Source organism: Metasolibacillus sp. FSL K6-0083 (assembly GCF_038630865.1).
Lineage (GTDB): Bacteria > Bacillota > Bacilli > Bacillales_A > Planococcaceae > Metasolibacillus > Metasolibacillus fluoroglycofenilyticus.
In genome coordinates this window covers 2,658,357-2,716,027 of the sequence record NZ_CP152046.1, presented here as the reverse complement: position 1 = coordinate 2,716,027, position 57,671 = coordinate 2,658,357, and the positions used below count along the sequence as shown (strand labels likewise).

General features: G+C 40.3%; 66 protein-coding genes and 1 other annotated feature (1 of these 67 only partly in view). Of the genes, 3 read left to right on the top strand and 63 right to left on the bottom strand.

Annotated elements, in window-relative coordinates; translation table 11 throughout:
- The 54 genes from rpsM to MHB51_RS12480 form a co-directional block, all read right to left on the bottom strand.
- Positions 1–165, bottom strand: the 5' end (the start) of a protein-coding gene (rpsM, locus tag MHB51_RS12745; RefSeq protein WP_066168912.1) for a 30S ribosomal protein S13. Its footprint begins 201 nt before the window's first position; the window shows 165 of its 366 coding nt (coding positions 1–165); it begins with the start codon at positions 163–165; its stop codon lies beyond the left edge, outside the window.
- 23 nt (positions 166–188) lie between these two features.
- Positions 189–302, bottom strand: a complete 114-nt coding sequence (gene rpmJ / locus MHB51_RS12740) for a 50S ribosomal protein L36 (RefSeq protein WP_000868344.1) — start codon at positions 300–302, stop codon at positions 189–191.
- Between the two features lie 37 nt (positions 303–339).
- Entirely contained in the window at positions 340–558 is a 219-nt protein-coding gene (gene infA, locus MHB51_RS12735; RefSeq protein ID WP_042478660.1) for a translation initiation factor IF-1, read from the bottom strand.
- 425 nt (positions 559–983) lie between these two features.
- Positions 984–1,637 (bottom strand): adenylate kinase, encoded by a 654-nt coding sequence (locus MHB51_RS12730; protein WP_107943490.1) that lies wholly within the window; start codon positions 1,635–1,637, stop codon positions 984–986.
- Positions 1,638–1,707: 70 nt separating this feature from the next.
- Positions 1,708–3,012, bottom strand: a complete 1,305-nt coding sequence (gene secY / locus MHB51_RS12725; protein ID WP_066168906.1) for a preprotein translocase subunit SecY — start codon at positions 3,010–3,012, stop codon at positions 1,708–1,710.
- A complete protein-coding gene (gene rplO / locus MHB51_RS12720) occupies positions 3,012–3,452 on the bottom strand; it encodes a 50S ribosomal protein L15 (RefSeq protein WP_066168902.1) in 441 nt (146 codons plus the stop codon). The genes secY and rplO overlap by 1 nt, the downstream gene beginning before the upstream one ends.
- A 34-nt stretch (positions 3,453–3,486) precedes the next feature.
- Complete coding sequence (gene rpmD, locus MHB51_RS12715; protein WP_201261960.1) at positions 3,487–3,669, bottom strand: 50S ribosomal protein L30; 183 nt, start codon at positions 3,667–3,669, stop codon at positions 3,487–3,489.
- 10 nt (positions 3,670–3,679) lie between these two features.
- Positions 3,680–4,183, bottom strand: coding sequence for a 30S ribosomal protein S5 (rpsE, locus tag MHB51_RS12710; RefSeq protein WP_066168896.1), 504 nt, complete (start codon positions 4,181–4,183; stop codon positions 3,680–3,682).
- 21 nt (positions 4,184–4,204) lie between these two features.
- A complete protein-coding gene (rplR, locus tag MHB51_RS12705) occupies positions 4,205–4,564 on the bottom strand; it encodes a 50S ribosomal protein L18 (protein ID WP_066168893.1) in 360 nt (119 codons plus the stop codon).
- A gap of 34 nt (positions 4,565–4,598) precedes the next feature.
- Entirely contained in the window at positions 4,599–5,138 is a 540-nt protein-coding gene (rplF, locus tag MHB51_RS12700) for a 50S ribosomal protein L6 (RefSeq protein ID WP_066168890.1), read from the bottom strand.
- A gap of 31 nt (positions 5,139–5,169) precedes the next feature.
- Entirely contained in the window at positions 5,170–5,568 is a 399-nt protein-coding gene (gene rpsH, locus MHB51_RS12695) for a 30S ribosomal protein S8 (protein WP_042478650.1), read from the bottom strand.
- Positions 5,569–5,599: 31 nt separating this feature from the next.
- On the bottom strand, positions 5,600–5,785 hold the full coding sequence (locus MHB51_RS12690) for a type Z 30S ribosomal protein S14 (protein WP_004233656.1): 186 nt from the start codon (positions 5,783–5,785) through the stop codon (positions 5,600–5,602).
- Between the two features lie 21 nt (positions 5,786–5,806).
- Positions 5,807–6,346: a 50S ribosomal protein L5 gene (gene rplE, locus MHB51_RS12685; protein ID WP_042478649.1), complete on the bottom strand. Its 540-nt coding sequence runs from the start codon at positions 6,344–6,346 to the stop codon at positions 5,807–5,809.
- 28 nt (positions 6,347–6,374) lie between these two features.
- Complete coding sequence (gene rplX / locus MHB51_RS12680; RefSeq protein ID WP_042478647.1) at positions 6,375–6,683, bottom strand: 50S ribosomal protein L24; 309 nt, start codon at positions 6,681–6,683, stop codon at positions 6,375–6,377.
- 38 nt (positions 6,684–6,721) lie between these two features.
- Positions 6,722–7,090, bottom strand: coding sequence for a 50S ribosomal protein L14 (rplN, locus tag MHB51_RS12675; RefSeq protein ID WP_004233650.1), 369 nt, complete (start codon positions 7,088–7,090; stop codon positions 6,722–6,724).
- A 43-nt stretch (positions 7,091–7,133) separates the two neighbouring features.
- On the bottom strand, positions 7,134–7,397 hold the full coding sequence (rpsQ, locus tag MHB51_RS12670; protein WP_066168887.1) for a 30S ribosomal protein S17: 264 nt from the start codon (positions 7,395–7,397) through the stop codon (positions 7,134–7,136).
- 24 nt (positions 7,398–7,421) lie between these two features.
- Positions 7,422–7,619, bottom strand: a complete 198-nt coding sequence (rpmC, locus tag MHB51_RS12665) for a 50S ribosomal protein L29 (protein WP_042478642.1) — start codon at positions 7,617–7,619, stop codon at positions 7,422–7,424.
- Entirely contained in the window at positions 7,609–8,043 is a 435-nt protein-coding gene (rplP, locus tag MHB51_RS12660) for a 50S ribosomal protein L16 (RefSeq protein ID WP_066168885.1), read from the bottom strand. Before rplP ends, rpmC begins: the two co-directional genes overlap by 11 nt.
- A 2-nt stretch (positions 8,044–8,045) precedes the next feature.
- A complete protein-coding gene (gene rpsC, locus MHB51_RS12655) occupies positions 8,046–8,702 on the bottom strand; it encodes a 30S ribosomal protein S3 (protein WP_066168883.1) in 657 nt (218 codons plus the stop codon).
- 3 nt (positions 8,703–8,705) lie between these two features.
- Positions 8,706–9,050 (bottom strand): 50S ribosomal protein L22, encoded by a 345-nt coding sequence (gene rplV / locus MHB51_RS12650; RefSeq protein ID WP_042478638.1) that lies wholly within the window; start codon positions 9,048–9,050, stop codon positions 8,706–8,708.
- A gap of 22 nt (positions 9,051–9,072) precedes the next feature.
- Positions 9,073–9,351, bottom strand: coding sequence for a 30S ribosomal protein S19 (gene rpsS, locus MHB51_RS12645; RefSeq protein WP_066168880.1), 279 nt, complete (start codon positions 9,349–9,351; stop codon positions 9,073–9,075).
- Positions 9,352–9,411: 60 nt separating this feature from the next.
- A complete protein-coding gene (gene rplB / locus MHB51_RS12640) occupies positions 9,412–10,242 on the bottom strand; it encodes a 50S ribosomal protein L2 (protein ID WP_066168877.1) in 831 nt (276 codons plus the stop codon).
- A gap of 42 nt (positions 10,243–10,284) precedes the next feature.
- A complete protein-coding gene (rplW, locus tag MHB51_RS12635) occupies positions 10,285–10,563 on the bottom strand; it encodes a 50S ribosomal protein L23 (RefSeq protein WP_042478634.1) in 279 nt (92 codons plus the stop codon).
- A complete protein-coding gene (gene rplD / locus MHB51_RS12630) occupies positions 10,563–11,186 on the bottom strand; it encodes a 50S ribosomal protein L4 (protein WP_066168871.1) in 624 nt (207 codons plus the stop codon). Before rplD ends, rplW begins: the two co-directional genes overlap by 1 nt.
- 26 nt (positions 11,187–11,212) lie before the next feature.
- Positions 11,213–11,842 (bottom strand): 50S ribosomal protein L3, encoded by a 630-nt coding sequence (gene rplC, locus MHB51_RS12625; protein WP_066168869.1) that lies wholly within the window; start codon positions 11,840–11,842, stop codon positions 11,213–11,215.
- Positions 11,843–11,888: 46 nt separating this feature from the next.
- On the bottom strand, positions 11,889–12,197 hold the full coding sequence (rpsJ, locus tag MHB51_RS12620) for a 30S ribosomal protein S10 (protein WP_042478628.1): 309 nt from the start codon (positions 12,195–12,197) through the stop codon (positions 11,889–11,891).
- A 471-nt stretch (positions 12,198–12,668) separates the two neighbouring features.
- Positions 12,669–14,666 (bottom strand): FtsX-like permease family protein, encoded by a 1,998-nt coding sequence (locus tag MHB51_RS12615; protein WP_066168866.1) that lies wholly within the window; start codon positions 14,664–14,666, stop codon positions 12,669–12,671.
- The gene (locus MHB51_RS12610) at positions 14,656–15,417 is read right to left on the bottom strand and encodes an ABC transporter ATP-binding protein (protein ID WP_066168864.1); all 762 of its coding nucleotides are present in this window, start codon (positions 15,415–15,417) and stop codon (positions 14,656–14,658) included. The genes MHB51_RS12615 and MHB51_RS12610 overlap by 11 nt, the downstream gene beginning before the upstream one ends.
- Positions 15,418–15,520: 103 nt before the next feature.
- A complete protein-coding gene (locus MHB51_RS12605) occupies positions 15,521–16,525 on the bottom strand; it encodes a sensor histidine kinase (protein ID WP_066168861.1) in 1,005 nt (334 codons plus the stop codon).
- A complete protein-coding gene (locus MHB51_RS12600; protein WP_066168858.1) occupies positions 16,522–17,199 on the bottom strand; it encodes a response regulator transcription factor in 678 nt (225 codons plus the stop codon). Before MHB51_RS12600 ends, MHB51_RS12605 begins: the two co-directional genes overlap by 4 nt.
- A gap of 146 nt (positions 17,200–17,345) precedes the next feature.
- Positions 17,346–18,533, bottom strand: a complete 1,188-nt coding sequence (gene tuf, locus MHB51_RS12595) for an elongation factor Tu (RefSeq protein WP_066168855.1) — start codon at positions 18,531–18,533, stop codon at positions 17,346–17,348.
- A 130-nt stretch (positions 18,534–18,663) separates the two neighbouring features.
- Positions 18,664–20,742: an elongation factor G gene (gene fusA, locus MHB51_RS12590; RefSeq protein ID WP_066168852.1), complete on the bottom strand. Its 2,079-nt coding sequence runs from the start codon at positions 20,740–20,742 to the stop codon at positions 18,664–18,666.
- Between the two features lie 64 nt (positions 20,743–20,806).
- On the bottom strand, positions 20,807–21,277 hold the full coding sequence (rpsG, locus tag MHB51_RS12585) for a 30S ribosomal protein S7 (RefSeq protein ID WP_066168849.1): 471 nt from the start codon (positions 21,275–21,277) through the stop codon (positions 20,807–20,809).
- A 47-nt stretch (positions 21,278–21,324) separates the two neighbouring features.
- A complete protein-coding gene (rpsL, locus tag MHB51_RS12580; protein ID WP_066168846.1) occupies positions 21,325–21,744 on the bottom strand; it encodes a 30S ribosomal protein S12 in 420 nt (139 codons plus the stop codon).
- Positions 21,745–21,842: 98 nt separating this feature from the next.
- Positions 21,843–22,091, bottom strand: coding sequence for a ribosomal L7Ae/L30e/S12e/Gadd45 family protein (locus tag MHB51_RS12575; RefSeq protein ID WP_066168843.1), 249 nt, complete (start codon positions 22,089–22,091; stop codon positions 21,843–21,845).
- 176 nt (positions 22,092–22,267) lie between these two features.
- Positions 22,268–25,954: a DNA-directed RNA polymerase subunit beta' gene (rpoC, locus tag MHB51_RS12570; protein WP_342471592.1), complete on the bottom strand. Its 3,687-nt coding sequence runs from the start codon at positions 25,952–25,954 to the stop codon at positions 22,268–22,270.
- A 119-nt stretch (positions 25,955–26,073) separates the two neighbouring features.
- Positions 26,074–29,637, bottom strand: coding sequence for a DNA-directed RNA polymerase subunit beta (gene rpoB / locus MHB51_RS12565; protein ID WP_201261956.1), 3,564 nt, complete (start codon positions 29,635–29,637; stop codon positions 26,074–26,076).
- Positions 29,638–30,153: 516 nt separating this feature from the next.
- Positions 30,154–30,756 (bottom strand): class I SAM-dependent methyltransferase, encoded by a 603-nt coding sequence (locus MHB51_RS12560; RefSeq protein WP_342558288.1) that lies wholly within the window; start codon positions 30,754–30,756, stop codon positions 30,154–30,156.
- Positions 30,757–30,847: 91 nt separating this feature from the next.
- The gene (gene rplL, locus MHB51_RS12555; protein ID WP_066168830.1) at positions 30,848–31,210 is read right to left on the bottom strand and encodes a 50S ribosomal protein L7/L12; all 363 of its coding nucleotides are present in this window, start codon (positions 31,208–31,210) and stop codon (positions 30,848–30,850) included.
- A gap of 76 nt (positions 31,211–31,286) precedes the next feature.
- Positions 31,287–31,787: a 50S ribosomal protein L10 gene (rplJ, locus tag MHB51_RS12550; protein WP_066168827.1), complete on the bottom strand. Its 501-nt coding sequence runs from the start codon at positions 31,785–31,787 to the stop codon at positions 31,287–31,289.
- A 34-nt stretch (positions 31,788–31,821) separates the two neighbouring features.
- Positions 31,822–31,966: a sequence feature (ribosomal protein L10 leader region), on the bottom strand.
- A gap of 48 nt (positions 31,967–32,014) precedes the next feature.
- Positions 32,015–32,713 (bottom strand): 50S ribosomal protein L1, encoded by a 699-nt coding sequence (gene rplA, locus MHB51_RS12545; RefSeq protein WP_066168824.1) that lies wholly within the window; start codon positions 32,711–32,713, stop codon positions 32,015–32,017.
- A 117-nt stretch (positions 32,714–32,830) separates the two neighbouring features.
- A complete protein-coding gene (gene rplK / locus MHB51_RS12540; protein WP_066168821.1) occupies positions 32,831–33,256 on the bottom strand; it encodes a 50S ribosomal protein L11 in 426 nt (141 codons plus the stop codon).
- A 267-nt stretch (positions 33,257–33,523) separates the two neighbouring features.
- Positions 33,524–34,063 carry a transcription termination/antitermination protein NusG gene (gene nusG, locus MHB51_RS12535; protein WP_066168818.1) on the bottom strand — a complete coding sequence of 180 codons (540 nt, stop codon included), beginning with the start codon at positions 34,061–34,063 and terminating at the stop codon, positions 33,524–33,526.
- A gap of 178 nt (positions 34,064–34,241) precedes the next feature.
- Positions 34,242–34,427, bottom strand: coding sequence for a preprotein translocase subunit SecE (gene secE / locus MHB51_RS12530; RefSeq protein WP_066168815.1), 186 nt, complete (start codon positions 34,425–34,427; stop codon positions 34,242–34,244).
- A gap of 32 nt (positions 34,428–34,459) precedes the next feature.
- Positions 34,460–34,606 carry a 50S ribosomal protein L33 gene (gene rpmG / locus MHB51_RS12525; protein WP_107943577.1) on the bottom strand — a complete coding sequence of 49 codons (147 nt, stop codon included), beginning with the start codon at positions 34,604–34,606 and terminating at the stop codon, positions 34,460–34,462.
- A 75-nt stretch (positions 34,607–34,681) separates the two neighbouring features.
- Positions 34,682–35,311 carry an RNA polymerase sporulation sigma factor SigH gene (gene sigH, locus MHB51_RS12520; RefSeq protein WP_342559486.1) on the bottom strand — a complete coding sequence of 210 codons (630 nt, stop codon included), beginning with the start codon at positions 35,309–35,311 and terminating at the stop codon, positions 34,682–34,684.
- Between the two features lie 431 nt (positions 35,312–35,742).
- Positions 35,743–36,255, bottom strand: a complete 513-nt coding sequence (locus tag MHB51_RS12515) for an NYN domain-containing protein (protein ID WP_342558287.1) — start codon at positions 36,253–36,255, stop codon at positions 35,743–35,745.
- Between the two features lies 1 nt (position 36,256).
- Complete coding sequence (gene rlmB, locus MHB51_RS12510; protein ID WP_342558286.1) at positions 36,257–37,003, bottom strand: 23S rRNA (guanosine(2251)-2'-O)-methyltransferase RlmB; 747 nt, start codon at positions 37,001–37,003, stop codon at positions 36,257–36,259.
- Between the two features lie 15 nt (positions 37,004–37,018).
- A complete protein-coding gene (locus MHB51_RS12505; RefSeq protein WP_066168801.1) occupies positions 37,019–37,420 on the bottom strand; it encodes a Mini-ribonuclease 3 in 402 nt (133 codons plus the stop codon).
- 4 nt (positions 37,421–37,424) lie between these two features.
- Complete coding sequence (gene cysS, locus MHB51_RS12500; RefSeq protein WP_107943497.1) at positions 37,425–38,825, bottom strand: cysteine--tRNA ligase; 1,401 nt, start codon at positions 38,823–38,825, stop codon at positions 37,425–37,427.
- Positions 38,826–39,308: 483 nt separating this feature from the next.
- Positions 39,309–40,769, bottom strand: coding sequence for a glutamate--tRNA ligase (gltX, locus tag MHB51_RS12495; protein ID WP_342558285.1), 1,461 nt, complete (start codon positions 40,767–40,769; stop codon positions 39,309–39,311).
- A 226-nt stretch (positions 40,770–40,995) separates the two neighbouring features.
- On the bottom strand, positions 40,996–41,475 hold the full coding sequence (gene ispF / locus MHB51_RS12490) for a 2-C-methyl-D-erythritol 2,4-cyclodiphosphate synthase (RefSeq protein WP_107943499.1): 480 nt from the start codon (positions 41,473–41,475) through the stop codon (positions 40,996–40,998).
- A 143-nt stretch (positions 41,476–41,618) separates the two neighbouring features.
- Positions 41,619–42,404 (bottom strand): ABC transporter ATP-binding protein, encoded by a 786-nt coding sequence (locus MHB51_RS12485; protein ID WP_066168789.1) that lies wholly within the window; start codon positions 42,402–42,404, stop codon positions 41,619–41,621.
- 90 nt (positions 42,405–42,494) lie between these two features.
- Positions 42,495–43,502: an ABC transporter substrate-binding protein gene (locus MHB51_RS12480; protein ID WP_066168785.1), complete on the bottom strand. Its 1,008-nt coding sequence runs from the start codon at positions 43,500–43,502 to the stop codon at positions 42,495–42,497.
- Positions 43,503–43,614: 112 nt separating this feature from the next.
- Between MHB51_RS12480 and MHB51_RS12475 the strand changes: the two genes are divergently transcribed.
- Both MHB51_RS12475 and MHB51_RS12470 read left to right on the top strand, forming a co-directional pair.
- Positions 43,615–44,637, top strand: coding sequence for an iron ABC transporter permease (locus MHB51_RS12475; protein ID WP_066168782.1), 1,023 nt, complete (start codon positions 43,615–43,617; stop codon positions 44,635–44,637).
- On the top strand, positions 44,637–45,653 hold the full coding sequence (locus MHB51_RS12470) for an iron ABC transporter permease (RefSeq protein ID WP_342558284.1): 1,017 nt from the start codon (positions 44,637–44,639) through the stop codon (positions 45,651–45,653). Before MHB51_RS12475 ends, MHB51_RS12470 begins: the two co-directional genes overlap by 1 nt.
- A 127-nt stretch (positions 45,654–45,780) precedes the next feature.
- Here MHB51_RS12470 and epsC read toward each other — a convergent pair whose 3' ends face one another.
- Complete coding sequence (epsC, locus tag MHB51_RS12465; RefSeq protein WP_066168776.1) at positions 45,781–46,722, bottom strand: serine O-acetyltransferase EpsC; 942 nt, start codon at positions 46,720–46,722, stop codon at positions 45,781–45,783.
- A gap of 282 nt (positions 46,723–47,004) precedes the next feature.
- On the opposite strand from epsC, the gene MHB51_RS12460 reads away from it, so the two are divergent.
- Positions 47,005–48,057: an NAD(P)/FAD-dependent oxidoreductase gene (locus MHB51_RS12460; RefSeq protein WP_342471589.1), complete on the top strand. Its 1,053-nt coding sequence runs from the start codon at positions 47,005–47,007 to the stop codon at positions 48,055–48,057.
- Positions 48,058–48,102: 45 nt separating this feature from the next.
- Here the strand turns inward: MHB51_RS12460 and ispD are convergent, their stop codons facing one another.
- From ispD to MHB51_RS12420, 8 genes are all read right to left on the bottom strand, one after another.
- Positions 48,103–48,792, bottom strand: coding sequence for a 2-C-methyl-D-erythritol 4-phosphate cytidylyltransferase (gene ispD / locus MHB51_RS12455; RefSeq protein WP_066168770.1), 690 nt, complete (start codon positions 48,790–48,792; stop codon positions 48,103–48,105).
- Positions 48,793–48,803: 11 nt separating this feature from the next.
- Positions 48,804–49,874: a PIN/TRAM domain-containing protein gene (locus MHB51_RS12450; RefSeq protein ID WP_342558283.1), complete on the bottom strand. Its 1,071-nt coding sequence runs from the start codon at positions 49,872–49,874 to the stop codon at positions 48,804–48,806.
- Positions 49,875–50,163: 289 nt separating this feature from the next.
- Positions 50,164–51,540 (bottom strand): DNA repair protein RadA, encoded by a 1,377-nt coding sequence (gene radA / locus MHB51_RS12445; protein ID WP_107943502.1) that lies wholly within the window; start codon positions 51,538–51,540, stop codon positions 50,164–50,166.
- A gap of 240 nt (positions 51,541–51,780) precedes the next feature.
- Positions 51,781–52,605 (bottom strand): methyl-accepting chemotaxis protein, encoded by an 825-nt coding sequence (locus MHB51_RS12440; RefSeq protein ID WP_342558282.1) that lies wholly within the window; start codon positions 52,603–52,605, stop codon positions 51,781–51,783.
- Between the two features lie 421 nt (positions 52,606–53,026).
- The gene (locus tag MHB51_RS12435; protein ID WP_066168757.1) at positions 53,027–55,471 is read right to left on the bottom strand and encodes an ATP-dependent Clp protease ATP-binding subunit; all 2,445 of its coding nucleotides are present in this window, start codon (positions 55,469–55,471) and stop codon (positions 53,027–53,029) included.
- Complete coding sequence (locus MHB51_RS12430) at positions 55,461–56,555, bottom strand: protein arginine kinase (protein ID WP_342558281.1); 1,095 nt, start codon at positions 56,553–56,555, stop codon at positions 55,461–55,463. Before MHB51_RS12430 ends, MHB51_RS12435 begins: the two co-directional genes overlap by 11 nt.
- Positions 56,552–57,082 (bottom strand): UvrB/UvrC motif-containing protein, encoded by a 531-nt coding sequence (locus MHB51_RS12425; protein WP_066168752.1) that lies wholly within the window; start codon positions 57,080–57,082, stop codon positions 56,552–56,554. The genes MHB51_RS12430 and MHB51_RS12425 overlap by 4 nt, the downstream gene beginning before the upstream one ends.
- 13 nt (positions 57,083–57,095) lie before the next feature.
- Positions 57,096–57,563, bottom strand: a complete 468-nt coding sequence (locus MHB51_RS12420; RefSeq protein WP_066168750.1) for a CtsR family transcriptional regulator — start codon at positions 57,561–57,563, stop codon at positions 57,096–57,098.
- Positions 57,564–57,671: the final 108 nt, after the last annotated feature.

The window sequence follows — 57,671 nt, the reverse complement described above, 5'->3', positions numbered from 1 at the left end:
TAGGTTTAATTGATCTTCAGTTAAGTCGCGAACGCGGATATTTTCGTCAATACCTGCAGCTGCTAATACTTTTTGTGAAGTTGTTTTACCAATACCGAAAATGTAAGTTAATGAAATTACAACGCGTTTGTCGCGAGGAATATCAACACCAGCAATACGTGCCATTTACGTGTGCACCTCCTTATTTATTATCCTTGTTTTTGTTTGTGTTTAGGATTTTCACAGATTACCATTACTTTACCGCGTCGGCGAATTACTTTACACTTTTCGCAGATCGGTTTCACAGATGGTCTCACTTTCATCTAACCTAACCTCCTTAATAGTCCGGAGTGCAAAAGATTATTTAAAACGGTATGTGATACGACCGCGAGTTAAATCATATGGAGATAACTCAATAGTAACCTTATCTCCCGGTAGAATGCGGATAAAGTGCATACGAATCTTTCCAGAAACATGTGCAAGCACTACATGCCCATTTTCTAATTCTACCTTAAACATCGCGTTTGGCAAAGTCTCAACAACTGTCCCTTCGACTTCAATTACATCATCTTTCGCCATTAACTCTCGTCTCCCTTCTATATGCAATTTCTGACTACCTAATCCGGTAATCATTATAACTGTTTTCTTCCGTTATTTAGAAGCAACTCGTCTCAACATATGCTTGGATTGTATGAGAGATGTTCGAAAGACGTTCGTCTGGTTTCGCTTCACACAATCCATGGAATTGAACAGATCCCGGTTTAGGAAGCTGTATTCCTTATGTTAACACGATAGCCGGAATGTCTTGGATGAGAGATTCATACCCGTTACACAGATGCTTCCACGAAACCCTCTATACAATAATCGGATCATCACACAAAACCGTGCTCCCCTCTCTCGTATTAATTGGGTACAATATGCTTTTGCAACTCTCAAAAATTATGTTTCGTTGTTGCCTCCGCATGCCTCCCGCGAAAGCAGTTAACTTGCGCCTGGGTCGGGTATCAGCTGCGGCCGCTCTGTAATAGAGCATCAAGATCAGCAAATACTTTGTTAATATCTTGCTGTCCATCAATATTCGTTAAAACACCTTTAGCTTGGTAAAAGTCAAGTAAAGGCTGCGCTTGGTTCATATTTACTTCCAAACGATTTGTTACCGTTTCTGGATTATCATCTGCACGTGTATAAAGCTCGCCACCATCTTTATCACATTTGCCTTCTACCGCTGGAGGGTTGAAAACTAAATGATAAGAAGCGCCACAGCTCTTACAAATACGACGTCCACTTAAACGTGCTATTAATTCATCTTTATCAACTTGGATATTAATCGTATGTTCGATTGCACGACCTAGGCTTTCAAGAATGCCATTTAACGCCTCGGCCTGAGGAACTGTACGCGGGAATCCATCTAATAAGAATCCTTTTTCGCAGTCTGGTTGTGATAATCGCTCACGTACGATACCGATTGTTACTTCATCAGGTACTAATGCACCTTGATCCATAAACGATTTAGCCTGTAAGCCAAGCTCAGTACCGTCCTTAATAGCTGCACGGAACATATCGCCTGTAGAAATATGAGGGATTGCGTACTTCTCAACAATTTTGTCTGCCTGTGTACCTTTACCAGCACCCGGCAGGCCCATTAAAACGATATTCATACGAAGTTTCCCCCTAAAAGCTACTGTGTCTAGCTGGTTAAGGAAACGAAATCGTTCCCTAAAACCAACATTATTTCATAAAGCCTTTATAATGACGTTTCACTAGTTGTGACTCTAATTGCTTCATTGTTTCAAGTGCTACACCAACTACGATAATCATACTTGTTCCACCGATTTGAGCAGAAGCAGGTAAGTTCATAAATGTAGTGAATAAAATAGGCATAACAGAGATGACACATAGGAAGATAGCGCCAACGAAAGTTAAACGATAAAGAACTTTTGTTAAATAAGCCTGCGTATCATTACCTGGACGAATGCCCGGAATGTATGCACCTTGTTTCTTTAAATTGTCTGCTACATTTTCTGGGTTCACTTGAACGAACGCATAGAAATATGTGAAGGCAATGATTAAAGCGATATAAAGAGTTAGACCTATTAATCCAGTCGTTTGCTTATAATCAAACATACTTGTAATAAATCTTGTAACACTATTTTCACCGAAGAATGTCGCCAAAGTTTGCGGTGTTACAATAAACGCCATCGCAAAGATTACCGGAATAACCCCTGCAGCATTTACCTTTAACGGTAAGTGCGTTTGTTGACCACCTGCTTGAGGCGCACGACCAGTTACTCGCTTTGCATATTGAATTGGAATTTTACGCAACGCTTGGTTAACATAAATTACTCCAACAATAACTGCAAGAAGAACTAGTACTAACAAGGCAAGAATGACAATTCGAATGAATAGTTGCTCGCCTGCACCTTCGATTTGTTGTGCATAAACTTGGTTAACTGCAGTTGGAATTGCTGCAACGATACCAGCAAAGATAATAATGGAAATACCATTACCTACACCATTTGCTGTAATTTGCTCAGACAGCCATAATAGGAAGGCAGTACCTGCTGTAAGCACAATTGCGATAGTTAAATACGAACCAACGCTAGTGTCTGTAATCAATGAGCCGCCATAAAGCTGGTTAAAGCCGAATGACATAGCAAATGATTGGATTAGCGCTAAAATGATTGTAAAGTATCGTGTGAATTGTGCTAACTTACGGCGACCAACTTCACCTTGTTTAGCCCATTCTGCAAATTTAGGTACAACATCCATTTGCAATAACTGCACAATAATTGAAGCAGTAATGTATGGCATAATCCCCATCGCAAAGATAGAGAAGTTTGCCAAGGCACCACCACCGAAAGTATTTAAGAAGCCAATAATATTAAATTCATCAGCAGCTTTCAATACATTTGCGTCGACGTTTGGTACAGGAATAAATGTCCCGATACGGAAAACGATGAGCATTAATAATGTAAAGATGATTTTATTTCGTATATCTCGAACGCGCATAAAGTTAGAGATCGTTTGAAACATTAGATCACCTCAGTTGTTCCGCCAGCATTCTCAATAGCTTCTTTCGCAGAAGCTGAGAATTTATGAGCTTTTACTGTAAGCTTTTTTGTTAAAGTTCCGTTACCTAAAACTTTAATACCAGCTTTTTCATTACTCACAATACCAGTTTCTACTAATAATGCAGTAGTTACCTCTGCACCATCTTCAAAACGGTTTAATGCATCAAGGTTAACGATAGCGTATTCTTTACGGTTAATATTTGTAAAGCCTCGTTTAGGTAAACGACGGAATAGTGGGTTTTGACCACCCTCAAATCCTGGGCGAACGCCGCCGCCAGAACGAGCGTTTTGACCTTTGTGACCTTTACCTGCAGTTTTACCGTTACCAGAACCGATACCACGACCAACTCGGTTACGTACTTTACGTGATCCTTCTGCTGGTTTCAACTCATGAAGTTTCATTATGAGTGGCACCTCCTTGTTCAATGATATGAAATTAGATTTCTTTTACAGTAACTAAGTGAGCTACTTTTGTAAGCATACCGCGAACAGCTTCGTTATCAGCGTGTTCAACAGTTTGATTCGTTTTGCGTAATCCAAGAGCCTCGATTGTTTTACGTTGTGCTGGTTTTGTACCAATCACAGATTTAGAAAGGGTAATTTGTAATTTAGCCATTATAATTCCCCCCTTATCCTAATAATTCTTCCACTGATTTACCGCGAAGTTTTGCAACATCCTCAGCTTGCTTTAATTCAGTTAAACCTGCAATAGTTGCACGCACCATGTTAATTGGTGTGTTTGAACCTAGAGATTTTGAAAGAATATCAGTAATACCAGCTAACTCTAATACAGCACGTACTGGACCACCAGCGATAACCCCTGTACCTGGAGCAGCAGGTTTAATTAATACTTTACCTGCGCCAAAGCGACCTTGCACTAAGTGTGGAGTAGTTCCACCTACGCGTGGTACTTCGACTAAGTTTTTCTTCGCGTCTTCAACAGCTTTACGGATTGCGTCTGGCACCTCTTGTGCTTTACCAGTACCGAAACCTACATGGCCGTTCTTATCTCCAACAACAACAAGTGCTGTGAAGCGGAAGCGACGTCCACCTTTAACAACTTTCGCTACACGGTTAATTGTAACTACGCGTTCTTCAAGTTGCTCTAATTTGTTTGCGTCAATGCGACTCATGAAGTATGTCCCTCCTTCTTATTAAAATTCTAAGCCGTTTTCACGTGCAGCTTCTGCTAAAGCTTTCACACGTCCATGATATAAGTAACCACCACGGTCAAATACAACAGCAGTAATATTTTTTTCCGCAGCGCGTTTTGCGATTGCTTCACCGATTTTAGCTGCTGCTTCAACGTTAGATCCGCTACCCTCGAAAGCTTTTTCTTGTGTATTGGCAGATACTAAAGTTACACCAGCAACGTCATCGATTAATTGTGCGTAAATGTTCTTGTTAGAACGGAATACGTTTAAGCGTGGACGCTCAGCAGTACCCGTAATTTTTGAACGTACACGTGCATGACGTTTTTTACGAACCTGATTTTTATCTTGTTTCGTAATCACAGAGGTCACTCCTTTCTAATGCTTGCTTTTAGCATTATTTACCTGTTTTACCTTCTTTACGACGAACGTATTCGCCTTCATAACGAATTCCTTTGCCTTTATATGGCTCTGGAGGACGAACGTCACGGATGTTAGATGCTAATGCACCAACGCGTTCTTTGTTAATACCTTTAACGATAATTTTCGTGTTTGAAGGAACTTCAATCTCTAAACCTTGTTCAGGTGTAAACTCTACTGGATGAGAGTAACCTACGTTAAGTACAAGTTTGTTACCTTGCAATTGAGCACGGTAACCTACCCCGATAAGTTCTAGAGTACGAGAGAAACCTTCAGAAACACCCGTTACCATGTTAGCTAATAACGCACGAGTTGTACCGTGGTTTGTACGGTGTTCTTTCGATTCAGATGGACGAACAACAGTGATGATGTTGCCTTCTTGCTCGATTTTCATATCTTGATTAAATTGATTAACTAATTCACCTTTTGGACCTTTAACAGTTACTGTGTTGTCGTCAGTGACAGTGACAGTTACGTTAGCAGGTACCTCGATAAGTTTTTTACCTACGCGAGACATGTAAGTTGCACCTCCATTCTTTTGTTACTAATTACCAAACGTATGCTAAGATTTCTCCGCCAACTTGTTTAGCGCGAGCTTCTTTATCAGTTAATAAACCTTGTGAAGTTGATACTAAAGCGATACCAAGACCGTTTAATACTTTAGGTACTTCGTTTGTTTTAGCGTATACACGTAAACCAGGTTTAGAAATACGTTTTAAACCAGTAATTACACGCTCATTATCTTTACCGTATTTTAAGAAGATACGGATGATTCCTTGCTTGTTATCTTCAACATACTCAACGTCACGTACGAAACCTTCACGCTTTAAGATTTCAGCGATTTCTTTCTTTAAGTTAGAAGCAGGAACTTCTAATTTCTCGTGACGAACCATGTTCGCATTACGAATACGAGTAAGCATATCTGCAATCGGATCAGTCATTGTCATGAAAATTTACCTCCTTCCCAAAATTAGGGGATTACCAGCTGGCTTTTTTAACGCCAGGAATTTGTCCCTTATATGCAAGTTCACGGAAACAAATACGGCAAAGCTTAAATTTGCGATATACAGAATGTGGACGACCACAGCGTTCACAACGTGTATATTCTTGTACTTTAAACTTTTGCTTACGTTGTTGTTTAACGATCATTGATTTTTTAGCCACGTTTTCGCCCTCCTTGTTTAATTACTTTTGGAACGGCATACCGAATTGTGTCAATAACTCGCGAGCTTCTTCATCAGAATTCGCAGTCGTTACGATCACGATGTCCATACCGCGTACCTTCGAAACTTTATCGTAATCGATTTCTGGGAAAATCAATTGTTCTTTCACACCTAATGTGTAGTTACCGCGACCGTCGAATGCTTTTTTAGAAACACCGCGGAAGTCACGTACACGTGGTAGTGCGATAGAAATTAATTTATCCAAGAATTCATACATACGCTCACCGCGTAATGTAACTTTAGCACCGATAGGCATACCTTCACGTAAACGGAAACCTGCAATCGATTTTTTCGCTTTCGTTACAACTGGCTTTTGACCAGTGATAGTTGCTAATTCTTCTACAGCAGCATCTAGTGCTTTAGAGTTTTGTACAGCGTCACCAACACCCATGTTAATAACGATTTTCTCTACTTTTGGCACTTGCATTACTGATTTATATTCAAACTTGCTCACTAGAGCAGGTGAAACTTCATTTACAAATTTTTCTTTTAGGCGGCTCATGTTCGTACCTCCTTTCTCGTTTTACTTGTTAGTCGATTACTACACCTGATTTTTTTGCAACACGAACTTTTTTACCATTTTCGATTTTGTAACCTACACGAGTCGGCTCGCCAGATTTTGGATCGATTAGCATTACGTTCGATACGTGGATTGCAGCTTCTTGAGATACAATACCACCTTGTGGGTTTAACTGGTTAGGTTTGATATGCTTTTTAACGATATTAACGCCTTCAACAAGAACACGGTCTTGTTTTGGGAAAGCAGCTAAAATAACGCCTTCTTTGCCTTTATCTTTACCAGTAATAACTTTTACCTTGTCGCCCTTTTTAACATGCATTGTGTGTCGCACCTCCTTGATTGGTACTGTCATGAAAATTAAAGAACTTCTGGAGCTAGAGAAACGATTTTCATGAAGTTGCTGTCACGTAGTTCACGTGCAACAGGTCCGAAAATACGAGTTCCGCGTGGTGACTTATCATCTCTGATAATAACGCAAGCATTTTCATCAAATTTAATGTAAGTACCATCTTTACGACGAACGCCAGATTTTGTGCGAACGATAACAGCCTTAACAACGTCACCTTTCTTGACAACGCCACCTGGTGTTGCTTTCTTAACTGTACATACGACGATATCGCCGATGTTAGCAGTTTTACGTCCAGAACCACCAAGCACTTTAATAGTTAAAACTTCACGTGCACCTGAGTTGTCAGCAACTTTCATACGACTTTCTTGTTGGATCACTTAGGTTACCTCCCTTCGGAATAGGTATTTTCCGAAATAGTTATTAGATAATAACCGCTTTTTCTACAACTTCCACTAGACGGAAATGTTTAGTAGCTGATAGCGGGCGAGTTTCCATGATACGTACGATATCACCGATTTTCGCAGTGTTTTGCTCATCATGAGCTTTGAACTTTTTAGAATATTTTACACGTTTGCCATAAAGCTTGTGCTTTTTGTATGTTTCAACTAATACTGTAACAGTTTTGTCCATTTTATCTGAAACAACACGGCCTGTGTAAACTTTGCGTTGGTTACGCTCAGTCATGCCAGAAAACCTCCTTTATTCGTATTATTGTGCACTGATTTCTCTTTCACGAATCACAGTTTTCATGCGCGCAATCGCTTTACGAACTTCGCGGATGCGAGCTGTGTTTTCTAATTGACCAGTCGCCAATTGGAAGCGAAGGTTGAAAAGCTCTTCTTTCAGTGATTTCACTTTTAATTCGATTTCAGAAGTGGCAAGGTCACGGATTTCATTAGCTTTCATTAGATTCACCACCAGTTTCTTGACGTTTTACGATCTTACATTTAACAGGAAGCTTATGTGATGCTAAACGAAGCGCTTCACGTGCGATCTCTTCAGATACACCCGCGATTTCAAACATAATTTTTCCTGGTTTTACTACTGCTACCCAACCTTCAGGAGAACCTTTACCAGAACCCATGCGGACTTCTAGAGGCTTTTTCGTATAAGGTTTATGTGGGAAAATTTTGATCCAAACTTTACCGCCACGTTTCATGTAACGTGTCATTGCGATACGAGCAGATTCAATTTGACGGTTTGTAATCCATGATGCTGTTGTAGCTTGTAAGCCCCATTCACCAAATGTTACTTCTTTACCGCCTTTCGCCTCACCACGCATTTTACCACGGTGTTCACGACGATATTTAACGCGTTTTGGTAATAACATTATTATTTGCCTCCTTCCACAGAGTTCTTTTTAGTAGGAAGGACTTCACCACGGTAGATCCAAACTTTAACGCCTAATTTACCGTAAGTTGTATCAGCTTCTGCATGTGCATAATCGATGTCAGCACGTAGCGTATGAAGTGGAACAGTTCCTTCACTATAGTGTTCAGCACGCGCAATATCAGCGCCACCTAAACGACCAGATACTTGTGTTTTAATACCTTTTGCACCAGCGCGAATTGTACGTTGGATTGCTTGTTTTTGAGCACGACGGAATGATACGCGGTTCTCAAGTTGACGAGCGATGTTTTCTGCTACTAAACGAGCATCAAGATCAGCACGTTTGATTTCCACGATATTAATGTGAACACGCTTGCCAGTTGTATCGCTTAAGTGTTTACGTAAGTTTTCAACTTCCGTACCGCCTTTACCGATTACCATACCTGGTTTCGCAGTGTGAATTGTGATGTTTACGCGATTTGCAGCGCGCTCGATTTCTACTTTAGATACAGATGCATCTTTTAATGTAGATTCGATATATTTACGAACTTTGATATCTTCGTGTAAAAGAGCAGCATAGTCTTTCTCAGCGAACCATTTTGATTCCCAATCACGAATAATACCAACTCGTAGTCCTATTGGATGTACTTTTTGACCCACGGATTAACCCTCCTTCTTCTCTGATACCACAACTGTAATGTGGCTTGTGCGTTTATTAATTGCGCTTGCACGTCCTTGAGCACGTGGACGGAAACGTTTTAATGTTGGACCTTCATCAACAAAGATTTCAGATACAACTAAGTTGTTTACATCTAACTCATAGTTATGTTCAGCGTTAGCAACTGCAGATTTTAATACTTTCTCAACGACTGGAGACGCCGCTTTTGGAGTATGACGTAAAATTGCAACTGCTTCACCGATTTGCTTGCCTCGGATTAAGTCTACTACTAGACGTACTTTACGAGGAGCGATACGAACTGTACGAGCGATAGCTTTAGCTTGTGTCATTAGGATTTACCTCCTCTCAAAATTAGCGTCTTGTTTTCTTATCGTCTGCACCGTGACCTTTGTAAGTACGTGTCGGTGCGAACTCGCCTAATTTGTGACCTACCATATCTTCTGTCACATATACAGGAACGTGTTTACGTCCATCATATACAGCGATTGTTTGTCCGATAAAGTTCGGGAAGATAGTAGAACGGCGAGACCAAGTTTTAATTACTTGTTTTTTCTCAGAAGCCTCTTGCGCTTCAACCTTTTTCATAAGGTGTTCATCGACAAAAGGTCCTTTTTTCAAGCTGCGACCCATTTAGGAACCTCCCTCCGTGATCCCACCACGGCTCTTCTAGCGAACCGTAGTACAATCACTTTATTTTTTACGTCCACGAATGATAAATTTAGAAGATTTGTTTTTCTTCTTACGTGTTTTATAACCAAGAGCTGGTTTACCCCATGGTGTCATTGGAGATTTACGTCCGATTGGAGAACGTCCTTCACCACCACCGTGTGGGTGATCGTTAGGGTTCATTACAGAACCACGAACTACTGGGCGTTTACCTAACCAACGAGAACGACCTGCTTTACCAATGTGGATAAGTTCGTGTTGCTCGTTACCAACTTGACCGATTGTTGCACGACAAGTAGCTAATACTAAGCGAACTTCACCAGATTGAAGACGAACAATTACGTATTTACCTTCACGTCCAAGTACTTGTGCTGAAGTACCAGCAGAACGTACTAATTGTCCACCTTTACCAGGTTTTAACTCGATGTTATGGATTGTTGTACCCATTGGAATGTTTGCTAATGGTAATGCGTTACCTACTTTAATATCTGCCTCTGGACCAGAAACGATCGTTTGACCTACTTCAAGACCTTTTGGAGCTAAGATATAACGTTTTTCACCGTCAGCATAGTTGATTAATGCGATATTCGCAGAACGGTTTGGATCATACTCGATTGTAGCAACGCGGCCTGGAATGCCATCTTTAACACGTTTAAAATCGATTACGCGGTATTGCTTCTTATGACCACCACCGTGATGACGAACAGTAATTTTACCTTGGTTATTACGACCAGCTTTGCGTGTTTTAGGAGCTAATAAAGACTTTTCAGGTTTATTAGTAGTAATTGCCGCAAAGTCAGATGACGTCATGTTACGACGACCATTTGAGGTTGGTTTATACTTTTTAATCGCCATTTGTGTTCCCTCCTTCTATAATTGCTCAGATTAAGCTATCTATTAGAATAATTCGATTTCTTTTGAATCAGCAGTTAATTTAACAATTGCCTTACGACGTTTGTTAGTGTAGCCGCTGTATTTACCAACGCGCTTGAATTTACCTTTGTAGTTCATGATGTTTACTTTATCAACTTCAACACCAAAGATTTCTTCAACAGCGTCTTTAACTTGTGTTTTGTTAGCGCGAGTGTCTACTTCGAAAGTATACTTTTTCTCTGCCATTAATTCAGAAGAACGCTCAGTAATGACCGGACGTTTAATGATATCACGTGCTTCCATTATCCAAGCACCTCCTCAACTTTTTCTACTGCAGCTTTTGTGAACACAACTTTATCATGACCTACAAGATCAAGAACGTTGATTCCGTTAGCTGTTAAAACAGTTACACCTGGGATGTTACGAGCAGATAATGCTACGTTTTCATCTAACTCAGCAGTAACGAATAATGCTTTTGAATTGATTTCTAATGCTTTTAAAATAGCAGCGAAATCTTTAGTTTTTGGTGCATTTAAAGTTAATGCATCAAGCACTAAGAAGTTTTGTTCTACGACTTTAGCTGATAAAGCTGATTTAAGAGCTAAGCGACGAACTTTCTTCGGTAATTTATATGAATAGCTTCGTGGAGTTGGACCGAATACGATACCACCACCGCGCCATTGTGGAGAGCGGATCGAACCTTGACGAGCACGACCAGTTCCTTTTTGACGCCATGGCTTGCGACCACCACCAGCAACTTCAGAACGGTTTTTTACTTTGTGATTACCTTGACGTAGAGATGCGCGTTGTGCGATTACTGCGTCGAATAATACAGCTTCGTTTGGCTCGATTCCGAAAATCGCATCGTTTAATTCGATTTCGCCAACTGAAGCGCCTGTTTGACTAAGTACAGATACTTTTGCCATTCCTGTTTCCTCCTTTCTCTTTGAAATTATTTAGATTTAATAGCAGATTTAACTGTTACTAATGATTTTCTAGAACCAGGAACATTACCTTTAACTAATAATAGGTTACGCTCTGCATCCACCTTAATAATTTCAAGGTTTTGGATTGTTACAACGTTGCCACCCATTTGACCAGGTAATTTCTTTTGCTTGAATACGCGGTTCGGAGCAACAGGACCCATAGAACCAACGCGACGGTGATAACGAGAACCGTGGCTCATAGGACCACGAGATTGTCCGTGACGCTTAATTGCACCTTGGAAACCTTTACCTTTCGAAACACCTGTTACATCAATTACATCGCCTTCTGCGAAAATTTCTACTTTGACTTCTTGACCAACTTCGTACTCTTCCACACTTACGTTACGGAATTCACGAATGAAGCGCTTAGGAGCCGTATTTGCTTTTGCTACGTGACCTTGTTCTGGTTTGTTTGAAAGCTTAACGCGCTTATCTTCAAAACCAATTTGAACTGCTTCGTAGCCATCAGTTTCAACTGTTTTCTTTTGAAGAACTACGTTTGGAGTAGCTTCGATTACTGTTACTGGGATTAAATCACCGTTCTCAGCGAAAACTTGAGTCATACCGATTTTTCTACCTAAGATTCCTTTAGCCATTTGTCACACCTCCTGTAAATTTTAAAAGTTCTATTGTGTTTTACCATTAAAGTTTGATTTCAATATCAACGCCAGATGGTAAATCAAGCTTCATTAACGCATCAACAGTTTGTGGTGTTGGGTTAACGATATCGATTAGACGTTTATGCGTACGCATTTCGAATTGCTCACGAGAATCTTTGTACTTGTGAACCGCACGAAGAATTGTATACACAGATCTTTCCGTTGGTAGCGGAATCGGACCCGATACGCTTGCACCTGAACGTTTAGCAGTTTCAACAATTTTCTCAGCAGACTGATCAAGAATACGGTGATCATACGCTTTTAAACGAATACGAATTTTTTGTTTTGCCATTACTTTCCCTCCTTCTCGCCTATTTTCTAGACATTCTCCACGAAAATTCTCCCACACACCGCCATGGCAAAGCGGCCGGGTGTGTCGGCAACCTCTCGCTTCATCGCAGTCAAAGACCAACATTCAATATTATATACAATACTATTGCAATAAGCAAGTAGTTTTATAAAAAAAATCGAATGTCTTACTAACTCATTATTTATTTCGCTATATTTATAAGCCGTTTTTTAGTATATAAAATATTTCCCATCATTGCAAGTAATAATTGTAGCTCGTTTTACTGTGATTATTCCGTTTATGTATGCTTTTTTATAAACAAACACTTTTTGGGTAATAAATGCTTATCATATAAGCTGCCTGCTATTTTACTTTGCATATTCATTCAAAAAGAGCGTCTAAAAAGCAGTGCTTCGCACATTTTTTCGGACGCCCCCTTCTTTTATTTTCAATCTCTTCCTATTTAATAGCTCTTTATAAGCTGTTCTTAATTACCTTTTTATAATATCGAATCGACAGCAGCATAAATACGATGTACATAAGTATATAGAGTCCCATCATAATAAGCATCGGTATAAGCATCTCTGTACCGAATAGAAACCACCCTGATTTGACTGCAAAATAGCTATGCAGCAAGCCAATTGATAAAGGTACTCCGAAGTTAAATACTTGCTTCCAAATAACTCCCCTTAAAATATCTTGCTCGGAAAAACCAATTTTTCTTAAAGTTGTATAGCTTACCTGTTCATCATCCGCCTCAGCGATTTGCTTAAAGTATAAAATGCTACCTGTCGTTAGTAAAAATGCCAATCCGAGGAAAGCAGCAATAAAAATTGTCATGCCAGAAAAATTCATATAGTCTTGCCATTCCTGCTTATAGGAATTTTGTTTAAGAATAATCGATTTTTCTCCTTCATTAGTAATAATTTTTCGAATATCCGCCCCAGACTGCATATAGAGTTCTTCAGCCATTGCTACGTCGCTTTTATTTTCTAAAAATACGAGCGTTTGAGGTACACGATCTCTTTTGCCATAAAACTCCTTATATTGCGTATATTTTTCATCAGATACGACGAGCACTGCGTAGATGACACCAGCACTTCCATCATGAATAATGGCACTTTCCTCCTTTACATCAATAATCTTTAATGTGTCCTCTAATCGATTGCCCAAAGACTCTACTGTAACATTGATTTCCCCTTGCTTGTTAAAGCCGTAGAGCTTCGTTACATAGCCTGTCATATTTGTTATTATAGCTTCATCTTTTTGTAGCTCTACTTTTCCCTTTAATTGCTCATAAGTAGATTGAGATAACACCCTTTTTGTAGAGCCCTCTGAATAAAATAGCTCTTGCTCATCAGCGGGATTTTTTAATAAGCCCGCAACATCAAATTGTACATAAATATCCTCGTATGTGACTTCCTTGTAGTCAATATTATGCTCGTCTAGCAACGCTAAAAACGTCGGGCCCTTCTCCGTTGTTAACACATAATCCGCAGGCACCGTTGTCGCTACCGCTTGCTCACCAGAATAATAGGCTATATAGGCAAGTGTTGAAATTGCGAGCGACACAGCTGTTAATACAGTAATTAACGTTAATGATTTAGCATTCCCCTTCATGCGATGCATAATCGGTGTAACTGCTAATACATCTGTCGCCGTTAGGTGACCATTTTTAGATAATCTACGTAAATTAAAAATAAATGCCACCGAGTAACGGAACACTAAAAATGCCCCACCGATTGTTAGCGCTAAAATAAGCAGCATATTGATAAATATTCGATCCGCTTGATTGCTATTAAACAATTGTGTTGATTCATAATAGCCGTAGCCAATTAAGACAAGCCCAAGCGCCCCAACTAACATTTGCCATATACTAAAGCGTTTTACACGCTCCTCTGTTTGATTGGATGCTGTAAAAAGTGATAACAGCGAAACCCGTCGTATCATCCAACTTAGTTGTACTAAAATAACAATTAGCATGATACTGAAAAGCACTATAGTTTGCGTAATCGCTTTAGCGTTAAATGTCAATTGTACTAACGATTCTTGTCCTAAAACCTTCATTAAAATCATTGTAAATAATCGAGAGCTTAAAAGACCTGTAACAATCCCAATTAACACAGCACCACTAAATAATACAATATTTTCAATAGCTATTAAGCGAAAGATAAGCCCCTTCGTCATCCCGATAAGCTGGTACATCCCAATTTCTTTACTGCGCCTTTTCGTAAATAGATGATTGGCATAAAGTACAAAAAACAACACAATAAAGTAAAGTAAATAAGATGCCGCTTTAAAGCCTGCAGACGCTGTTGGACTATTCGACGCTTGCTTTAACACTTCTTCGTTAAACTGCAATGTCACGAAAGAAAAATATAGTGTCACACTAAAAATTAACGAAAAGAAATATAAAAAATAATGACGCATATTTTTCAGCATCGAGCGTTTGATTAGACGATTAATCGTCATAGCCATCACCGCCTAGAACGCTCTGCGTGCTTAAAATTTGTTGGAAAAACTCCTGACGCGTTTTATCTCCTTTATAAAGCTCTGTATAGAGTGCCCCATCCTTCAAAAAGAGCACACGCGAGCAAAAGCTTGCTGCCACTGCATCATGTGTCACCATCATAATCGTCACATGACGCTGCTGGTTAATTTGCTCCAAATTTTTTAGTAGCGCTGTTGCTGATTTCGAGTCGAGTGCCCCCGTTGGCTCGTCTGCAAATACAATCGACGGGTTTGTAATTAATGCACGTGCCGCAGAAGTACGCTGCTTTTGCCCACCAGAAATTTCATTTGGGTATTTTGCCACAATATCTTCAATACCCAGAATCTCCACCAACTCTTGAAAGCGTTGTTCGGCTGCTTTCTGAGGTGTTTTTTTAATTGCTAAAGGTAATAAAATATTTTCTTTGACAGTTAATGTATCAAGCAAATTATAATCTTGGAAAATGAAGCCTAATGCATCACGTCTAAAGGCAGCTAGCTGACGCTCCTTCATTTCCTGCAATAGTTGCCCATTAATTTCTACAATTCCTTCTGTCACATGGTCAATAGAGCATAATACATTCAATAATGTTGTTTTTCCAGAGCCTGAAGGGCCCATAATGCCAACAAACTCACCTTTGTTCACTTCTAAATCTATACCCTTTAATACCTCAACTGCCGTCAATCGTTTTCCATATGTTTTACGGACTTTGCGAGCCGTTAAAATATTCATTGTCTATTCCCCCTGCATTCTTCATGTATCTTCATTTTACAGTTGCCGCAAGTAGAAATCGTTCGTTTTACGTGACAAAAATAAATGGTATGTGACAATGTCGTCACATACCGAATGTTTGCACATATTCATTTTGCATAGGAAATTTAAGTACAACAGTCGTGCCTTGTCCATAAATCGAGTCAACATATAGCTGTATTCCTAATGAGGTAGCCGCACGCTTTGCCAAATAAAGCCCCATTCCTGTTGCAATATTTGTTTCCCTACCGATTGTCCCCGTATAGGATTTTTTAAAAATGCGCGGCAAATCCTCAGGGCGAATACCTGGACCTACATCTTTTATTTTGAGCAATATATGCTCTTGCGTATCCCTTGTGACAATTACACTAATTTCACTATCGTGCGGACTATATTTAATTGCATTGGACAGTACCTGACGGATAATAAATCCGAGCCATTTTGCATCTGTCAAGACGACCTCCTCAAGTTCATCTATTTGGAAGCCAATTCCCTTCTCTAAGCACCATGTTTGAAATTCGCGTATTTCCTTAAAAACAATCGTTCGCAGCCGCACTCTCTCTAAGCGATTATCCTCGGCCAATGTTTGGAGACGGGTTTGATGCAGTTGCCGATCTACTAATAAATGCAGACGGAGCCATTCCTGCTCCAATTGATTGCGTGCCCTATAATCCTCCAATTGCTCAATCATTAGCTTCATTGCTGTTAATGGCGCTTTAATTTCATGTACCCATGCGAGTAGCTCATCCTGCTCTTCATTTTTTTCAAATTTAATTTTCTGGACAACCTGCATTTGTTGCTGACTATGCTCTCTATATAATTCTATAACCTTGCGTGTATACGCATCCCAACGATAAATTTCAACATCTTGCAGTGAATTATGGAGAAGGATATTTTTCAGATTAGGCCTTTCCCAAAAATAGCGAGCAATTAGAAATAAGACAAATAACAAAATCGCTACGCTATTCAAATAACCAACAGAAACAGCCGCAAATCCAACATCCAGCATACAAATAAGATTCCATATAACAAGTAACCCGATAAAAAAGCTTATCCATATTAAATGTTGCTTTATAAATAACCAAATCATTTGGATACCGCCATATAGCCAAGTCCTTTTTTCGTTACGATTACATTTGTTAGTCCTATATCTTCTAGCTTTTGACGTAGACGATTGATATTTACTGTTAACGTATTATCATTTACAAAGCGTTCATCATCCCAGAGCTTGCGCATTAATTCCTCACGTGTCACAATTCGATCCACTCGCTCTACAAGTAATTTTAAAATAAATAACTCATTTTTGGTAAAGTCAAGTTGCCTATCATGGTACATAAGAAGCCCTCGCTCATAATCAATAACCGCCTCTTGCCAGCTAACAACTTGCTGCACCTGTTGTTGATAATCATATGTACGCCTTAACAAAGCTTGAATTTTCGCGACAAGCACATCCATATGGAATGGCTTTTGTATAAAATCATCGGCACCAAGCTGCATAGCCATTACCATATCCATCGGGTGATCTCTTGAGGACAAAAATAAAATGGGGACATTGGATACGGTCCTAATTTCCCGACACCAATGAAAACCGTCATAGGCAGGTAATTGAATGTCAATAATGACAAGTTGCGGATTTACCTCGGTAAAATCATTCATCACCTTTTGAAAATCCTTTGGTCCTGTTATTTGTAAAGACCATTGTTGCAACCGTTCTTCTATTAAGCGAAATATCGACATATCGTCCTCTATTAAAAAAATTTTCATAATTAAGCCCCCTCCCACTTTTATTTTACAGTAGATGAACAAATTCACAAGCTTACAGGCCTAAGCAATTTTCATCTGCGGGGTCAATTCGTGCCACAATAACAAAAAACCTCAAGAGCGTCCCCTTGAGGTTTTAGATAAATCAATTATTTTTGGATAGTAGCAACTACACCAGCGCCTACAGTACGGCCACCCTCACGGATAGAGAATTTAGTACCTTCTTCAAGAGCGATTGGAGCGATAAGTTCTACTGTCATTTCGATGTTATCGCCAGGCATAACCATTTCTACGCCTTCTGGTAAGTTACAAATACCTGTTACGTCAGTTGTACGGAAGTAGAACTGAGGACGGTAGTTAGAGAAGAATGGAGTATGACGGCCACCCTCTTCTTTTGATAAAACATAAACTTCAGCTTTGAAGTTTGTATGTGGAGTAATTGAACCTGGTTTAGCTAATACTTGACCACGTTGGATATCTTCACGAGCTACACCACGAAGTAATGCACCGATGTTGTCGCCAGCTTCAGCATAGTCTAATAATTTACGGAACATTTCAACACCTGTTACAGTTGTTGATTTAGCTTCTTCAGCGATACCGATGATTTCAACTACGTCACCAACTTTAACTTGACCACGTTCAACACGGCCAGTTGCTACTGTACCACGACCAGTAATAGAGAATACGTCCTCTACTGGCATCATGAATGGTTTGTCAGTTTGACGTTCTGGAGTTGGGATATACTCGTCAACAGCGTTCATAAGCTCAACGATTTTTTCTTCCCACTCTGGCTCGCCTTCAAGAGCTTTAAGAGCAGAACCTTTAATTACAGGCAGGTCATCACCTGGGAAGTCATATTCAGAAAGTAGGTCACGGATTTCCATTTCTACTAACTCTAATAATTCTTCGTCGTCTACCATGTCACATTTGTTCATGAATACTACTAAGTAAGGAACACCTACTTGACGTGATAAAAGGATGTGCTCACGAGTTTGTGGCATTGGACCATCAGCAGCAGATACTACTAAGATACCGCCGTCCATTTGAGCAGCACCAGTGATCATGTTTTTAACGTAGTCAGCGTGTCCTGGGCAGTCAACGTGTGCATAGTGACGTGTTTCAGTTTCATACTCGATATGTGAAGTATTGATTGTAATACCACGCTCTTTTTCTTCTGGAGCGTTATCAACTTCAGCGTATGATTTTGCTTCTCCGCCTAAGCGTTTTGATAATACTGTTGCGATAGCAGCAGTTAAAGTTGTTTTACCATGGTCAACGTGTCCGATTGTACCAATGTTAGCATGCGTTTTCGAACGGTCAAATTTTTCTTTAGCCATTAGAGAAAGCCTCCTATAATCTATGTTTTAGTTTTTTTATGTTATGAGTGCTGGCTTAAACCGGGCCCAGCTTAAGCCAGTCAATCATAGCTTACAAATTAGTTATACTTTATGCAAGATGAAATTTCAATTATTCACCTTTATTTTTTTTGATGATTTCTTCTGCAATTGATTTCGGTACTTCTTCATAGTGATCGAACACCATTGAGAATACACCGCGACCTTGTGTTGCAGAACGTAAAGTTGTTGCATATCCGAACATTTCAGATAGTGGAACCATTGCACGTACTACTTGAGAGTTACCACGAGCGTCCATACCTTCTACACGTCCACGACGAGCAGTTACGTTACCCATGATATCACCAAGGTACTCTTCTGGAATTACAACTTCAACTTTCATCATTGGCTCTAAAAGAACTGGGCTACATTTTTTTGCAGCTTCTTTAAGAGCTAAAGATGCAGCGATTTTAAACGCCATCTCACTTGAGTCAACATCATGGTAAGAACCATCGAATAATTTCGCTTTAATATCGATTAATGGGTAACCTGCAATAACCCCACGGTCAAGCGAGTCACGAAGACCTGCTTCTACTGCTGGAATATATTCACGTGGTACTACACCACCAACGATAGCGTTTTCGAACTCGAAGCCTTTACCTTCTTCGTTTGGAGAGAATTCAATCCAAACGTCACCGTATTGACCACGACCACCTGATTGACGTTGGAATTTACCTTGAACTTGTGCTTGAGCACGGAATGTTTCACGGTAAGATACCATTGGCGCACCAACGTTACATTCAACTTTGAATTCACGTTTCATACGGTCAACAAGGATGTCTAAGTGCAACTCACCCATACCAGAGATGATTGTTTGACCAGTTTCTTGGTCAGTGTGGGCACGGAATGTTGGATCCTCTTCTTGTAATTTCGCAAGAGCTTGACCCATTTTGTCTTGGTCAGCTTTTGATTTAGGCTCTACAGATAAAGAGATAACTGGTTCTGGGAATTCCATAGATTCTAAAATAACAAGGTTTTTCTCGTCACATAGAGTATCACCAGTAGTTGTATCTTTAAGACCTACAGCAGCAGCGATGTCACCAGCGAATACTTTTGAAATTTCTTCACGGCTATTCGCATGCATTTGAAGGATACGACCTACACGCTCACGTTTACCTTTTGTAGAGTTTTGTACGTATGAACCAGATTCTAAAGTACCTGAGTACACACGGAAGAATGTTAATTTACCAACGAATGGGTCTGTCATTACTTTAAACGCTAAAGCCGAGAATGGCTCGTCGTCTGAAGAATGACGAACGATTTCTTCGTCACCATCCACTGAAGTACCATTAATAGCCGGTACATCTGTTGGAGCTGGAAGGAAATCAACAGCTGCATCAAGCATTTTACGAACACCTTTATGCTTGAATGCTGTACCACAAAGTACAGGGTAGAATTCTACCGCGATTGTCGCTTTACGGATTGCTCGTTTTAATTCAGCAACAGTGATTTCTTCGCCTTCTAAGTATTTTTCCATAAGATCTTCATCAACACTTGCAACAGCATCGATTAATTTCTCACGGTACTCCTCAGCTTGAGCCATCATGTCAGCAGGAATTTCACCTACAGTAAGATCAGTACCTTGGTCATTACCATAGAAAGTAGCATTCATTTCAATTAAATCAATGATACCTTTGAAATCATCTTCAGCACCAATTGGTAATTGGATTGGGTGTGCGTTCGCTTGTAAGCGCTCGTGTAAAGTTCCTACAGAATATAGGAAGTTTGCACCCATTTTGTCCATTTTGTTAATGAATACAATACGTGGTACACCGTAAGTAGTCGCTTGACGCCATACAGTTTCAGTTTGTGGTTCAACACCAGATTGAGCATCTAGTACTGTTACCGCACCGTCAAGTACACGTAAAGAACGTTCTACTTCTACAGTGAAGTCTACGTGTCCTGGTGTATCGATAATGTTAATACGGTGACCTGCCCATTGAGCTGTTGTAGCAGCAGATGTGATTGTAATACCACGCTCTTGCTCTTGTGCCATCCAGTCCATTTGAGCTCCGCCATCGTGAGTTTCACCGATTTTATGGATTTTACCAGTGTAATAAAGGATACGCTCAGTAGTTGTTGTTTTACCAGCATCAATATGAGCCATAATACCGATATTACGTGTATTCTCTAAAGAGAATTCGCGTTTCATAGGAAATTTCTCCTTCCGTTTTCGGTTAAGACTGTTTAAGTTTAATTAGCTAGCATAAAGAAGATTACCAACGGTAGTGAGCAAATGCTTTGTTTGCTTCTGCCATTTTGTGCATATCTTCACGTTTCTTAACTGAAGCACCAGTATTGTTTGATGCATCTAAGATTTCGTTTGCTAAACGCTCTTCCATTGTTTTTTCACCACGAAGACGAGCGTAGTTTACTAAATAACGAAGACCTAAAGTTGTACGACGTTCTGGGCGTACTTCTACTGGTACTTGGTAGTTAGAACCACCTACACGACGAGCGCGCACTTCTAAAACTGGCATTACGTTGTTTAATGCAGCTTCGAATACTTCAATCGGATCATTACCAGAACGTTCTTTTACTAATTCAAACGCACCGTATAAAATCTTTTGAGAAGTACCTCTTTTACCATCAATCATCATTTTATTGATTAAACGAGTTACTAGCTTTGAATTATAAAGTGGATCTGGTAACACGTCACGTTTGGAAACAGGACCTTTACGAGGCATGTGTTTTCCTCCTTTCAAGTAATAAGTAGTTATTTACAAATCTTTGATTATTTCTTTTCTTTAGGGCGTTTTGCACCGTATAGAGAACGTGATTGCATACGACCGTTTACACCAGCAGTATCAAGAGCACCACGTACGATATGGTAACGAACACCCGGTAAGTCTTTTACACGACCGCCACGGATAAGAACAACGCTGTGCTCTTGTAAGTTGTGACCTTCACCCGGGATATACGCAGTAACCTCGATAAGGTTGCTTAAACGTACACGAGCGTATTTACGTAACGCTGAGTTAGGTTTTTTAGGTGTCATAGTACCTACACGAGTACAAACACCACGTTTTTGTGGAGATTTAACATCAGTCCAAGTTTTTTTGAACGAGTTGTATCCTTTATTTAACGCTGGTGAGTCTGAATTCGTGCTTTTTGATTTACGAGGCTTACGTACCAATTGGTTAATTGTAGGCATCGATATTTCCTCCCTTCATTGATTCCTTGTTAATACCACACATCCAGGTGGTTCATTTTTAGGGTAAAAACAAAGTCTTTGTGTACACTACACAAAAACTACATCGCAGTAATCGCAATAACCGCAGCTCCAACATGAATGCCGCAAGCTTTTCCAAGTTCTTTTTTTGACTCGACCAAAGTAATTGGTATACCGATTTCTTTCGCGAGAAGAATGGCCGGATCGGTTACCCAACTGTCTGCATCGAGTGCGACAAAAAGCTCTGTAACTTGACCAGCATGCATTGCTTTCACTGCTTGCTTTGTACCTATGATTGTTTGACTGGTCTTTACTTTACTATAAGACATTTGCATATCCTCCAAAGCTTAGACAGTTAACTATCAACCTTAAATATATTATCATCCTCTACTTGCACCTGTCAACTATTTATTTAACATCTTTCAACAGGTCGAGGAACACCCGTTAAAAACATGTTGTAATCGATAAAATTCCGGCAGAGAATAGCTCTCTACCGGAATTCTCGTTACTCAGCTGAAGTTAGTTCTTCTTCCGTTTCAGCATCCTGCTCAATACGGATTTGACGGTAACGCTGCATACCAGTACCTGCTGGCACAAGTTTACCGATAATTACGTTTTCCTTCAGACCAAGAAGCTCGTCACGCTTACCTTTAATTGCTGCATCTGTTAACACACGAGTTGTTTCTTGGAATGATGCTGCTGATAAGAATGATTCTGTTTCCAGAGAAGCCTTTGTAATACCAAGAATGACCGGACGGCATGTTGCTGGATTTTTGCCATTTAAAATAATGTCTGCATTCGCTTCAGCAAATTGATGTACGTCTAATAATGAGCCCGGTAATAAATCTGTGTCACCCGCTTCAATTACACGCACTTTACGTAGCATTTGGCGAACCATTACTTCAATATGCTTATCTCCAATTTCTACCCCTTGCATGCGGTATACTTTTTGTACTTCTTTTAATAAATATTCTTGTACTGTAGATACATCTTTAACTTTTAATAACTGCTTTGGATCAATTGAACCGTCTGTTAATAATTGTCCCGGCTCAACCGTATCGTTTAATTGTACTTTTAGGCGAGCATTGTAAGGCGCTTGATACTTACGCGTCTCCACTTCACCTTGTACAGTAATTTCTTTTAAGCCTTCGCGAATTTCATCGATGTCTGATACTACCCCAGCAATTTCAGAAATAACCGCTTGACCTTTAGGGTTACGCGATTCGAAAATTTCTTGAATACGAGGAAGACCCATCGTAATATCGTTTCCAGCTACCCCACCTGTATGGAATGTACGCATCGTTAACTGTGTACCAGGCTCCCCGATTGATTGAGCTGCGATAATACCTACCGCCTCACCTACTTCAACCTCTTCACCTGTAGCTAAGTTCATACCATAACATTTTTTACATACACCGTGCTTCGTATTACATGTAAATGCTGAACGGATTGTTACTTGCTCGATGCCTGCATCATCAATTACACGCGCTACATCTTGCGTAATTAAACCATCACGCTCTAAAATAACCTCCCCAGTTTCTGGGTGGAAAATGGTTTTCTTCGTATAACGCCCAATTACACGCTCATCTAACGCTTCAATTAGCTCGTTGCCTTCCATTAATGCACCGATTAATAAACCACGGTCAGTACCACAGTCATCTTCACGTACAATAACATCTTGTGCAACGTCTACTAAACGACGAGTTAAATAACCTGAATCGGCTGTTTTTAGTGCTGTATCGGCTAGACCTTTACGTGCACCATGTGTAGAAATGAAGTATTCTAATACCGTTAAACCTTCACGGAATGAAGATTTGATAGGTAATTCGATAATTCGACCAGCCGGGTTGGCCATTAGACCACGCATACCTGCTAACTGCGTAAAGTTCGATGCGTTACCACGCGCCCCTGAGTCAGACATCATAAAGATTGGGTTCGTCTTCTCTAATGATTTCATCAGCTTCGATTGAATTTCATCTTTTGCAGCTGACCAGCTAGAAATAACGCGATCATAACGTTCTTCTTCCGTAATTAAACCACGACGGAATTGAATCATTACTTTATCTACCTTCGATTGTGCCTCATCTAAAATAGTGCCTTTGTCTGGTAACACAACAATATCAGATACGCCTACCGTAATCCCCGCACGAGTAGAATATTTAAAGCCTAAATCTTTCATACGGTCTAACATTTTTGATGTTTCCGTAATATGGAATCGCTTGAATACTTCCGCAATAACATTCCCTAGGAACTTTTTACGGAATGGAGGCACTACTGGTACAGCTGCAAAGTATTTTTGTAGAACTGCTTTGCGTTGTGCATCAATTTTTTCAGCTTCTGATAAGTCAGCATAGCCTTCAGTCGCTTCCAATTCAGCCAATTGTTCCGCATCGATTGCTAATTTTGCAAAGTATTTTTCAGGCGTTTTTTGCTCTAGGTTTACATCTGTTGGCTCATTAATGTACGGGAATGATTCTGGTAAAATTTCATTGAAAATTACTTTACCAACAGTTGTTAATAAGAACATTTTATTTTGCTCTTCCGTAAATGTTTCATTTTGGACAGAGCTTGCATGGATGGCAATACGTGTGTGTAAATGAACATGGCCATTTTGGTATGCGATTAACACTTCGTCAGGGCCGTAGAAAACAGACCCTTCACCACGAGCTCCTTCACGCTCAAGCGTCAAGTAATAGTTACCCAATACCATATCTTGAGATGGAGTAACTACTGGTTTACCATCTTTAGGGTTTAAAATGTTTTGTGCTGCTAACATTAATAAACGAGCTTCCGCTTGCGCTTCTGCTGATAATGGAACGTGGACCGCCATTTGGTCACCATCAAAGTCAGCGTTGTAGGCTGTACATACTAATGGATGTAGACGAATTGCACGACCTTCCACTAATGTCGGCTCGAACGCTTGAATACCTAGTCGGTGAAGCGTCGGTGCACGGTTTAGAAGTACAGGGTGCTCACGTATAACATCCTCTAATACATCCCAAACCTCATTGTGTAAACGCTCAATTTTGCGTTTTGCACTCTTAATATTATGAGCTAGACCACGCTCTACTAATTCCTTCATTACGAAAGGCTTAAATAGCTCGATTGCCATCTCTTTCGGAAGACCACATTGGTACATTTTTAAATTCGGTCCTACTACGATAACTGAACGACCAGAGTAGTCTACACGTTTACCTAATAAGTTTTGACGGAAGCGACCTTGTTTCCCTTTCAGCATATGTGAAAGTGATTTTAAAGGACGGTTACCAGGACCTGTTACTGGACGACCACGACGACCATTGTCGATTAAAGCATCTACCGCTTCCTGTAACATACGCTTTTCGTTTTGGACGATAATGCTAGGTGCACCAAGGTCTAATAAACGTTTTAAACGGTTATTACGGTTAATTACACGACGGTAAAGATCGTTTAAGTCTGATGTTGCGAAACGTCCACCATCTAATTGAACCATCGGACGAAGCTCTGGAGGAATAACAGGTAGTACATCTAAAATCATCCACTCCGGTTTATTGCCAGAGTTACGGAATGATTCCACTACTTCAAGGCGCTTAATTGCACGTGTACGACGTTGTCCTTGAGCTGTTTTTAATTCTTCCTTTAATGTGACTGTTTCATTTTCAAGATCAATTTTTTCAAGTAATTTTTTAATCGCTTCCGCACCCATCGCTGCATCAAATGATGCACCGAATTTTTCGCGGTAAGCACGGTATTCCTTTTCAGAAAGTAGCTGCTTGCTTTCTAAGTTTGTATCTGCTGGGTTAATTACTACGTAAGATGCAAAATAAATAACTTCCTCAAGCGCGCGTGGAGACATATCTAAAATAAGACCCATGCGGCTCGGAATTCCTTTAAAATACCAAATGTGAGATACAGGAGCAGCAAGCTCAATATGTCCCATTCTCTCACGGCGTACTTTTGCACGCGTAACCTCTACACCACAGCGATCACAAACTACACCTTTATAACGAACGCGTTTGTATTTACCACAATGACATTCCCAGTCCTTTGTAGGGCCGAAAATGCGCTCACAGAAAAGACCATCTTTTTCTGGCTTTAATGTACGGTAGTTGATTGTTTCTGGCTTCTTTACTTCGCCATATGACCAAGAACGTATCTTATCTGGTGAAGCTAAGCCGATTTTCATATATTCAAATTCATTAACGTCTATCAAGGAGCCTACCTCCCTTTAGTCTAAGTCTTTATAAAGACCTTTCCGTAGCTCGACATTCATCATCGTTTCATTTGAAAAAATTCAAAAAACGGGCAGGGCAAAATCCTGCCCGATACTGGTTACTCTACAGTTTCTACTGTGTCGCCTTCCTCATCTGTCGGCACAATGTTTAATGCATCAGCCGGTTGAAGATCGTCTTCTTCATCAAGATCACGAAGCTCTACTTCTTCATTGTTGATTGTTAGCATTTTTACATCCATACCTAAAGATTGAAGCTCTTTAATCAATACTTTAAATGATTCAGGAACACCTGGCTCTGGCACACTTTCACCTTTAACGATTGCTTCGTATGTTTTCACACGACCTACAACATCATCTGATTTAACAGTTAAAATCTCTTGTAATGTGTATGCAGCACCGTATGCTTCAAGTGCCCAAACTTCCATCTCACCAAAGCGCTGACCACCAAATTGTGCTTTACCACCAAGTGGCTGTTGCGTTACAAGTGAGTATGGTCCTGTCGAACGTGCGTGTAGCTTATCATCAACCATATGTGCAAGCTTAATCATATACATGACACCCACTGATACACGGTTATCGAATGGCTCACCTGAACGTCCATCATATAAAATTGTTTTACCATCACGGTCCATACCCGCTTCTTCCATCGTTTCCCAAACATCTTCTTCATTTGCACCATCGAATACTGGTGTTGCCATATGAATACCTAAATAGCGTGAAGCCATACCTAAATGTAGCTCTAGCACTTGTCCGATATTCATACGTGAAGGAACACCAAGTGGGTTTAACATGATGTCAACAGGTGTACCATCTGGCATAAACGGCATATCTTCCTCTGGTAAAATACGTGAAATTACACCTTTGTTACCGTGACGTCCAGCCATTTTATCTCCAACGCGGATTTTACGTTTTTGAACGATATACGCGCGAACTAATTGGTTTACACCCGGTGGTAATTCATCGCCATCTTCACGGTTGAAGACTTTCACATCAAGTACGATACCGCCTGCTCCATGTGGTACACGTAAAGATGTGTCACGAACTTCACGTGCTTTTTCACCAAAGATTGCGTGTAATAAACGTTCTTCTGCAGTTAATTCCGTAACTCCTTTAGGCGTTACTTTCCCTACAAGAATATCGCCGTCACGTACTTCCGCACCAATGCGAATAATTCCACGCTCATCTAAATTGCGCAGTGCATCTTCCCCAACGTTCGGAATATCACGCGTAATTTCTTCAGGTCCTAATTTTGTATCACGAGACTCTGACTCATATTCTTCAATATGAACAGATGTGTACACATCATCTTTTACTAGGCGCTCGCTCATAATAACAGCATCTTCATAGTTGAAGCCATCCCATGTCATGAAGGCTACTAGCACGTTACGACCAAGTGCTAACTCACCCTTCTCCATCGATGGACCGTCAGCTAAAATATCTTTTGGCTTTACGCGGTCTCCAACTTTAACAATTGGGCGCTGGTTATAAGATGTACCTTGGTTAGAGCGAACGAATTTCTGAACTTTATATTTCGTTAAATCGCCTTTTACTTCTTTGCCGTCAACTGTTTCAATACGTCGTACATGAATTGAGCGTGCTTCTACATGCTCAACAATCCCTTCGTATTTAGCAACTACAGCAGCACCTGAGTCACGCGCGTCAACATGCTCCATCCCCGTACCTACGAAAGGCGCTTCAGGATTTAATAACGGAACAGCTTGACGTTGCATGTTTGCACCCATTAATGCACGGTTCGAGTCATCGTTTTCTAAGAAAGGAATACATGCTGTCGCTACAGACACTACCTGTCTTGGCGATACGTCCATGTAATCAATCTTATCTTTTTTGAATACCGTATTGTCGCCTCGGAAGCGCCCTACGATTTCGTCTTTTGTAAATGTACCATCCTCATTTAATAATGAGTTTGCCTGTGCAACGACGTAGTTATCCTCTTCGTCAGCCGTTAAGTAATCAATTTGCTCCGTCACTTGACCCGTATCTGGATCTACACGACGATACGGCGTTTCGATAAAGCCGAATTTATTAATTTTCGCAAATGATGAAAGGGAGTTAATTAAACCAATGTTTGGACCCTCAGGCGTTTCAATTGGACACATACGACCGTAGTGAGAGTAATGAACGTCACGCACTTCCATACCAGCACGCTCACGTGTTAAACCACCAGGACCTAATGCTGATAAACGACGCTTGTTCGTCAATTCTGCAAGCGGGTTTGTTTGGTCCATGAATTGCGATAATTGAGAGCTACCAAAGAATTCTTTAATAGATGCAATTACCGGGCGAATATTGATTAATTGTTGCGGCACAATCGACGCTGTGTCATTAATCGACATACGCTCACGTACAACACGCTCCATACGAGATAAACCGATACGGAATTGGTTTTGCAATAGCTCACCAACTGAACGAATACGACGATTTCCTAAGTGGTCGATATCGTCTGTGTTACCAACACCGTATAGTAAATTAAAGAAATAAGAAACAGAAGCTAAAATATCAGCTGGAACGATGTTTTTCACTTCTTCTTCGACATAAGCATTTGAAATAACATTGATTTCTTTTTGTGCTTCATCGTTTGGCGCATAGATTTTAATTGTTTGGATTGTAATATCGTCCTCTAATACGCCGCCAACTTGAGATAGCTTGCGGAAACCGATGCCGTTTTCTAAATAAGGAATTAACTTATCTAGTGTACGTCGGTCAAGAACAGTACCTTTTTCAACTAAAATTTCGCCTGTTTCTGGATCTGCTAATGTTTCTGCAATTGTTTGGTTAAATAAGCGATTTTTAATATGCAACTTTTTATTCATTTTATAGCGACCAACATTCGCTAAATCATAGCGTTTTGCATCGAAGAAGCGAGAGAATAATAAACTTTTCGCACTTTCTACTGTTGGAGGCTCACCTGGACGCAGACGCTCATAAATTTCAAGAAGTGCTTTTTCAGTACTTTCTGTGTTATCTTTTTCAAGCGTATTGCGTAAATATTCATTGTCACCGATGATATCGATAATTTCTTGGTCTGAACCGAAGCCCAATGCACGAAGTAACACTGTAACCGGTAGTTTACGTGTACGATCGATACGAACGTAAACAACGTCCTTCGCATCTGTTTCGTATTCAAGCCACGCACCACGGTTCGGAATTACTGTTGCACCAAAGCCCTTTTTACCGTTTTTGTCCGTTTTATCATGGAAGTAAACACTTGGTGAACGGACTAGCTGTGAAACGATAACGCGCTCAGCACCATTAATAATAAATGTGCCTGTTTCCGTCATTAAAGGGAAATCCCCCATAAAAACGTCTTGCTCTTTTACTTCATCTGTTTCCTTGTTGTGCAAACGTACTTTCACACGTAATGGTGCGGCATACGTTACATCACGTTCCTTGCACTCATCCACATCATACTTCGGTTCCCCTAAAGCGTAATCGATGAATTCAAGTGAAAGATTACCTGTAAAATCTTCGATTGGCGAAATGTCGTGGAACATTTCACGCAATCCTTCTGCAAAGAACCACTCATAAGATGCTGTTTGAATCTCGATTAAATTCGGAAGCTCAAGCACCTCTTTAATACGCGCAAAACTTCTACGCTGGCGGTGTCGTCCGTACTGAACTAGTTGACCTGTCAACTCATTCACCCCTCAATAAAGCGATAATAGGTCTTTGCAAAACCATACAAATAGTGTATGATTTCGAAAGACAAAAAGAAAACGAGTCTTTATAAAAAGCTCATTTTCGGTTAAACTCAATTACACCTCAAGCTAACTTTAGTCCGGTTTTTTTCGAATGAGTACGAAAACTCCCCTTAAAAAACTGTAACATTTGCCAGAGGCTTTAGGCCAACTTGATGTTGGTCACTCAGTCGCTACCACTGGATGTGGCGCTCTTAAACTGCACTTCTCTCCATCAGCGAAAATTGAATCTCCCACTGAAAGAAAGCAAGATAAATAATTCAGCCCGCCACCTATCTAAAAGATGAGAGCTCTTAATAAATTAAGATAAACTAAATTCTCGCAAAACATACCCTACTTAAAATCAAATTCATACAAAAGGGCATACTTCTTCAAAATAATAATTTTGCATTTTATTATAATATCACAGTCAATTTGTCAAGTCAATATTTTAGCGTGAATTGACTTGACAAAAGTTAAAATTCACTTTTTTCCACGCACAATCCAATACCCTTTTTTCTTCTCAACGACCTCTACTTCAGCAAAAAGTCCCTCTAAATGACTTACAGTCGACGGAGCTCCCTGCTTTTTTTGAATAACGACCCATAACTCGCCACCAATTACCAACATAGCATATGCTTCGTTATAAAATTTAAAAATCGTTTCCTTACCTGCGCGAATAGGTGGATTCGTTAAAATAGCTGCTACTTCTATTTGAGGCGCTACATTTGCTAGTCCATCACTTTCGATAACTTGCACATTTTGAATCCCGTTCACTTCCGCATTTTTTTGCGCTAACGCTACAGCACGTGAATTAATATCCATCATATAAATAAAGCGATCTGGGTGCGCCTTTGCTAAAGCTAAACCAATGGGACCATACCCACAGCCTACGTCCATAACCGCTCCTTTAATTGCAGGCATTTCAAATGTGTCAATTAATACACGGGAGCCAAAATCTACTTCATTTTTACTAAAAACACCGGCATCCGTTTCAAATATAAACTCTGAGCCAAGCAGTGTAAACTTCCACTTACGCGGTTTACTTTCGACTTGCGGCTTATTAGAATAATAGTGCTCCGACACTTAGTAACGCCTCCTTGCTAAAAAGAATTAGGTAAAAAAACAAGCCCGTCATATGACGAGCTTGTCTATTTTAAGAGATGCTAACAAGAAATTACTTAACTTCTACAGTAGCGCCAACTTCTTCAAGTTTAGCTTTGATTTCTTCAGCTTCTTCTTTAGCAATACCTTCTTTAAGAGCTTTAGGAGCGTTGTCAACAACCTCTTTAGCTTCTTTTAAGCCTAAGCCAGTGATTTCACGAACCACTTTGATTACTTTGATTTTTTCAGCACCAGCGGCAGCTAATACTACATCAAATTCAGATTTTTCTTCAGCAGCACCTGCAGCACCACCAGCAACTACAGCTACAGGAGCAGCTGCTGTTACACCGAATTCTTCTTCGATTGCTTTTACTAAATCGTTTAATTCAAGAACTGTCATAGCTTTAATAGCTTCTAAGATTTGCTCTTTATTCATTTTAATTTCCTCCTACATTAGGTTATGTTTTAAGTTTTAGGCGATTAAGCCGATTTTTTGTGAAGTTCGGTAGCAATTAAGCTCCTTGCTCTTCTTTTTGGTCTGCAACAGCTTTTGTTGCAAGTGCGAAGTTGCGCACTGGTGCTTGAAGTACAGATAAAAGCATAGAAAGTAGACCTTCGCGTGATGGAAGTTCTGCAAGAGCTTTAACATCTTCAAGTGATGCAACAGTACCTTCGATAATACCCGCTTTAATTTCTAACGCTTCGTTCTTTTTAGCGAATTCGTTAATAATTTTAGCTGGCGCTACTACATCTTCATTTGAGAATGCGATAGCGTTTGGACCTGTTAAATGTTCGTTAATTCCTCCAACGTTTGCAATATCAGCAGCACGACGAGTTAAAGTGTTTTTATATACTTTGAACTCTACGCCAGCTTCACGAAGTTGCTTACGAAGTTCTGTTACTTGAGAAACAGTAAGACCGCGGTAGTCAACCACTACTACAGATGCAGCAGCTTGGAACTTGTCAGCGATTTCTTGTACTTGAACTTTTTTAGCTTCAACAGCTTTGCTCATTTGATGACACCTCCTATTAGAATGAGTCATTTATACCGACAAAAGAAAGCCCCTATATCAAAATAGACATAGAGGCAGAAAGTCATCATCTTAAAAAGATTCCGAATTCCGTTGTCCTCGGTAGGAAAATTAAGCGCACAATGCACTCCTACTGTCTACGGTACAAATGGATAATTCACAACAGAAACCATATTAACAAATGGTTGAATTGTTGTCAACTATTTTTATTATTTAACCGCTACGTTAGCAGCGTCAATTTTAACAGCTGGACCCATTGTAGTAGTTACGTTTACAGACTTCATGTAAGTACCTTTAGCTGCAGCAGGTTTTGCTTTTTGAACTACGTCAAATACAGCTAAGAAGTTTTCTACTAATTTTTCTGTTTCGAAAGAAGCCTTACCAATCGGAGCATGGATAATACCAGCTTTTTCAGCGCGGTATTCTACTTTACCAGCTTTGATTTCTTCGATTGCTTTCGTTACATCAAAAGTAACTGTACCTGTTTTTGGGTTTGGCATTAAGCCTTTTGGACCTAATACACGACCAAGTTTACCAACTTCACCCATCATGTCTGGTGTAGCTACGATTACATCGAAGTCGAACCAGCCTTGTTGGATTTTTTGGATGTACTCAGCATCGCCTACATAATCTGCACCAGCAGCTTCTGCTTCTTTAAGTTTTTCACCTTTAGCGAAAACTAATACGCGTTGAGTTTTACCAGTACCGTGCGGAAGCACTACCGCACCACGAATTTGTTGGTCATTTTTACGAGTATCAATCCCTAAGCGGAATGCTACTTCTACAGTTGCATCAAAGTTTACAGTGCTAGTTTTTTGCGCTAGCTCGATTGCTTCTTCTACAGAATAAAGTTTTGTACGGTCAATTAATTTAGCCGCATCTTGCAGCTTTTTACCTTTTTTAGCCATTATAATTTCCTCCTTGATTGTGGTTATAGCGGAATTTTACCTCCCACGAATAAAGGTTGCGCACCACTCGAGTGCCGCAACCTTCCAAAAACAAATGCATCATCAAGTAAATGGGAATTAGTCTTCGATCGCAATACCCATGCTACGTGCAGTACCTTCAACCATTAACATAGCCGCTTCTACTGATGCAGCATTAAGGTCTGGCATTTTTTGTTCAGCGATTTCGCGAACTTTATCACGTTTAACCGTCGCTACTTTTTTACGGTTTGGTTCACCTGATCCAGATTGGATACCAGCTGCTACTTTAAGTAGAACTGCTGCAGGTGGAGTTTTCGTAATGAAAGTAAATGAACGGTCTTCAAATACTGAAATCTCAACAGGAATGATTAGACCTGCTTGATCAGCAGTACGAGCATTGAACTCCTTACAGAATCCCATGATGTTTACACCTGCTTGACCTAGTGCAGGACCAACCGGTGGAGCTGGGTTAGCTTTACCAGCAGGGATTTGAAGTTTTACAACTTTAATAACTTTTTTAGCCACGAGACACACCTCCTTAAGTCCGTGATGTGGTAATTGGGTTGCCCCTCCCACTCAAATATCTGTCTGTCAGCTAATTTGCCGATAACATTAAAAATCTATCAATTGCCGACTGAAAACAATTTACAGTCTGACCTATGAAATGATAACACTTTTATATCATATACGCAAGCACAAATAATAGTCAAATTTCATTTTATTGCTTTCCACACATTGTCAATTTACGTAGACCACAATCTATTTCAAGTATATTATCTATGCTCAATTAGATTAGATTTTGCGAATTTGCTCGAAGCTAAGCTCCATCAGCGTTTCGCGTCCAAACATATCCACACTAACTTTTACTTTCGATTTTTCCACATCTACTTCTTCCACTTTCCCTTGGAAATGAGCAAACGGTCCTTCTAATACTTCCACAACCTCGCCAACCTCTAAGGCAATATCACCAATTGCTGTATCCTTCATACCCATTTGAGCGAGTAAACGCTCTGCCTCTTCCGGCAATAATGGCGTTGGCTTTGCACCGCCACCTGAAGAACCAATAAAGCCTGTTACGCCAGGTGTGTTACGCACGACATACCAAGAGTCATCCGTCATAATGATTTCCACTAGCACATAGCCTGGGAAAACTTTTCGCATAACTGTACGCTTTTTACCATCTTCTTTTACATCTACTTCTTCTTGCTCCGGAACGATTACACGGAAAATTTTATCTTGCATCCCCATCGTTTCAACGCGCTTTTCCAAATTTGCTTTCACACGATTTTCATAACCTGAATAGGTGTGAACTACATACCAATTTTTCTCCATAGCTACAAGGACTTTTCGTCCGTCCCTCCTTTGTTATTTTAATTCAACGGATGTCACAGTTTTTTAAGAAGATGACGTTAACTTCCATCAAACCTCTCCAAAAATCCGGACAAGATTTTTCGCCAAATGAAAAAACCCGTTATGACTACGGACGGGCTATTTCATCATCAATATTATTTTACAAACTTAAGAACCAACGGAATAACTCTGAAATCCCTAGGTCAACTACCGAAAAATATAAAGCAAAGAAAATAACTGTCACTATAACAACAACTGTATATTTCGTTAGCTCTTTACTTTTTGGCCAGCTTGTTTTTCGCATTTCTGCGCCTACTTCTTGCAGAAAGGTTGTAACTTTACTCATCCTAGCTTAACCTCCAAAATCAATGATATCCTCTATATTGTCTGTTTATGCACCGTATGTTCATTGCAGTGTGCGCAAAATTTTTTCAGCTCTAGTCGCTTTGTTGTACCTTCTTTAGCAGGCATCGCATAGTTTCTTGAGCCACATTTCTCACAACTCATAATGACTTTTTTTGCCATTTGTATCACCTTTTCGGCATTTTGTCTTTTCAAGACTAACACCTAACAATGATGCTTGTCAACAAGCTTCTTGCGTCAACGAATCCCTTCAACTTCCAAATGACGCTCCAATTTCCGCTTCACTCGCTGCAACGCATTATCGATTGATTTGACGTGACGGTTCAGCAGTTCAGAAATTTCATAATATGAACGTCCTTCTAAATAAAGTGCCAGTACTTGCTGCTCTAGCTCACTTAACACTTCACTCATTTTTTCTTCTAGATAGTTGAATTCCTCTTGATTAATCATCGCATGCATAGGGTCATCAGATTGCGGGCTTGTTATGATATCCATCAATGTTCGCTCAGATTCTTCATCATAAATTGGCTTGTCTAACGACACGTAAGAATTAAGTGGGATGTGCTTTTGGCGTGTAGCTGTTTTAATGGCTGTAATAATTTGTCTTGTAACACATAGCTCAGCGAACGCTCTAAACGAAGCAAGCTTGTCCCCCTTAAAGTCTCGTATCGCTTTGTAAAGACCAATCATGCCTTCTTGTATAATATCTTCCTTGTCAGCACCAACAAGAAAATAGGACCTTGCTTTCGCTTTCACAAATAAGCGGTATTTTGTTATTAAAAAATCTAACGCATCTGTATTTCCTAGTCGAACTTGTTCTACAAGCTCCTCGTCAGAAAGCTCTTCAAATTGCTGTATGGTTGGCATCTTACTACTTTTAAGCAATCGCTTCACCTCAGTCACTTAAGAATCATTAGCAACAGTATAATTGAACTAAACAGAAAATCAATTATCCCTTAGCTAACGCTTGTCCATCTTTTTCATATGTTTGGCGGAAGTCAATGAATTTTATATTGCACAAGTCTTTTCTCCATTATTCAAGCAATCCACCAAAGATTTCAGCTTAATTTAATTTGCCATAACAGATAAAGTAAAACTTCAATCTCGGTGGAGGTTTTCCTTATCCTCCACTGATTGTTAGGTGAACCAATCGGACTTTTACGGGCAGTTCATCTCCCACTTATCCTAAGCGTATCTTCACTTAAATCTTGAAATGGGCGTCTTACTGCCCGTTAATGCGGGATAAATTGGTTAGTCACCCCATCATCTATGAAGTTATTTATCAAAATCTAGCTAACCTACTTCAAGCCGCGTCGCCACTTTTCAAATGCAAGCTCCACATCTTTGGATAAAGAAATGCGCGAAGCTGGCTTCTCTATTTGTGTTTTTTTTACTTTGGATGAAATTTTGGTTTGCACAATTTGAATTTCAATTTCTAATTCGCGAGCAGATTTGCGCAACGCACCTTGTCCAAACACTACATTTTGCTCGGTCATATCAGAGGTTGCTACATGAATTTGTACTTTTCTACCCTTTAATTCATTCGTTAGCTTCTCTATACGCTCGTCTGCCGTTTCATTTTTCCGCGTAAATAGCACTTCGACATCGTGCTTCATATACAATTTCTCAGTACCGGGTACAAGATACGCATCGAATACAATAATGACCCGCCATCCCATTGTCGCCTTATATTCAGCAAGCAATTCTACTAAACGATCACGGGCATCCTCTAAGCTTTTATCGCGCAAAGGGCGCAATTCCGCCCAAGCTCCAATCATATTATAGCCGTCTACTAGCAAAACATTTTGCATATTATAAAGCTTGGCGGTTACGGTATACTTCGTACATTAACAGGGCCGCTGCAACTGAAGCATTTAACGAAGTAACATGACCAACCATCGGTAAATGGTATAAAAAATCACATTTCTCTTTCAGTAGACGGCTCATGCCTTTCCCTTCACTACCGATAACAATCGCTAACGGCAATGTAGCATCCATTTTGCGATAATCCGCGGAACCCTTTGCATCGGTACCAGCAACCCATATCCCGCGCTCCTTTAGTTCATCTACAGTTTGCGCTAAATTCGTTACTCGTACAACAGGCACATGCTCGATTGCTCCCGTCGAAGCCTTTGCAACAACCGCTGTCAAGCCAACCGCGCGACGTTTCGGAATAATTATACCATGCACACCAACCGCATCTGCCGTTCGCATAATAGAGCCTAAATTATGAGGGTCTTCCAACTCATCTAAAATTAAGAAAAATGGATCCTCGCCTTTTGCTTGTGCGGCTGAAAATAAATCTTCTAGCTCTGCATAATCATAGGCTGCAACAGACGCTACAATTCCTTGATGGTTTGCATCCGACAGCTGATCCACCTTTTTCTTCGGCACAAACTGCACGAGCACACCACGCTCACGTGCTAAATCTAACAGCTCCTGAATGCCTGCTTTTTTGACACCTTCTGCAATCCATAGCTTGTTCATTTCGCGACCTGAACGCAATGCCTCTAATACTGGGTTTTTTCCTGCAATCATTTCACCAGCTTGCTCTGCCATCTACGACACTCCTCTCTACTGTTCTACGATTGTAATTGCATAATTAATTATTTCATCCACTCGGTCCAACTGTCCTAATAAATATAAGCTACCGAGCACCGCTTCAAAGCCTGAGCTGTTGCGATATGTTTGCACATCTGTATTTTTCGGTATGGAGCCTGATTTAGCATTGCGACCTCTCTTAAATACCGCAAGCTCTTCCTCCGTCAAATAATTTTCCTCTAGCAAACGATATATGACCATTGATTGCGCCTTTGCAGATACATATTTGGTCGCCTCACGATGCAGCGTATTCGGCTTCACTCGCCCCATGCGCAGAAGGTGTTCGCGCACCCTCTGCTCAAGCACCGCATCTCCCATATAGGCAAGTGCTAGCGCATTCAATTGTTTAACATCTTCTTTTCGAAGCTCTGACATCCTATTACCCTCGTTTCCAGCGTGTACCTTGACGCGTATCTTCCAATACGATATTCAAGCTCAATAAATGGTCACGAATTTCGTCAGAACGTGCAAAATCACGGTTTTTACGCGCTGCATTCCGCTCTTCAATTAACGCCTCTATTTCTTCATCAAGCAGCTCTTCTTCCGCTTTTAACACAATCCCTAAAACATCACCAAGTCGGTCAAATGTTGTAAGGAATTTTTGTAAAACCTCTTGCTCTGTATTACTTTCAGCTACATAAATATTTGCTAAACGAGCTAATTCAAATAAAGCCGTAATCGCATTGGCTGTATTAAAATCATCATTCATTGCATCCTCAAACTGCTGCTGGATTGCCGCAATTTGCGTTAGCCACCCTTCAGCATTGTTTACTAAATTAGCCGCTCGCGCAAGGCGATGCTCTACATTGTTATACGCTGTGCGAATTCGCTCTAAGCCTGTGCGTGCTGCCTCAACTAAATCTTGTGCAAAGTTGATTGGCTGGCGGTAGTGTACAGATAACATAAAGAAGCGTAGCACTTGCGGATCGATTTGCTGGCGAATATCATGTACTAATACAAAATTCCCTAATGACTTCGACATTTTTTCATTATCGATATTAATATAGCCATTATGCATCCAATAACGCGCAAATGTTTTTCCTGTATGCGCCTCTGATTGTGCAATTTCATTTTCATGGTGCGGGAATGTCAAATCTTGACCGCCTGCGTGGATATCAATTGTATCACCTAAATGCTCACGTGCCATTACAGAGCACTCGATATGCCAGCCCGGTCGACCATCTCCCCAAGGACTAGCCCAGAAAATTTCATTCGGCTTTACTGCTTTCCAAAGGGCGAAATCAAGCGGGTCTTCCTTTTTCTCTCCCGCTTCGATACGCGCACCAACCTTTAGGTCATCAATGGATTGGTGTGATAATTTACCATAACCATCAAATTTACGCGTTCGATAGTAAACGTCTCCTGCTGATTCATATGCATAGCCCTTATCAATTAATACTTGGATAAATGCAATAATATCATTCATATGCTCCGTTACGCGTGGATGCACATCTGCTTTACGGCAACCTAGTGCTGTAATATCGTCGAAATATGCCCCGATAAAACGCTCCGTCAGTTCAAATACTTCTTCACCTAGCTCATTAGCCGCTTTAATAATTTTGTCATCAACATCTGTAAAATTAGATACGAATTTCACTTCGTAGCCTGCATATTGAAAATAGCGACGCACTGTATCATACACAATAACAGGACGTGAGTTCCCGATATGAATATAGTTATAAACAGTCGGTCCGCACACGTACATTTTTACCTTGCCCTCTTCTAATGGCACAAACGTTTCCTTTTGTCGTGTTAATGAGTTGAAAATCGAAATGCTCATCTTTTTCTCTCCTTTTCATCATTCTCCAAGCCCTCTTGACATCGCCATTTACGCAAATGCCTAGCGTTTATAATTATCAATACAAAAAACGTCTCCGCCACAAAATTGTGACAGAGACGCATAATTAGCGTGGTTCCACTCTGCTTGAAAGGGTCAAATCAACTATGCTTCGGTCAGATTTCTTAAATTTCGCTAGGGAAATTTTTTCGCAATCTGTCAAAAGCGTTGTTTTGATTCAGCGATGCTAAAATCAAGATTAGTCCACTTTCCGCTTTAAAGTCCTTTTAACGATGGACGACTCCGGCTTGCCTACTTTCCGTTTCAGCGAAGCGCTCAAAGGTGCATTTCCGTGTTGCCTAGGCTCAGACTACTTTCAGCCGGTGGTAGTCCTCTCTTGTCGAGCATGCGCGACGTACTTCTCCTTATCAAAGCTTTCATATATAGTAGCTTTATTGTACAGAAATTAGTAAAAAAATCAAACATTTAATTCGCGTACTTTTCTACGCGAGCAATAACTTTCTCTTTACCAATTAATGCAATAGCATTTGGTAGCTCTGGGCCATGTGTTTGACCAGTTGTTACTACACGAATTGGCATAAATAAATTTTTCCCCTTATGACCTGTTTCTTTTTGTACAGCTTTAATCGCAGCCTTAATTGATTCTGCATCAAACGACGCTAGCGACTCTAATTGTGCTTTAAATGATGTCATTACTTCGGGTACCTGCTCACCCGCTAACACCTCTGTAGCTTCTGCATCATAGTCGATTTCATCTTTAAAGAATTGCGCAGAAAGCTCGACAATTTCAGCTCCAAAGCTCATTTGGTCGTGATATAAACCAATTAATTCAGAAGCCCAAGCAGCTTGCTCTTCATTTAGTTCCATAGGTAAAAGATTCGCTTTTTGTAAATGCGGTAATGCCAATGCGACAACTTCTTTACGATCTAGCTTTTTAATATATTGATTATTCATCCACGTAAGCTTCGTTTTATCAAACATAGAAGGTGATTTAGATAATCGTTTTTCATCAAATAGCTCGATAAATTGCGCTTTCGTGAAAATCTCCTCTTCCCCTTCTGGAGACCAGCCTAGCAGTGCAAAGAAATTGAACATTGCCTCTGGTAAGTAACCTAAATCTTTATATTGCGCTACGAATTGAATAATTGATTCATCACGTTTCGAGAGCTTTTTACGCTCGTCATTAACGATTAATGTCATATGCCCGTACTGTGGATATTCCCAATCAAAGGCATCAAAAATCATCATTTGTTTCGGTGTATTTGATAAATGTTCCTCACCACGGAAGACGTGTGAAATTTCCATGAAGTGGTCATCTAATACGACCGCATAGTTATATGTTGGAATACCGTTTGCTTTTACTAGCACCCAATCGCCGATATCCTTTGACTCAAAAATAACCTCACCGCGCACTAAGTCTGTAAACTTGTACGTTGTGTCTGCTGGTACGCGCATACGTATCGTATAAGCTTCTCCAGCCGCTTCCTTCTTCGCTACTTCATCCGCTGTTAAATGACGGCATTTACCATCATATGTCGGCGCAGCAACACCATTTGCTTTTTGTGCCTCACGTGATGCCTCGAGCTCCTCTGATGTACAAAAACATTTATATGCTTTTCCTTCAGCCAGTAGACGCTCCGCATGCTCTTTATAAATATCAAGGCGCTCCATTTGGCGATATGGTGCATACGGTCCGCCGATATCGATTGATTCATCAGGTATAATACCTAGCCAGCGCAGGTTGTCGAGCTGAGATGCTTCCCCGCCCTCCACATTACGCTCGATATCCGTATCTTCAATACGCACGATAAATTTACCATCATGGTGTTTGGCATATAAATAGTTAAATAATGCTGTACGCGCTCCGCCAATATGTAAAAAACCCGTTGGCGATGGCGCATAGCGAACACGAACTTGTTTCGTCATAAAAAAACCTCCTGAATTTTAACGGATTTCCGACCGTTTTCAACTTTGTCCATTTTACCACTGTCCATATACAATTAAAAGTATAGGAGTAAAAAAGCAAAGCACTCATTATAAACGACCAAGCGATGAATATAAAACAGCTTTTTAAATCATGACCTACACTCTAAAAAGCAATAATAGCTGTTCAAAAAGTTGCATGTTAAACCACTTTTCAAACAGCCACCCATTATTGTTTTTTAATTAACAAAATCGTAGCTAAAGCTGCAATTCCTTCCTCACGACCAACAAAGCCTAACTTTTCTGTCGTGGTCGCCTTTACATTCACTTGTGATGCGTCTGCATTTAACAGCTCCGCAATTCGATTACGCATAGGTTCAATATAAGGTGCCATTTTCGGACGCTGTGCCATAATTGTTGCATCTACATTCCCTAACACATAGCCTTTCTCCTCGACAATCTTCCAAATATACTGTAGCAATTTTGCCGAATCAGCGTCCTTCCACTCAGGGTCTGTATCCGGAAAGTGACGTCCGATATCTCCCTCACCAATTGCGCCAAGTGCCGCATCCGTAATCGTATGTAATAATACGTCTGCATCAGAATGCCCTAAAAGACCGCGTTCATGTGGAATTTCAATCCCGCCTAAAATTAATTTGCGCCCCTCCGCAAATGCATGTACATCATAACCTTGTCCTACTCGAAACATATTCATCTTCCTTTAATTCAGTATTTACTTTCTATCATACCAAAACTTCTACGGAAAAAGAAAAACCCGCTTTCAATTTTTTAAAAAAACCGCATAATGTTGAATTTGTTCCTTTAACACAAAAAAAGTGAAAGAACTTTCTTTCACTCAAATAAATCATAAGTAAGACAAATCGGCTTGTTTGTTTTGGGGTCTCTCACAAGATGAACATCTACATCAAAAAGTTGTGCTAAAATTTCTTTTGTCATCACTTCTTCCGCATCCCCCACCTTAATAATTTCACCACTGCGCATGGCAATCAAATTATGAGAAAAACGGGCGGCATGGTTTAAATCATGCAACACCATTACGATTGTACAATTTTGCTCTTCATTTAATTTTTTTAAAAGCGTTAACACTTCAAGTTGATGTCCCATATCCAAATATGTAGTAGGTTCATCTAAAAAAATAATGTCAGTTTTTTGTGCCAATGCCATTGCGATCCATACTCGCTGACGTTGTCCACCAGATAAGTTATCTACAGCTTTATACTTATAGTCCAGCGTATTCGTGACACTGAGTGCCCAATCAATAATTTCATAATCCTCTTTGTTCAGTGTGCTTAATCTAGATTGATGCGGAAAACGTCCATATGACACAAGCTCTCCAACAGTTAAACCTGCAGGACTTTCTGTAACCTGCGGTAAAATAGCCATCCGTTTTGCCAAATCTTTCGTCTTAAACTTAGCAATTTGTTCTCCATCTAATAAAATCTGCCCTTTTTTATGCGGGATTATTCTTGTTAAAGCCTTCAATAATGTCGATTTCCCACAACCATTCGGACCTATAATCGTTGTAACTTTTTGCTGTTCAATTGCTATATTTACAGCTTTCACAACCTCTGTAGACTCATAATGAATCGTTACATCTTTTGCTTGAATTAAAGTCATTTTAAACTTCCTTTCCTATCGGATGATGGGACATCACCAAAAGCGTCCAAAAGGCAGGTAATATACTGCTTTTGGACGCCCTTTTGTATATTATTTCGTTAGTACTTCAACGACTTTGTCGATAATTTGGGTATTGGCAATAGCACCTGTGTATAACCAGCTCTCTTCTTTAGAAATGTTATGAACATTGCCCGCTTTAACTGCTGGTACTGCCTTCCATAAAGTATCACTTAATATCGCTGGATTTTCTGGGCTTTCACTATCAATGATGAATAAATGGTCTGCATCAAGCTCTACTAATTTTTCTAAGGAAATAGCACTCCAGTTACCTGTAGCACTTGCAGATATTTCTTTTACAACTTTTGGTACTGCAAGACCTAAATCACCATATAGCACAGCACCACTTGATAAATTTTCAGATACTATAAAGAAGTTACCTCCAGTTAGCCAAACAGCTGCCACTGATGGGTTGCCAGCCTTTTCTTCTATAGTTTGCTTTGCTTCTTTCGCCTTCTCTTCATAATCAGCTAACACTTTTTCTGCCTCTGCCTTTTTATCAAACACTTCCCCGACACGTAACAATTCATCTCGCCAATCATTGTTAACCTCTGTTCCAATAACATAGGTTGGCGCAATTTTACTATACTGAGCATATTTATCGCCCTCTACCATTGCAGAAGAATCCATGATTAGCAAATCAGGAGTAAAGCTTTGCACAGCCTCTAATGGTAAATCATGCGGAATTACAGGAACATCCTTTAACATACCTTGTAAATAATTTTGAATGCTTTTACCGTCTTTAACGCTCCATTGTGCAACTGGTGTAATACCTAATGCTACTAAATTATCCTCTAAGTAACTGGCGATGACGCGTTGCGGATTTATTGGAACTTCGATTTCATGACCCATCGCATCCGTAATTATACGTATTTCTGTTGCTGCAATTTCTGAATCATTGTTTTCTTCCGCATTTTCTACATCGGTTACGTTGGTATTATTGCTTTCCTCCTCTTTTTCGGCACAAGCAACCAATCCTAATACTAAAATGGACGTAGCCGTCATTCCCAATATTCTTTTTTTCCATGTTATTGTAGACATAATGAACCTCCGAAGTTATAATGCTTATCACATACAATTAATAATGATAATCTTTCTCAATCAATCTACAACAATAATTTCTATGTGTCAATGTCATTTTACAGGAGGCTTTATGAGAAAAGTAATAATCAATGAAAAAATAAGCATCAAAAAAAATATTTTATATATATTTATTCTTTGTATGATTACTTTTGGTGCTGTTATTTTATCTATTCGTTTTGGGGCAAGTAATCTTACATATTCCATGATTTATGATGCCATTTTACATTTCGATGCAACGAATGCTACACATATTATATTAACTGAGCTAAGGATACCACGTGCTATAGCCGCACTTATCGTTGGCGCCGCACTCGCTGTTTCGGGAGCAATTATGCAGGCAGTTACACGCAACCCCCTCGCTTCTCCATCCATTATGGGGGTTACGGCAGGAGCCTCATTTGCGGTTGCGATTACATATGCAAGTGTTTCAAATGCAAGCTTTTATTTACTAGCATTCAGTTCTTTTATAGGTGCAGGTCTAGGAACAGCACTTGTTTTCGCCATTGCAGCTTTTGGTAAAGGTGGCGTTACACCTGTTAAACTTGCTCTTTGTGGCTCTGCTATAACAACATTTTTAACTGGCTTGACAACAACTCTAGGTTTAAAATTTGATATTTCAAAGGATGTTAGTTTTTGGTATGCAGGTGGACTAGCAAGTATACAACATATGCATATCCGGTTAGCTATCCCTTTCATCGTTGTCGGAATTGCCTTAGCCTTTTTATTATCTAAATCAATTACCATCTTAAGCTTGGGTGATGAAACAGCTAAAGGGCTGGGCGTTCATACAGGGCGTATTCGTATACTAAGCACAATTGTTGTACTACTTTTAACAGGGGCTGCTGTGTCAATTGCAGGTATGATTGGATTTGTAGGTTTAATTATCCCTCATATTGTACGAATGCTTATTGGTACAGACTATCGCTGGATTATTCCTACTTGCGCAATTGTTGGCGGTGGATTTTTGCTGTTCGCTGATATCGTAGCACGCATAGTGAATAGCCCCTTCGAAACACCAGTTGGCGCTATAACAGCAATCATCGGAGTACCATTCTTTTTATATTTAGCTCGCAATGATGGGAGGGCTATTTAATGCTTAATCATCAAGCGAAACGATTTCCCATTTATTTAACTATGCTTTGTCTTTTATTAGTTTGTAGCATTATTATTAGTATCAATGCAGGCTATATTCATATTCCTTTAAATCGTGTTATTGCGACTTTAACGGGGAATGGGCTTGAACAAGATGAAATTACTATTTTTAGTTTCCGCCTACCTAAAATTTTCATGGCTATGTTAGTTGGAATGGGCATGGCTGTTTCCGGAGCAATCTTCCAAGCAATTACCAAAAACCCTCTGGCTGATCCTGGAATATTAGGCATTAATGCGGGCGCTGGTTTTGCAATAGTAGTTTATACATTTTTCATACAAGGAGTTATTTTTTCAATTGAATGGCTATCAATATTCTTTATGCCATTTGTTGCGTTAGTAGGCGCTCTCTTGGCAGCATCCCTTATTTACTTGCTCGCTTGGAAAAAAGGAAATGTTACGCCAACACGCATGTTATTAATCGGAATAGGGATTAATTCTGCATTTGGGGCGGGTATTACAATTTTGCAGTTAAAGATGGAGCCAATTAACTTTATGAAAACCATTGTCTGGTTATCTGGTACGATTTGGGGCACTTCTTGGACGTTTATTTGGGTGCTGCTGCCATGGCTTCTTGTTCTCATTCCGTACACGATTTATAAATCTCGAGTATTGGATATTATGACACTTGGCGATCAGGTTTCCATCAGTGTCGGCATTTCATTAATGCGTGATCGCCTACGCTTATTATTCATTGCTGTATTACTCGCAGGTGTATGTGTCGCTGTTGGTGGAGGAATTACATTTTTAGGTTTAATTGCTCCACATATTGCTCGTCGACTTGTAGGAGCTACACATTATCAAATTATCCCAATAAGCGCCTTGCTTGGTGGGCTGCTTCTTGTCGTTTCAGATATGATTGGTCGTATTATAATGGCTCCAACAGAATTGCCTGTTGGTATTATTTTATCCATTATCGGTGCACCTTATTTTATTTACTTAATGTTTATGAAAAAATAAAGTGAACCTTCAATACTAAAAACAGGTTTCTAAAAAGCGAACTATACTGAATCTTCGAAGTGAAGCTTCATAGTATAGTCCGCTTTTTTCATTGACTGACAACCTTTTATCTCAGCCACTTTGTAAGCTAAATATGATACTCAATGTTTTTCATTTGACTATTACTAATATTTGGAGATGGTTGTGAATTATAAACACGAGAATACGGTGGGACAGAATGCGTTAGCCAAATATTACTTCCTAGCACCGAATCATGACCAATTGTCGTTTCTCCACCTAAAATCGTCGCACCCGCATAAATGACTACATTATCCTCAATATTCGGGTGACGCTTAATTCCTTTAATTGGATTTCCATTCGCATCAAGCGGGAAGCTTAACGCTCCCAACGTCACACCTTGATAAATTTTCACATTGTTGCCAATTGTACATGTTTCTCCAATAACAACCCCTGTACCATGGTCAATAAAAAATGACTCGCCTATCGATGCCCCCGGGTGAATATCAATACCCGTTAAACGATGCGCATACTCTGACATAATACGTGGCACAATTTGCACACCCATCTCATACAACTCATGCGCAATGCGATGAGTAAACACTGCTACAATTGATGGATAGCTTAGCAAAATCTCCTCTGTTGAAAGTGCCGCTGGGTCTCCGTTGTAGGCAGCTTGAATATCCGTTTGCAGCATTTTGCGAATTGTTGGGAACCTAGCAATTAAATTCATCACAATTTTGTCTGCCTGCTCACGGCAATACGTCCCACAATTTGCTGGGTCGCTATCTTCCATATTATAAATCAACACTTTTTCTATAATATCACGCAAATCTAATGCTGCCTCACGCAATTTATTACTACTCACAATATTAATGCGCATCTCATCAATTGGTGGCGTTGTGTAAATGCCCGGAAATAATACTTCATGAAAGTTATCTAAAATTTTATAGATTTGATCACGTCCGATAAAGCCTATAGAATTTTCAATATCAACATACTGCTTATTTATATCATTTAAAGAGCTCGTAATTGCTGGTATTTTTTCATTCAACCATTCATTTAAGTTCATAACAACAAAACACCCCTTCAATTTTTAGTCTATTCTCTGATTAATCATATATCAATACTCGTGTTTTTATAAGGGTACAAAAGATTGTCGCGCTTTGCAAGCACAGAAGTTTACTAACGTATAATCATTTTAATTTCCCGCACTATATTGCACTTGGACCCGACTTTTCTTTTCTGAAATTTCATGCTATGATAAAATCACTCGATAATGATAATCGTTATCAACGAAGAAATTAATATCATCTTTTAGGTTTTAAATACTTTTCAGGGATGTGGAAATATAGTGCAAAATGTATATGATGTAACAATTATTGGCGGCGGTCCCGCAGGTTTATATAGCGCTTTTTATAGTGGGTTGCGCGGCTTAAAAACAAAGCTTATCGAAAGTCAACAAGAATTAGGAGGGAAGGTACTGCTTTATCCCGAAAAGCTTATTTGGGATATTGGTGGCCATCCACCTGTACTTGGAGGGCAATTCGTTAAGCAATTAATTGAACAAGCAAAAACATTTGACCCAACAATCTTAACGAATACGAAAGTTGATTTGATAGAGCGACAGGATGATTTATTCATCGTTCATACTTCAATGGGTGAATGTCATTACTCTCGAACGATTCTTCTGGCAGTCGGTGGGGGCATTATTAATCCGCAAAAGCTCACATTAGAGGGCGCTGAAAAATATGAGATGGCAAACTTGCACTATACCGTGCAATCGTTTCAACGCTTTGTTGACAAAGAAGTTATTATTTCAGGTGGGGGCAATGCAGCCATTGATTGGGCAGTTGAGCTTAGCTCAATCGCGAAAAGTATTACGGTTGTGTACCGAAACGAAAAGCTATCGGCACATGAGGCAACAATACAAGAAGCAATTAATGCAGGTGTTAAAATTGAATGTAACACGTCCATTACAAAGCTCACTTCCAATGCTGACAAAACAGCTATCCAGTATGTAACATGCGAAAATTCAAAAACACAAGAAAACTCTATCCGCCAAATTGATGAAGTCATTATTAGTCATGGTTATAATCGTGAAGCATCATTGGATTTTGATGAAGCAATAGCTCTTCCAAAAAAGGATGACTATTATTTCGAAGGGAAGGCTACTGGAGAAACAGCACAGCCTGGCATTTTTGCAGCAGGTGACATTTTAGCATTTGAAGGCAAGGTCAATCTTCTGATTGGCACTTTCCAGGATGCAGCGAATGCCGTTAACTCCATTAAAACTTATTTAGAGCCTAGCGCGTACCGCTACGGGATGGTATCATCACATAATGAGCTGTTCAAAGAAAAAAATCGTTCCATTATCGAAAAACAATTATCGAAAGTGGGTAATTAAAAAGTGGCTAGGGAACTGTATGAAAACAGTCCTTAGCCATTTTAATTATTTTTGCAAAGCTCGTTTACGCAAAATTGCCTCACCAAATAGCAAGTCTTCCTGTGTTGTCATTTTCAGATTTTCATAACTACTTTCGACAATATGCACTTCATGTCCAAGTCGTTCTACTAGCATCGCTTCATCCGTACCTAAAAAGCCAATTTTTTCTGCTACATCCTCAGCCTCCGCTAGCAAATCGAAGCGAAATGCCTGCGGCGTCTGAATCATCCATAGACTATCACGCTCAACCGTCTCAGCAATCACTGTGCCACGCACCTTCTTCATCGTATCCTTCGCTCGCACACCCGCAATGGCTGCCCCTTTCTCATACGCCACCTTTGCCAATTGCGCAATAATTTCTTGGGTAATAAATGGGCGTGCAGCATCATGCACAAGGACAATCTCTACTTGCTCCATTGCCTTCAAGCATGAGTGCACAGAGTGCTGTCGCTCCTCACCGCCAGCAGGTAAACCTTTTACTTTCGTAATGCTATAGCGTGCAAGCAAGCCTTCAATAAATCCTCGTTCCTCTGGCTTTACTGCCAGCCAAATGCCCGTACAATTACAATCCTGCTCAAATATTTCTAATGTGTGCATTAAAATGGGCTTTTCTAAAAGCGGCAAAAACAATTTGTTTTGCCCTGCGCCCATTCGCTTTCCACTGCCCGCAGCAGGCAATACTACTTCATATCGCATTTGCTCACTTCCTAACTTTCTTTTGGCTTAGCAAATATCATGCGCCCTGCCGATGTTTGTAACACGCTTGTAACGGTCACTGTAATTGCCTGCCCGATATAGCTGCGACCACCTTCTACAACAATCATCGTACCGTCATCTAAATAAGCAACCCCCTGATTATGCTCCTTGCCATCTTTAATAACAACGACTTGCATATCCTCCCCTGGAATAACAACAGGCTTCACTGCATTCGCTAAATCATTAATATTTAATACTTGCACGTTGTGTAACTCACATACTTTATTTAAGTTGAAATCATTCGTTAATATTTGTGCGCTGCGCTGCTTCGCTAAGCGCACTAGCTTCAAGTCGACTTCTTGAACCTCCTCAAAATCATCATCTACAATTAGCACTTGTGATGCTCGCTCATCCTGTAGTCGCTTTAAAATATCTAGACCTCTGCGACCTCGCGTGCGTTTTAATGTATCTGAAGAGTCAGCAATATGCTGCAATTCAGTTAACACAAATTGCGGCACAACTAACGCTCCCTCCACAAAGCCTGTGGCAGAAATATCTGCAATACGCCCATCGATAATAACGCTCGTATCTAATAACTTCGACATGGCCATATCATCCTGTACCGTAGTTTTTTTCTTCTGTATATTACTTTTAGGGGCAAATAGCTGCAATAGCTCCTCCCTCTGCTTAAAGCCAATGCGGAACCCTAAATAGCCGAGTATAATTGAGAAAAGAATCGGTAACACTTCTGGCACAACTGGTAGTGGGATACGCTCAATCGCAAAGCCGATAAAATACGCCACAATTAGCCCAACAATTAAGCCGAATGTTCCAAATAGCAAATCACCTATCGGCAATTTGAAAAGCACTTCCTCCATCCAAACAATTAAACGGACGCAATAATCAGATAATAAAAATGATAAAACAAATAGTAAACTAGCACCTAAAATAATCGAAACAATAGGATTGTCAAGCCACGGATTAGAAGATAAATGCATAAACTCGTATAATGGCGGTAAAAAAATAAAGCCTAACGCTCCCCCGATTAATAAAAAGGCAATTTGAATAACTCTCTTTAACATCACATCACATCCTCTCTTTGAGCATAATTATACATTGTTCCTCTTATTATTGCGATGAACAGCCCACTAATTTGCAAGAAATTTGATAGGACGTCCCAAAAACTGCACTTCACCTGCTTTTGGGACGTTTCATTCTTGTTTGGTTAAAATAAAACTCCGTGTTTAAAAGCAAGTATCCCATTTAAAAAGATGATGAACACTAGACCTCGCAGCTTTCTTTACATTTTAAAATAAAAGAAGTAAAAAAAGCTGTCAGGAAATCAGACTTTCCTAACAGCCTTTACAGTCATTACAAATTATTAAAGCACAACCGCAAGCTATCACCTATCGTTTCGACACCAACGACTTGAATACCGGGTGGGAAGTCCCAGCCACCTATATTCGATGCTGGAATAAAAGCTCGTTGAAAGCCTAGCTTTGCTGCCTCCTGCACACGCTGCTCGATACGTGAAACTCGACGTACCTCCCCCGTCAAACCAACCTCTCCGATAAAGCAATCTGTAGCGCGAACAGCCTCATCTTTAAAGCTCGAAACAATCGATGTCAAAACAGCTAAATCAATCGCTGGCTCATCAAGCTTCACACCGCCCGCTACCTTAATATAAGCATCTTGTGCCTGCAACATCATACCCATGCGTTTTTCTAGTACTGCCATTAATAGCTGCACACGGTTTTGATCTACGCCCGTTGCCATTCGTTTTGGGTAATTAAAGCTTGTAGGTGTGACAAGTGATTGAATTTCCACTAAAATAGGGCGCGTCCCTTCCATCGATGCAACGATAGTCGAGCCCGCTACACCCTGTGAACGCTCCTGTAAAAATAATTCAGATGGATTTAATACTTCCTTTAGACCACCGTGCAACATTTCAAAAATAGCAATCTCATTGGTCGAGCCAAAGCGGTTTTTTTGGCTACGCAAAATACGGTGATTATGATGGCGCTCTCCTTCAAAATAAAGCACCGTATCCACCATATGCTCTAAAAGGCGGGGACCAGCAATTTGCCCCTCCTTCGTCACATGCCCCACAAGAAAAATCGCAATATTTTTCGTTTTCGCAATGCGCATTAGCTCCGCTGTACACTCACGCACTTGCGAAACACTTCCCGGCGCACTCGTCACCTCTGGATGGTGCACTGTTTGAATCGAATCGACAATGACAAACTTCGGTTGCACCTCTTCGATTGTTTGATGCAAAAACTCTAAATTCGTTTCAGAATATATATATAGCTCCTGTGACTTTACCCCTAAACGCTCTGCGCGCAGCTTTGTCTGGCGAATCGATTCCTCCCCAGAAATATAAAGCACCCGCTGCCCACGATTGGAAAGTAGCGCGGACACCTGAAGCAATAAAGTCGACTTTCCAATGCCTGGGTCTCCCCCAATTAACACAAGCGAGCCAGCAACAATACCGCCCCCCAGCACACGGTTCAATTCCGTCATCTCGGTAACAATGCGTGCTTCCTCCACCGTTTCCACAGTCATTATCGGCACAGCCTTTTGCGTTGTTGCACTAGAATGCTGGAAGGCTCCGCGAGGTCCCTTGACAATAACCTCCACTTCCTCCACCATTGTGTTCCACTGCCCACAGCCCGGACAGCGCCCCATCCACTTCGCCGATTCGTAGCCACATGCATTACATATAAATTTTGTCTTCTTTTTTGCCATGATACCTCCGATGTTTTTAGCTTTATTATAGCAAAGTAATAAAATACTGCCTATTCACGCAAGCCTCCCTCCAAAGTCTGTGACACCCGCCGCAAGTCTGGTCAACACGATGTTGGTCACTTAGTCGTGCCAGTAAGATGCGATAGCCTTAGACCAAGTTCCTTTTTATCAGCTTGTGTCCAGTCACCTAATAGAAGTTAAAAAGACAGCAGCTTTATCGCAAGCTACCGTCCAATTTCGTTATTTTCTAATATGAAAATGTTTTACTTGCTCCACTGCCTCTAATAATTTACGTGTGACGATTTCAGATTCGTCAATATGGTTTGTTAATACACGATTCGTGTCATCAAATAGAGATGTTGTCATTTTGAATTTATCCATTACATCTTCATTTGAGGTTTTTTGCTCTTTCATATAGCCTAATAGTTCATCAATGCCTGTTTGGACATTCGTAATCATATGCAGTAAACTTTCAATTTGCGCAGATGTTGCTGCACTCTTTTCGATGCCATTCGTCACTAGCTGCATATTATTTTTATTGTCTTCATAGGCTTGGGCAATTTGCTCTTCGATTTTCTTTGTTAAGTTTGCGATGTCTTCGGTGCTTGTTTTCGTGTTTTCTGCTAATTTCCTTACTTCCTCGGCAACGACAGAAAAGCCTTTTCCATGTTCCCCGGCTCTCGCAGCCTCAATTGAAGCATTTAGAGCGAGCAGGTTCGTCTGATTTGAAATCTCTCCAATCACATTAACAATTTCCGCAATTTGCTTAGAACGCTCACTTAAATCGCTCATGCTTGAAGAGGTTTTTTGCGATTGCTCACCTAATAAATCAATTAGCTGCTCCACTTCATGTACTGCCTGCTTACTCTCAACTGACAATGTCGCCATTTGGTCAGAGGCGGAAATTAAAATATTCCCTTTACTCAATGCATTTTCTGCAATATGGTTTGATTTGATTGTACTATTTTCAACTTTATTAAACTCATCTAATATTTCTCCAACCATTTCACCTAGTACAACATGCTGATTGTTTACTTTATCATGTTGTTCAATTGTCGAAATCATTTCCTTTTTTCTAAAGTTTAATAAACCATTTTGTCATCGACTACACTTTCCGAACAGGTCTAAAGTCACAATTCGCACACAATCATTGGAAATGCGAACGCAAAAAACTTAGCATTGCGAAAAAGCACGAGAAATCAAGGTGATTTCTCGTGCTTCTATCAATTACGCCTCAGCGCAATTGTGTCCAGATTTTTTATGCTATTTAACGGAAGTTAACCTAAAACCTTCACGTCCTGTGACATCCGCCAGAGGCTTTAGCCCAACACGATGTTGGTCACTCAGTCGTTATCTTAGGATGCAATGTTCTTAGACTGAGTCCCTATGATTCAGCGAGTGTTTGCGCACTAGCTAAAATCAGTCTAATGCTTGCATTCATCTCACCAATTACAGTGGTGGGAGATTTCCGCTGAAAGACGTTAAATTAAGCCTCCACAGCATTTTCCTTGGCACGTACAACGAACTCATCATTGACATAATCGAAAACAATTTTGCCGCCTGTCAATACTGTGCCTTTTAATAGCTCTTCGGATAGGCGATCTTCCACATGTTTTTGCAGTGCGCGACGTAATGGTCGGGCACCATATTGTGGGTCGTAGCCTTCCTCTGCGATTTTTGCAAGCGCAGCGTCTGTCAGCTCTAGTTCGATGTTTTGCTCTTGTAGACGCTTCGTTAAAGATGCTGCCATTAATGAAATGATTTCTGTTAAGTGTTCTTTTTCTAATGAATGGAATACAATCATTTCGTCAATACGATTTAAGAACTCTGGACGGAATGCTTTTTTCAGCTCATCCAGCATTGTGCCCTTCATATCTTTATGTCTAGACGCTGAGTTGCCAACACTGAAGCCTAGATTTTTTTGGAATTTCAACGCATCCGCACCTACGTTTGATGTCATAATGACAACTGTGTTGCGGAAGTCAACGAGACGTCCTTTCGAATCCGTTAAACGACCATCTTCCAACACTTGTAATAAAATATTGAATACATCTGGATGTGCCTTCTCAATTTCATCAAGTAGCACGACAGAATATGGTTTACGACGCACTTTCTCCGTAAGCTGACCGCCTTCATCGAAGCCTACATAGCCTGGAGGTGCACCAACTAAACGAGATGTCGCATGTTTCTCCATATACTCAGACATATCAATGCGAATCATCGCATCCTCATCTCCAAACATTACTTCTGCTAATGCGCGGGCAAGCTCTGTTTTACCTACCCCTGTAGGGCCGAGGAAAATAAATGAGCCGATTGGACGCTTCGGATCTTTTAAGCCTGCACGTGCGCGACGAATGGCACGTGAAATAGCTTCAACTGCTTCTCCTTGACCAACCACTCGCTTATGCAGCTCTTCCTCTAAATTTAACAGCTTTGCAGACTCCTCCTGCGCAATTTTATTTACAGGAATTCCTGTCCACATTGACACAACTTCAGCTATATCTTCCACCGTTACTTGAGATTCCGCCTTACCTTGAGATTCCTTCCATTCCTTCGTTGTTTGCTCTAATTCCTCTTTTAACTTTTGCTCAGAGTCGCGTAAAGCAGCAGCCTTTTCAAACTCTTGGCTTGATACAGCAGCATTTTTCTCAGAGCGTACGCTTTCTAAACGTTCCTCTAACTCCTTTAAGTTTGGCGGTACGATAAATGAGCGTAAACGCACCTTTGAGCCTGCCTCGTCGATTAAGTCAATTGCTTTATCAGGTAGGAAGCGGTCTGAAATATAGCGGTCCGATAATTTCGCTGCCGCATCCACTGCCTCATCTGTAATTTTCACTCGGTGATGCGCCTCATAACGGTCACGTAAGCCGTAAATAATTTGAATCGTTTCATCAACAGACGGTTCATCAACTTGAATCGGCTGGAAGCGTCGCTCTAAAGCAGCATCTTTTTCAATGTATTTACGATACTCATCTAATGTTGTCGCACCAATACATTGTAATTCGCCGCGCGCTAAAGATGGTTTTAAAATATTCGAAGCATCGATTGCACCTTCTGCTCCACCTGCACCAATTAATGTATGCAATTCATCAATGAATAAAATAATATTGCCTGCTTGGCGAATTTCATCCATTACTTTTTTCAAGCGATCCTCAAATTCACCACGGTATTTTGTGCCTGCCACGACAGTTCCCATATCAAGTGTCATAACGCGTTTATCGCGTAAAGTTTCCGGTACTTCGTTGTTAACGATTTGCTGTGCTAAACCTTCTGCAATCGCCGTCTTACCTACACCTGGTTCACCGATTAGCACTGGGTTATTTTTTGTACGTCGTGATAATACTTCAACGACACGTGTAATTTCTTTCGAACGACCGATAACTGGGTCTAATGAGCCTTCACGTGCAATGGCAGTTAAATCGCGTGCTAAGCCGTCTAAAGTTGGTGTGCTCGCAGTCGGGCTTGCCGCACCGCCTCCAGCCTGATTTGCATCGTTATTGCCCAGTAATAGTAGCACTTGTTGACGCGCTTTATTTAAGCTCACATCCGCATTAGCTAAGACGCGTGCGGCTACTCCTTCCCCTTCTCGAATCAACGCTAATAAAATATGCTCTGTGCCAATATAGGAATGACCTAATTTACGTGATTCATCAACAGATAATTCAATTACCTTTTTAGCTCGTGGCGTATAGCTCACTGTTAAGCCTACTTTTTCAGTTCCCTTCCCTACTAGCTCTTCAATACCTGCTTCAATCGTTTGAGGGCTAACACCAATTGCTTCTAGCGCTTTTGCTGCGATGCCACCGCCTTCACGTACGAGACCAAGTAAAATATGCTCTGTGCCAATCGCATCATGATTTAAACGAATAGCTTCTTCCTGTGCTAGTTGTAAAACCTTTTGTGCACGTTGCGTAAATCGATTAAACATCATATGTTTCCTCTCCTTTTTCTCCTGTAGTTAAACTATCTTTACCCAATTTCCTCTGAATATATTGCGCTCGATATATATCACGGTCTACCGCATCGAGCATTGTACCTGCATATTGTTGAACAAAGCCTGGTTGAATTAGCATCACACATTCATTTAAGCTGTTTGGTGAGATTCCTTCAATTAACTTCAAGTCAACACCTAATCGCACACTTGATAGGCAGGATGCCGCCTCTTCACTCGTTAATACACGAGCATAGCGTAGCGTTCCTAATGCACGATTAACGCGGTCATCCAATGTCACTCGCGCTCGCTCAAGTAATTTTTGACGAGCAGCGCGCTCTTTCCCGATAATTTGTTCAACAACCTTTTGCAGCTCCTCTAAAATTTCACGCTCTGACTTACCAAGCGTTACTTGGTTAGATATTTGATAAATATTACCCAAATTTTCGCTGCCCTCTCCATATATACCACGCACAACCATCCCTATACGTGTCATCATTTGGATGAGGACATTCATTTGCTTAGACATTGTTAATGCTGGTAAATGCATCATAATGGATGCCCGTAAACCTGTACCTACATTTGTTGGACAACTCGTTAAATAACCAAACTGCTCATCATATGCATAGCTCACTTGCTTACCTAAGCGATTATCTAGCTTACTCGCCTGTTCATACGTCTCCATCAACTGCAAGCCCGGGCTCAAAACTTGAATGCGTAAGTGGTCCTCCTCGTTAACCATTACACTTGTCGATTCATCTAATGATAAAAGGACCGCCCCTGATTCTTTATGCTTTGCTAAATAAGGGCTAATTAAATGCTTTTCTACTAACAATTGACGCTCTAATTGTGATAAGTCTGCCATTCGAAAATAAGAAAAATTTAATTGCTCTTGTGGTGTGAGCAATGCCTTCATAAGCTTTTCCTGTACGTCATTTGCCTCTTGCTGTGAAAAGCTAAGCGGAAAGCGTGTATTGGCGATATTTCTAGCAAGTCGAATACGAGTCGTCATGACAATATCTGAATGCTCACCATATTCGGCGATGCACTTAGGCGCATGTTTTAAAAAATGCTCGATATTCATACGTCTACACCTCCAGCATCAAGCTTTTGCTGAATTAATTTTATTTCGTCACGCATTTTAGCAGCGTCCTCAAAGCGCTCTTCCTCAATTGCTCGCTGCATTTGCTGACGGATGCCCTCTACTTTTTGCTTGAGCTGCTCCATACTAATGACTACTGATTTCCCTGTATGTGATGTACCTGCCTGTAAACGGCTAAGCACGGGGGGCAATTGCTCCCGGAATGTGTCATAGCACTCAGCGCAGCCAAACTTCCCTTGCTTTAAAAATTGGCGATATGTGAAGCCGCATGACGGACATGTGCTTGGTGTGGTCTTTTTTTCCTCTGCTTGCGTGCTTTTCCACATCGGTACACCAAACCAATTTGAAATAAGCTGATGCAGACTGACAGGTTCCTCCTGTATATCTGTCTGGAACGGATGGAATTTGGATGCACAATGCTCGCAATAATGCTTTGCGACCGCTTGCCCATTTTGTACTTTTGTCACCGTGACAGTTGCGTGTCTCTGTTTACAATGTTCACAAATCATGCTAATCACCTACCTATTTATTATCGTATTTCAACGTAATAAGCATCGCCTTTACTATATATGCACGAACTTGGTCACGTAGTGGTAACGGCAATGCTAATGTGGAACGGTCGACTGCTGCTAATATCAACTTGGCTTCTCGTTTCGTAATAATTTCTTCGTCTATTAAACGATATACCATATGCTCAACTGCCTGTTGCGTTACCGCTTCTCCAGCCTGCTCCATCATATTGTCAATAAGTGCTGCTTTAGAGTGAATCTCAACACGTAAAATACGAATATAGCCCCCGCCGCCACGCTTACTTTCTACTAAATAACCTCGTTCCGCTGTAAACCTTGTATTAATAACGTAATTGATTTGAGACGGAACGCATTGAAATTTATCTGCAAGCTCACTGCGTTTTATTTCAATATGCTCTTGCCCACTTAATTCGAGAACTTGTTTTAAATAACCTTCAATAATATCAGATATATTCCGCACGATTGTCTCTCACCTCAATTCCATAACTGACTTTGACTATCTTTGACTTAATTATAAAAACAGCGAAATCGAAATGCAATTAAAAGACCTTACAATGTAAAAATTCAA

Bases quoted from the DNA above. Each gene is read 5' to 3' on its own strand.
- rpsH (WP_042478650.1), bottom strand. From the start codon at position 5,568: ATGACAATGACTGATCCGATTGCAGATATGCTTACTCGTATTCGTAAT.
- secY (WP_066168906.1), bottom strand. From the start codon at position 3,012: ATGTTTCAAACGATCTCTAACTTTATGCGCGTTCGAGATATACGAAAT.
- rplO (WP_066168902.1), bottom strand. From the start codon at position 3,452: ATGAAACTTCATGAGTTGAAACCAGCAGAAGGATCACGTAAAGTACGT.
- secE (WP_066168815.1), bottom strand. From the start codon at position 34,427: ATGAGTAAAGTTACAACCTTTCTGCAAGAAGTAGGCGCAGAAATGCGA.
- rpsQ (WP_066168887.1), bottom strand. From the start codon at position 7,397: ATGACTGAGCGTAACCAACGCAAAGTTTACACAGGCCGTGTTGTTTCA.
- rplJ (WP_066168827.1), bottom strand. From the start codon at position 31,787: ATGAGCAAAGCTGTTGAAGCTAAAAAAGTTCAAGTACAAGAAATCGCT.
- rplW (WP_042478634.1), bottom strand. From the start codon at position 10,563: ATGGAAGCACGTGATATCATTAAACGTCCGGTCATTACTGAGCGTTCT.
- MHB51_RS12730 (WP_107943490.1), bottom strand. From the start codon at position 1,637: ATGAATATCGTTTTAATGGGCCTGCCGGGTGCTGGTAAAGGTACACAG.
- ispD (WP_066168770.1), bottom strand. From the start codon at position 48,792: ATGCGATATGAAGTAGTATTGCCTGCTGCGGGCAGTGGAAAGCGAATG.
- rplP (WP_066168885.1), bottom strand. From the start codon at position 8,043: ATGTTATTACCAAAACGCGTTAAATATCGTCGTGAACACCGTGGTAAA.
- MHB51_RS12600 (WP_066168858.1), bottom strand. From the start codon at position 17,199: ATGAAAATTTTTTTAATAGAGGACGATATGTCGATATTTCGCTTAATA.
- MHB51_RS12440 (WP_342558282.1), bottom strand. From the start codon at position 52,605: ATGATTTCGACAATTGAACAACATGATAAAGTAAACAATCAGCATGTT.
- MHB51_RS12605 (WP_066168861.1), bottom strand. From the start codon at position 16,525: ATGATTTGGTTATTTATAAAGCAACATTTAATATGGATAAGCTTTTTT.
- MHB51_RS12575 (WP_066168843.1), bottom strand. From the start codon at position 22,091: ATGTCTTATAGTAAAGTAAAGACCAGTCAAACAATCATAGGTACAAAG.
- tuf (WP_066168855.1), bottom strand. From the start codon at position 18,533: ATGGCTAAAGAAAAATTTGACCGTTCGAAAACGCATGCTAACATTGGT.
- rpsS (WP_066168880.1), bottom strand. From the start codon at position 9,351: ATGGGTCGCAGCTTGAAAAAAGGACCTTTTGTCGATGAACACCTTATG.
- MHB51_RS12475 (WP_066168782.1), top strand. From the start codon at position 43,615: ATGAGAAAAGTAATAATCAATGAAAAAATAAGCATCAAAAAAAATATT.
- rpmG (WP_107943577.1), bottom strand. From the start codon at position 34,606: ATGGCAAAAAAAGTCATTATGAGTTGTGAGAAATGTGGCTCAAGAAAC.
- MHB51_RS12485 (WP_066168789.1), bottom strand. From the start codon at position 42,404: ATGACTTTAATTCAAGCAAAAGATGTAACGATTCATTATGAGTCTACA.
- MHB51_RS12610 (WP_066168864.1), bottom strand. From the start codon at position 15,417: ATGAATATTTTAACGGCTCGCAAAGTCCGTAAAACATATGGAAAACGA.
- MHB51_RS12450 (WP_342558283.1), bottom strand. From the start codon at position 49,874: ATGTTAAAGAGAGTTATTCAAATTGCCTTTTTATTAATCGGGGGAGCG.
- epsC (WP_066168776.1), bottom strand. From the start codon at position 46,722: ATGAACTTAAATGAATGGTTGAATGAAAAAATACCAGCAATTACGAGC.
- MHB51_RS12470 (WP_342558284.1), top strand. From the start codon at position 44,637: ATGCTTAATCATCAAGCGAAACGATTTCCCATTTATTTAACTATGCTT.
- nusG (WP_066168818.1), bottom strand. From the start codon at position 34,063: ATGGAGAAAAATTGGTATGTAGTTCACACCTATTCAGGTTATGAAAAT.
- gltX (WP_342558285.1), bottom strand. From the start codon at position 40,769: ATGACGAAACAAGTTCGTGTTCGCTATGCGCCATCGCCAACGGGTTTT.
- rplC (WP_066168869.1), bottom strand. From the start codon at position 11,842: ATGGCTAAAGGAATCTTAGGTAGAAAAATCGGTATGACTCAAGTTTTC.
- MHB51_RS12505 (WP_066168801.1), bottom strand. From the start codon at position 37,420: ATGTCAGAGCTTCGAAAAGAAGATGTTAAACAATTGAATGCGCTAGCA.
- rplV (WP_042478638.1), bottom strand. From the start codon at position 9,050: ATGACACAAGCTAAAGCTATCGCTCGTACAGTTCGTATCGCTCCTCGT.
- sigH (WP_342559486.1), bottom strand. From the start codon at position 35,311: ATGCCAACCATACAGCAATTTGAAGAGCTTTCTGACGAGGAGCTTGTA.
- rpsE (WP_066168896.1), bottom strand. From the start codon at position 4,183: ATGAGTCGCATTGACGCAAACAAATTAGAGCAACTTGAAGAACGCGTA.
- radA (WP_107943502.1), bottom strand. From the start codon at position 51,540: ATGGCAAAAAAGAAGACAAAATTTATATGTAATGCATGTGGCTACGAA.
- rplB (WP_066168877.1), bottom strand. From the start codon at position 10,242: ATGGCGATTAAAAAGTATAAACCAACCTCAAATGGTCGTCGTAACATG.
- rpsL (WP_066168846.1), bottom strand. From the start codon at position 21,744: ATGCCTACAATTAACCAATTGGTACGTAAGCCTCGTAAATCAAAAAGC.
- infA (WP_042478660.1), bottom strand. From the start codon at position 558: ATGGCGAAAGATGATGTAATTGAAGTCGAAGGGACAGTTGTTGAGACT.
- rplX (WP_042478647.1), bottom strand. From the start codon at position 6,683: ATGCATGTTAAAAAGGGCGACAAGGTAAAAGTTATTACTGGTAAAGAT.
- cysS (WP_107943497.1), bottom strand. From the start codon at position 38,825: ATGAGCATTTCGATTTTCAACTCATTAACACGACAAAAGGAAACGTTT.
- rplL (WP_066168830.1), bottom strand. From the start codon at position 31,210: ATGAATAAAGAGCAAATCTTAGAAGCTATTAAAGCTATGACAGTTCTT.
- MHB51_RS12425 (WP_066168752.1), bottom strand. From the start codon at position 57,082: ATGATTTGTGAACATTGTAAACAGAGACACGCAACTGTCACGGTGACA.
- MHB51_RS12480 (WP_066168785.1), bottom strand. From the start codon at position 43,502: ATGTCTACAATAACATGGAAAAAAAGAATATTGGGAATGACGGCTACG.
- MHB51_RS12515 (WP_342558287.1), bottom strand. From the start codon at position 36,255: ATGCAAAATGTTTTGCTAGTAGACGGCTATAATATGATTGGAGCTTGG.
- rplF (WP_066168890.1), bottom strand. From the start codon at position 5,138: ATGTCTCGCGTAGGTAAAAAACTTATCGAGGTACCTGCTAACGTAACT.
- rpmC (WP_042478642.1), bottom strand. From the start codon at position 7,619: ATGAAAGCTAATGAAATCCGTGACCTTGCCACTTCTGAAATCGAATTA.
- fusA (WP_066168852.1), bottom strand. From the start codon at position 20,742: ATGAAACGCGAATTCTCTTTAGAGAATACACGTAATATCGGTATTATG.
- rplE (WP_042478649.1), bottom strand. From the start codon at position 6,346: ATGAGCCGCCTAAAAGAAAAATTTGTAAATGAAGTTTCACCTGCTCTA.
- rlmB (WP_342558286.1), bottom strand. From the start codon at position 37,003: ATGGCAGAGCAAGCTGGTGAAATGATTGCAGGAAAAAACCCAGTATTA.
- ispF (WP_107943499.1), bottom strand. From the start codon at position 41,475: ATGTTTCGAGTAGGACAAGGTTATGATGTACATGCATTTGCGGAGGGG.
- rpmJ (WP_000868344.1), bottom strand. From the start codon at position 302: ATGAAAGTGAGACCATCTGTGAAACCGATCTGCGAAAAGTGTAAAGTA.
- rpsG (WP_066168849.1), bottom strand. From the start codon at position 21,277: ATGCCTCGTAAAGGTCCTGTTTCCAAACGTGACGTGTTACCAGATCCA.
- rpsJ (WP_042478628.1), bottom strand. From the start codon at position 12,197: ATGGCAAAACAAAAAATTCGTATTCGTTTAAAAGCGTATGATCACCGT.
- rplA (WP_066168824.1), bottom strand. From the start codon at position 32,713: ATGGCTAAAAAAGGTAAAAAGCTGCAAGATGCGGCTAAATTAATTGAC.
- MHB51_RS12615 (WP_066168866.1), bottom strand. From the start codon at position 14,666: ATGACGATTAATCGTCTAATCAAACGCTCGATGCTGAAAAATATGCGT.
- MHB51_RS12435 (WP_066168757.1), bottom strand. From the start codon at position 55,471: ATGATGTTTAATCGATTTACGCAACGTGCACAAAAGGTTTTACAACTA.
- rplD (WP_066168871.1), bottom strand. From the start codon at position 11,186: ATGGCAAAAGTATCTGTACTTAGTCAAACAGGCGCTTCAGTTGGCGAA.
- MHB51_RS12430 (WP_342558281.1), bottom strand. From the start codon at position 56,555: ATGAATATCGAGCATTTTTTAAAACATGCGCCTAAGTGCATCGCCGAA.